Here is a 48,722-nt window from a genome sequence, read left to right as displayed (position 1 = left end):
TGATGGCGGGACCGCTGATCACGCCCATGTGCCCATGGCTGGTGGAGAAACCACCCTCCACCGCGTTGTCGGGCAGGAATTCGACCGGCTTGAAGAACTTGCCGTTGTCGATGGCAACCGAGCGTTCCAGAAACAAGTTAGCGCTGTTGCCGTAGGTGCGCTCGGCGACCAGCTCGGCGATGGCGAAGCTGACCGCGGGCACGCTCGGCACCATACGGCTGCCGAAAGGCGTCGCGGCCAGTGCGGGAGAAACGACGGCGGCGAAGTGCTTGGCGGTGCGCTCGGCCTTGATCGGATCACCCACGGCACGCCTCCGTGCCAGCAAGAGCCGTGGAAGCACAGTAGAGATTGATGCGTTTTATCCCCGCAGCCTGGGCCACGGTGGCGATGCGAATACTGCCACCCGCCTTGAGATAAGCAGCCGGGCGCTGGCCTGCCGTTGCGGCGTTCCAGTCGTGCAGGTCACTAACGAGCAGATATTTCTGCGCGGCTTCGCGCAATAGATGCTGGTCGTGGATGAAAGAAAAACACAGCGCAGCGCCACCAAATCCCATGGTGACGTTGGGTAGTCGGTTCATCAGCTCGCCTCCATGCAAGCCTTAAGCAGAACGCCGCGCTCCTGCGACAATCAGTTGGAGAATTCCACCCGAACCAACCCCCAGCAACAATTCAAGACTGTCATAAACGACGATCACGTCCCATCTTGGCACCTACTTCGGGACCTCACCCACCTCCAAACCCGATGGTCAGAAACGACAGAGGCCCGCATAAGCGGGCCTCTGTCCAGAACGCAGGTGCGCATGGCGCACCCTAGCTGGGCTCAACGACTGGCTTTCATCGCCTCACGCGGCACGTACTTGCCCACCTCGAACTTGCCGATGGCGGCACGGTGCACTTCGTCCGGACCGTCGGCCAGGCGCAGGGTGCGCTGCATCGCGTAGAAGTAGGCCAGCGGCGTGTCGTTGGAGACGCCTGCACCGCCGTGGATCTGAATGGCACGGTCGATCACATTAAGCGCGACGTTGGGCGCCACGACCTTGATCTGGGCAATCTCGCTCTGAGCCACCTTGTTGCCCACGGTATCCATCATGTAGGCGGCGTTCAGGGTCAGCAAGCGAGCCTGGTTGATCTCGATGCGCGAGTTGGCAATGTGATCGATGTTGCCGCCCAGGCGAGCCAGCGGCTTGCCAAAGGCGGTACGGCTGACAGAACGCTTGCACATCAGTTCCAGCGCACGTTCGGCCATACCGATGGAGCGCATGCAGTGGTGGATCCGGCCTGGGCCGAGGCGACCCTGGGCGATCTCGAAGCCACGGCCCTCACCGAGCAGCACGCTGTCGTAAGGTACCCGCACGTTCTCAAACAGCACTTCGGCGTGGCCGTGCGGGGCATCGTCGTAACCGAATACCGGCAGCGGGCGAAGGATGGTCACGCCGGGAGCGTCGCTCGGCACCAGGATCATCGAGTGCTGCTGGTGGCGCGGCGCATCAGGGTTGGTCAGGCCCATGAAGATCATGACCTTGCAACGCGGGTCGCAAGCGCCGGAGGTCCACCACTTGCGGCCATTGATCACCCACTCGTCGCCGTCACGCACGGCGTTGGCCTGCATGTTGGTGGCGTCCGAGGAAGCCACGCCCGGCTCGGTCATGGCGAAGGCGGAGCGGATCTCGCCGGACAGCAGCGGCTCCAGCCACTGCTTCTTCTGCGCTTCGCTGGCATAGCGCACCAGGGTTTCCATGTTGCCGGTGTCCGGCGCGGAGCAGTTGAACGGCTCGGAGCCCATCAGCGAGCGGCCCATGATCTCGGCCAGCGGCGCGTATTCCATGTTGGTCAGACCAGCGCCGTACTCGGATTCCGGCAGGAACAGGTTCCACAACCCCTCGGCTTTCGCGCGGGCCTTGAGCTCTTCCATGATCGCGGTCGGCTGCCAGCGGTCACCTTCGTTGACCTGCTGCTCGAACACCGCTTCGTTCGGGTAGACGTGAGCTTCCATGAAGGCGGTGACGCGTTCACGCAGTTCCTGGACCTTGGGGGAGTAGGCGAAATCCATGGGCATACCTTGGTGGTTGGCTTCGATGTGGAATGATGCTAGAACAGCATCCTCGATTTATCTAAGCTATTTTCCTGCCTTATCAACATTCATAAGCAATATGCGATAAGGCTTGATGCACGGAGCGGGACATGAATTTGAACAAGGTCGATCTCAACCTCTTCATCGTCTTCGACGCCATCTATACCGAGGCCAATCTGACCCGTGCCGGACAGATTGTCGGTATCACCCAGCCGGCCGTGTCCAATGCCCTGGCTCGCCTGCGCGAGACCTTCAACGACCCTCTGTTCGTGCGTACCGCCCAGGGCATGGTGCCGACACCGATGGCGCAGAACATCATCGGTCCGGTGCGCAACGCCCTGCAGCTGCTGCGCGTATCGGTGCAGGAGAGCCGCACCTTCAACGCCCTGCAGGCGAACAAGACGTACCGCATCAGCATGACAGACCTGTCCGAGCAGATTCTGCTGCCGTCGCTGTTCCAGCGTCTGCGCCGGCTGGCTCCGGCAGTACAGATCGAGAGCTTCCAGGCCAAGCGCCGCGAAACCACCAAGGAACTGGCCGCCGGCCGCCTGGACTTCGCCGTGGACGCCCCGCTGAACACCGACCCGCAGGTGCGCCATGTCAAGCTGATGGAGGACCGCTACGTCTGCGCGCTGCGCCCTGGCCATCCATTGGCCAAGGACAAGCTGACCCTCGACGAGTATCTGTCGCTGGCTCACATCCAGATTTCCAGCCGCCGCAGCGGTCTCGGCTACATCGACCTGTCACTGGGCAAGATGGGATTGCAGCGCAAGGTTTCTCTGCGTTCGCAACACTACCTGATGGCCTCCACGGTGTTGCACAACACCGATATGGCGATGACAGTGCCGGAGCGCTTCGCCCGCCGCCACAACCTTCATTTCGTGGATCTGCCGGTGAGTGATGTACCAGCCCTCGAAACCCATCTGTACTGGCACGAGAGCACCGACCAGGACCCGGCCAACCGCTGGATGCGCGAGCAACTGATCGAGCTGGCCCAGCAGATCTGCGCGCAAGAGAAGAAGGTCGCCGAGCCGGCCTGATTCGACAGCGGACACCTCTCGCCATTGGCCAGTGGATAGGCCGATCAATGCAACAACACCATTGCCTTGCTCCTGCGTGACGCCGCGAGGAACAGTCACGCATTGACAGCCAGCATCCTCAACTTTACGTTAACGTAAAGGTCGTCTGCACGTGTGCCGCCCCATCGCTCGAGCCGAGAAGGATTCGCCAGCGCCTTAGCGCTTGCCCAGCGCACCAAGGGCCAGCCGACAGCCATGACAAGAACAATCGAGGATGCGCAATGCAGCAACCACTCTGGACCCCGACAGCCGAACGCATCACCGCCACGCGCCTCGACGCCTTCCGCCTCCTTGTGAATCAGCGCCACGCTCTGCAACTGGCCGACTATCCGGCGCTGCATGCCTGGAGCGTGGATAAGCGCGAAGCCTTCTGGCAGGCCATCGTCGATTTCTTCGAGGTGCGCTTCTCCGCCCAACCCGCGGCCGTATTGCGTGAAGGCGCGGCCATGCCCAGCGCCCACTGGTTCCCCGGCGCCACCCTGAACTTCGCCGAGCACCTGCTGCGTCGTCGCGACAACCATCCGGCGCTGGTCGCCATCGGTGAGGACGGCTCGCGCGAGCAACTCAGCTACGCCGAACTGGCCGCCCATGTCGCCGGCCTGCAACGCAGCCTGGAGACCGCCGGCGTTGGAGTTGGCGATCGCGTTGCCGCTTTCATGCCCAACACCTGGCAGACCCTGGTCGGCATGCTCGCCACCGCCAGCCTCGGTGCCACCTGGTCGAGCTGCTCGCCGGACTTCGGCACCCAGGGCGTGATCGACCGCTTCGGCCAGATCGAGCCCAAGGTGCTGATCGCTGCCGCCGGCTACCGCTATGCCGGCAAGAACCTCGACCTGACCACCAAGCTCAACGAGATCCTTGATCGCCTGCCCACACTGCAGCAACTGGTGGTGGTGCCCTACTCCAACTCCGGCACCCAGCCGAGCGACTTCAAGACGGTCGCGCCTGTGGCGCTGTGGGACGGCTTCTACCAGGCCGGCGGCGAGCCGCAGTTCACCCCAGTGCCTTTCGAGCAGCCGCTTTACATCCTCTACTCCAGCGGTACCACCGGCGTGCCCAAGTGCATCGTCCACGGAGTCGGCGGCACCCTGCTGCAGCACGTCAAGGAGCTCGGCCTGCACGCCGACCTGCACGCCGACGACACGCTGTTCTACTACACCACCTGCGGCTGGATGATGTGGAACTGGCTGGTCTCCGGCCTGGCCCTGGGCGCCACCCTGGTGCTGTTCGACGGCTCGCCGTTCCACCCCGGTGCCGAACGTCTGATCGACCTGATCGATGCCGAGAACATCAGCATCTTCGGCACCAGCGCCAAGTTCATCGCCGCCCTGGAAAAAGCCGGCGCCAAGCCGCGAGAGACGCACAAGCTGAACCACCTGAAGGCCATCCTCTCGACTGGCTCGCCGCTGGCCCACGAGAGCTTCGAGTACGTCTACCGCGACATCAAGCGCGACGTCTGCCTGTCCTCCATCTCCGGCGGCACCGACATCGTCTCCTGCTTCGCCCTCGGCAACCCGGTACTGCCGGTGTGGCGCGGCGAGTTGCAGTGCAAGGGCCTGGGCATGGACGTGCAGGTATGGAACGACGCCGGCAAAGCGGTGATCGGCGAGAAAGGCGAGCTGGTCTGCGCCAAGCACTTCACCTCCATGCCGGTGGGCTTCTGGAACGATGCCGATGGCGAGAAATTCCGCAGCGCCTACTTCGACACCTTTTCCGGCGTCTGGGCCCACGGCGACTATGCCGAAGAGACCGAGCACGGCGGTCTGGTGATCCACGGCCGCTCGGATGCCGTACTCAACCCCGGTGGCGTACGCATCGGTACCGCCGAAATCTACCGCCAGGTGGAAAAGGTCGAGGAAGTGCTGGAGTCCATCGCCATCGGCCAGGATTGGAGCAGCGACGTGCGCGTGGTGCTGTTCGTGCGCCTGCGAGATGGCGTGGTGCTGAGTGACGAACTCAAGCAGCGCATCTGCCAGGTGATCCGCGCCAACACCACTCCGCGCCACGTACCGGCCAAGGTCATCGCCGTGGCCGACATCCCGCGCACCATCAGCGGCAAGATCGTCGAACTGGCGGTACGCAACGTGGTGCACGGCAAACCGGTGAAGAACACCGACGCCTTGGCCAACCCGCAGGCGCTGGAGCTATATCGCGACCTGCCTGAATTGCAAAGCTAAAAGCTGAGGAGCCGGCGGCACCAGGCTTGAGCAAAAGACCATCGCTCGGTCAGACTGCCGCCTCAAGCAACCGACCGTTCGGTGACAATATGGACATTGTCAAACCCCTCAATCTTGGCTGCCCTTGGCACCAAACACTTGGTCGAACGCTACGGCGAGCAGCTCGTAGCCGTTCGCTACTGCATCGTTCGCAAGCCCCACGCACTACACAACGGCCGAACTGGTGATCGAGCAGAGGGGTGCCTTGATCGAAAGCCTGCCCAACACTCAAAAAACCACTCCTACAACCGTTGCCCTGCGCACTCATCGTCACAAAAGATATCTGCAACGTCTGGTCAAAACGCTAGGCGGCAAGTGGAGCTGGGACAGCCTTGTCTGGCTGATCGCCTTTGGGGAAGTGGGCCAGGTAGCGGGCAAAGCCCTTGATCTGCTAGTACCGTCGGTGCGGCTGCCTGCGTAGACCCGGCCTTGTATGCATGACGTCATGACCATTCTGTAGTTTGCGGCGGTCATTGTTTTCAAAAGCACCGTTCAAGCCATAGCAAACAACGTGGCGGCATCTTGCCACTTACCCGATTCACCCACTTAACGCTTGGTATATCTATGTCCATCACCAAAAATCCAACATGGAAGCAACTCGAGAAAAATTGGGAAAACGGATTTGACTCGCTGATAAAAGAAGAGCAAGAGGCTCTCGCATTGTGGTGGCTGGAAGCAGAAACCATGAATGGAACCTTGAATCAATTCTTCTGGAATAGCTCCGGGGACCTTGCCTTGATCGCCCTGTCTGGCCTTAGGGATCTGAATGCGCCAATCACATTGAAAGCATTCCAGTCAGCGCTGGATTATTTTGGAACATCGTACCCCGTCGATCATGAGCAGCGCATGGCTTGCCTAGAGGAAATCGAATCGGCACACGGGGAAGATGTATTCACGCCTGCATCAAGAATAATTCAGGATCTGCCAGAGGATTTCGTGCAGTCAGCTGTTTCCAGACTGGAGAAGCTCTACACACGCAACTAACCGATTTATCAACTCCATACCACCTGAGATACAGCCCACCTCAAATGGCCGATATGAATACCCAGGAGAACATCACCCATGTCAGAACAAGAAGGCTACTTTTTCAAAGCCATCACCGGCAAACAGTCATTTGAAGAGACAACCATTGCGATAGCCTATGACATGGAAGCCAGCGGTCATTATTCCGACGCATTGGAAATATGGATCAAATTGGCAGAAAAAGGCAACGCGGAGGCGCAGTTCAATCTTGCACTTCTCTATATAGATGGATGCGGAACAAGCCAGAACTCTTCCCTTGCTGCTAAACATCTAGAAAAATCGGCCAAACAAGGATACTCACCAGCCCAGGTGGAGCTGGGCAATCTATACCTTGCTGGCGAAGGCGTTGAAGAAAATCATGACAAGGCAATTTCCTGGTTTAGAAAGGCCGCCGATCAAGGCGACCCCATAGGCACACATAACCTCGGCACCATGTATCGTGATGGTCTTGGTGTAGCCGAAAGTGAAGAGGAATCCATCCGATGGTTCTTGATCGCTGCCAAAGCAAATTATTCACTGGCCCAATATGAAATGGGGCTGATTTGCACTGACAGAAAAGACGAGCCACAAGCGATAAAATGGTTTCGCCTTGCAGCAGCGCAAGATCTTGATGAGGCCAAGCTGGAGCTTCAATCAAGAGGCATCGAATAAATCAGGCTTTAATTCAGCCCTCAGATCAGCTGCAAATTGCAACAATATCGCTGCCACCCATTCAATCGGGCCAACTGGAAGACCACATGAATAACTATTTAGATACTATTTTTGACGATATACGCTCCAGCGCAAAACACGCACTAGAGAGCGACGACAAATATATCGTCATAGATAAGATATATGAATACCTCGAAGATTTTTCAGCCTTCGGCTTCCAAGAGATTCTCGAGAGAATTCTGTCGACAATAGAAGACTATCCAAGTCTTGACTACGGCGGCCCAGGACCATTTGGAACATTTATCGAGGAACAACCCTTTTCATGTTACACACCTGCACTACTGGCATCCTTGCGGCGCAAGCCCAGCACTCAAGTCGTTGGCTGGCTTGATCGATCGATCATGGACGAGGATTTTCAAAATGGCTCTGGCACCAACCCAGTTTCTGCCGGGGATTTCGCTTCCTGCCTTGTAGAGATAATTAGCAACTCTTCCGCCAGCGCGGAGTGCCGGGAGTTTTCTGAAATGTGCCTCTCCGACTTAAGAAAGCGAGGTCTTGCCTAGCACGAATACCTTCCCATGCTCACCAGAACATCAGCCGGCCCATGAACTACAAAGACTTGCAGAAAGCCACAGCCAACCACCATTCCAGCCAGAGCTGAGCCCATGCGTCAGGGTCAATATCACCACTCGATGGCAGCAATGGCGTACAAAGTCAGTTTGGAGCAAACCAGCGGTACCACCGAAACCCAGTGGCCAGAGCATGAACCAGGTCCCTACTAAGCTCAGCGCGGTGCTGAAATCGGGAGCAGGTCAAAACTCCAATAGATAGATATTCTGGAGCGACAAGGACTGCGTTAGCATCTGGCGCTTCAAGGACCTTTCGGTACTCACTTCTATAGCGCCCTTGGTATTCAGCATCTAATACCCAGAGACCTCACTCACGCAGCTCAGACCTCTCGCCGAGCTGCAAGTGCAAATAATGGCAGCCACAGTGAAAACCCCGACCTCCCCCCTCGCTCTAGCAATAATCGGACTATCACTCTCTTCCGCCTCCATGGCAGCAGAGGATTTCTTTGGGAACGGTGCGGCTAAACTGGCACCCAACATATCCCATGTCGCGTCATGTTCCCTCCCCGATGCTTCGGTTCATTACCGAGCCATTGTGTTCACTCAAGGCTTCGAGCACCTGTCCTCGGTAGTCTATCTCCAATGGCTGGAGTGGAATCAGGACGGCCCAAAGCTTCTTATGTCCGAACGCATCGTGGAGCTGAGCTCAGGTTTCTGGTCGGCAGGAGCACCGTCGGTGAACACTCAGGACTGCTCCTTCCTTTTTCCCGTCCAGCACAGCTATAGCAACGAGCCTTCTCGCTTTGAGCTCCAGCCAGCCGATCTTGGGAAGTATGCAATACGACAGGATGAGCAGAAGTGATAGGTCCTCCCTCCCGGCGCTGGTCGACATGCCGCCCTTCCTGCCTACCTTGAACAAGTATCATGTACGCGCTGATTGATCTCTACGATGAAAACCAGGCCGAGTATCTGAACTCGGTATTGCGCCGACACGGTCTGGACTCCTTTGTGCTGAAGACTGGGATCAGCCCACAAGGCGCTCAGGTATTTTCAATTTCCTGTTTCAATGCCAGCGAACTTAAAACTGCCAGGCACCTGATTTATAGCTGCCAGCACTTTATCGGCGATATTCATCCAGAAGCGTTTGCGACGATAAGAGAGATACGCTATCAAAATAACAAAACTTTCCTACGTCTGATCACCTCAAAACCCATGATGGCACTTTCGTTCTTAGCGATAACCGCAGCATTAGTGGGTTACGCTCTTGGTATATGAATTCCTGGCAGCCGTGAAATGCCATGAGAACTTGCGATCCATTACAGATAGGCATTCCACAATGCTGGGATGTATCGAGAACCGCCAGTACACCAAGTTCGATTTCCGTCACCTGCAGATGGAAGCTCTTAGGCAGTTCTTCGCGGCGTGGAATTCTATACACCTATCGCTGCCTCTCCTGTTCAGACAGTGCAACACACCTATGCCCGCCCTAGTGGGCAGCCATTCTAGACCCTCAGCTCGCAGGTTATTCCATGACGATTCACCGCATGCTCTCCACCTTGGCACTGCTTCTACTTGCTTTCACGGCTCTGGCTGGAGAGTCGACTGGTGATGACCGGGTCTTTCCGAGGCAGCTTGCGGAGCTTCACACGCTGGAGATTGACTACGCCGATGGCGAAGGCATGGACTTCGAGCCGTACTCGGAGTTTCTCTCGGCAGAGGACACGACGGATTGGATTCATGCCTGGACAGGCAACCAGTCCCTCAATGGCGATGCGCTGCGCATCTTCGGGCAGGACGGCACAGGTGGTTACGCCGCGTTCTGGCTGGTACGACCCGGCGCGCCCATTCTGGAACAGCCGATCGTGTTCTTCGGCTCCGAAGGCGAACAGGGCATGGTGGCATCGAATTTCAGTGACTACTTATGGTTGCTGGCTGGGGGTATAGGTCCGTACGAAGCGATTGCCTATCCCGGCCTGGAGAGGCCGACCGATGCGCAGTTCACAACCTTTGCCGAACAACACTCCCGCACCAAAAGAAGCACTCCATGGGAAGTCGTGACCAGAGCCCAGGCAGAGTTCCCCGACTTCGCCAGCAGGATTCAGCAGACCTACCAGTGACAGCACTGCTCGTACGAGAGCGGCGGAGATGCGACATTCCGCGCCCAACCGTTGAGTAACCTCCGTGCGCACTGAAGGCATTTCGGGCTTTACAGAAACCACCTCCATTCAAGGGAACTGCAATGAAGATTCCACTCGTACTATTGCTCGCCACGCTCACCCTGGCCGGCTGCCGCGCCGAAGAAGAAGCCAAGGCATTGCAGGCCAACGTCTCCAAGGAGCAGGTCTGGACCTTCATTCACTTCAATGTGCCGGAGGAGGACGAGGGAATGGAGTCCTACTACTACTTCGGGCAGATCCCCAAGAGCATCTACCAGTTGATCAGCACCAACAGCCTGGAGAGTGGCTTCGTGCATGTGCAGAACATGCATTACTGGGGCAACGATGACCTGATCTACAGCTACCGCGACCAGCAGAACAATGGCGACATGATCTTCCGCATCGAGGACATCCAGACCATCAAACTGGTCCGCAAGGCTCCTGTCGTGGGTCGTGGCTACGAGCAGTTCGAGGAGCCGAAGAATCAGGGGATCAGGCCCGCGAGTGGTGAGGACAAGAGTTCCTGAGCGCCGCGTCCGACATCAGATACCCGGACGCCCCGGGTCCTCTGGCGAGCTCTCCTCCTCGATGTCTTCCAGCTTCAACTCCATGCCCCAGTTCGCAACATCTGCGACCGGCGCAGGTGTTGGTGCGGGCGTAGCGCTCACTACGGTGGTGGCCGGACTATCCCGGTAGAGCTTCAGCTTGAGGCGTACGTTGTTGGCGGAGTCGGCATTCTTCACCGCCTCATCCTCGTCGATGCTGCCCTCGTGTACGAGATCGATCAGAGCCTGATCGAACGTCTGCATGCCGAGGTTCTTCGACTTCTCCATGATCTCCTTGAGTTCGGAGAACTCGTTGCGCTTGATCAGATCACGCACGGTCGGGGTGCCGAGCATCACCTCGACGGCGGCACGGCGCTTGCCGTCAACCGTCTTGACCAGGCGTTGAGAAACGAACGCCCGCAGGTTGTTGCCCAGATCATTGAGCAGCTGCGGGCGCCGCTCCTCGGGGAAGAAGTTGATGATGCGATCCAGCGCCTGGTTGGCGTTGTTGGCATGCAGGGTCGATATAGCCAGATGTCCGGTATCGGCGAACGCCAGGGCGTGCTCCATGGTTTCGCGATCACGAATCTCACCGATCAGGATCACGTCCGGCGCCTGGCGCAGTGTGTTCTTCAGTGCCGCATGGAAACTGCGGGTGTCCACGCCGACTTCACGCTGGTTGATGATCGACTTCTTGTGCCGGTGTACATACTCCACCGGGTCCTCAATGGTGATGATGTGACCGCCACTGTTGCGATTGCGGTAGTCGATAAGGGCGGCCAGGGAAGTCGACTTGCCCGACCCCGTACCACCGACGAACAGCACCAGGCCACGCTTCTCCATCACCGTCTTGAGCAGTACCTCGGGTAGTTTGAGGTCTTCGAACTTGGGAATCTCCATCTTGATATTTCGCGCGACGATGGAGACTTCATTGCGCTGCTTGAAGATATTGATGCGGAACCGGCCGACATTCGGCACCGAGATGGCCAGGTTCATCTCCAGCTCCTTCTCGAAGTCGGCCCGCTGCTCGGCATCCATTACCCCTGCAGCGATGGCCGCCACGTCACCTGGCTTGAGCGGTTCCTGGCTGAGCGGCTTGAGCACGCCATTAAACTTGGCGCAGGGCGGCGCTCCGGTGGACAGGTAGAGGTCGGATCCGTCCTGGCTGGACAGGATTTTCAGCATCTGGGTGAGGTCCATCGGGCGCGCTTCCATACGGGTGGAATTAACAAGGTAGGTCAAGCTTTGCAGGCTCATCAGCCTGAAAAATGGCGTCATTCTGATGGCGCAGCGATTGCTGGCACAATAGCGCCTTCGCAAAATGAGGAACCGATCATGCCCAAGGCGATGGCCCGCCACATCCTGGTGAAGACAGAGGCCGAAGCGGCCGCCCTGAAGAAGCGCCTCGCCGCCGGAGAGGCGTTCGATATGCTGGCCAGGAAGCACTCCACCTGCCCCTCCGGAAAGAAAGGTGGCGATCTGGGCGAGGTACGTCCAGGGCAGATGGTCCGCGCGGTTGACCAGGTGATCTTCAAGAAGCCACTACGTGAGGTCCACGGCCCCGTGAAGACCCAGTTCGGCTATCACCTGATTCAGGTGTTCTATCGAGAATGACCGGCTCAGGCCCAGCCGAGGGTGATCGCCGCCAGCACCAGATAACGACCTACTTTGGCCACGCTCACCAGCAACAGGAAGCTCCACCAGGGTTCGCGCATCACTCCGGCCACCAGCGTCAGCGGATCGCCGATGACAGGGACCCAACTCAGCAGCAGCGACCAGCGACCATAGCGTCTGTAGGTAGCCCTGGCCTGTTCCAGACGCTGCGCACCGACCGGGAACCACGACCGTTCATGGAAGCGCTCGATCCCCCGCCCCAACGCCGCGTTCAGCACCGAGCCCAGAATGTTGCCGACACTGGCTACCGCCAGCAGGATGGCTGCCGGCTGATCGCCACCAAGCAGAAAGCCAACCAGTACCGCTTCAGATTGAAGGGGCAGCAGACTGGCAGCTCCGAATGCGGAGAGAAACAGCGCGATGTAGACGGATGCGTCGGACAAGGTGGCGACTGATCCTGGCTAGACGGGCAAGCGTTATAGCGTGCGGACGGCGTTACGCACAGACGTTCGTTCCTGCCCGGCGTAACGAGACGTTTCCTCTCGTAACGCAGATGCAAAATGTTCTTGATTGGGCTTTTTGGTACAAACGTCCGTTTAGAGCCTTTAGTTGAACATTGCTCATCTTTGGCATGCTTTCTGCGAACACCCGTGCGCTGAAGTACCAGCGCACGGGTGCCTGGGTAGCGATAAAGGAACCATCACTCCCATTTACCGAGAGCAATCCATGAATAACAAGAAGACCCTGCTCGCCCTCTGCATCGGCGGCTCCCTGCTAGCCAGCGGCACGGCACAAGCCGCGCTGTTTGGCTCGACCGGTTACACCAAGACCCAATACCCGATCGTGCTCGCCCACGGCATGCTGGGCTGGGACACGATGCTTGGCATCGACTACTGGTATGGAATCCCCTCGGCCCTGAGCCAGGACGGAGCCAGTGTCTACACCACCGAAGTCGTGCAGATGGGATCGTCGGAGGCTCGCGGCGAGGATCTGATCAAGGAAGTGGAAGAGATAGTCGCAATCTCCGGCAAGCCGAAGGTGAACCTGGTCGGCCACAGTCACGGCGGCCCGACCGTCCGCTATGTCGCCGCCGTGAGGCCGGACCTGGTGGCATCAGTCACCAGCGTGGGCGCGCCGCACAAAGGCTCGGCGGTAGCCGACCTGATCCGCAAGATTCCCGAAGGCTCGAACGGCGAAGCCATCCTCGCCGGCCTGGTGAACGCCATCGGCAGTGTCATCCACTTCCTCTCAGGCAGCACCAGCCAGACGCCCCAGGACTCGCTGGCAGCCCTGGTATCCCTGAACAGCGAAGGTGCCGCCGATTTCAACGCGAGGTTTCCCCAAGGCATACCCACCAGTGCTTGCGGTGAAGGCGCCTACAAGGTCAATGGCATCAGCTATTACTCCTGGAGCGGGACCTCTCCGGTCACCAACGTTCTGGACCCGATGGACCTGATCACCACCGCCGCCTCACTGGCCTTCCCCAAGGGGGTGGCCAACGATGGCTTCGTCGAGCGCTGCAGCTCGCACCTGGGCATGGTGATTCGCGATAACTACAAGATGAATCACCTTGATGAGGTCAATCAGTTCCTCGGCCTGGGCAGCCTGTTCGAGACCAGCCCGACGACCGTGTACCGCCAGCAGGCCAACCGCCTGAAGCTGGCCGGGCTGTAAACCCATCGACCGGGGCTAGCACGGCCCCGGTCGAACTCCTGAGTGATATCAGATTGATATTGACGGCTGAATTGGACTGCAACGACCATCGGCTTCCCCTGAGAAGAATGGAGTCTCCAATGAAGCGCCCGCTTACCCTAGCTCTCCTGTTTGCCGCCCTGACCAGCGCCGCGGCGATGGCCGACTCCACGATCCAGATCGTCAATCAGTCTGGATGGGAGTTGCATGAAATCTATTTCTCGCCGACCAGCCAGGAAAACTGGGGCGACGATCATCTCGGAGATCAAGTGCTCGAACAGGGTGACTCGCTGACGCTGACGGGTGTGGAATCCGGTCGCTGGGATATTCGCCTGGTGGACGAGGATGGCGATGAATGCACCCTGGAAGATGTCCACATCACCGAATCCGAACAGTGGGTCGTTACCGAGGATGACCTGCTTGGTTGCCAAGCAGCCACCGACTGATCGTCGGTAGACAAAACTCCCCCAACACCCGGAAATACCCTGAGTGGCCCCGCCGCTCAGGGTATTTTTCAACCGGCGCGCCGGAACTGACAACGAGTCTCGCTGCGACGCGCTGGGCGATCAGTCCTGGCTGTTGGCACCGATCTTGTGGATCGACAGGTCAGCGCCGTAGTACTCCTGCTCCTGGCTCAGGCGAATGCCGGTCAGGGTTTTGAGCAGACCGTAGACCATGAAACCGCCGACCAATGCCACCAGCACGCCCAGCGCGGTACCGATCAGCTGGCTGGCCAGACTGACACCCCCGAGACCACCCAGATAGCTCTGGCCGAAGATACCGCAGGCGATACCGCCCCATACACCACACAGACCGTGCAGAGGCCACACGCCTAACACATCGTCGATCCTCCACTTCACCTGGGTCGCCGTGAATGCCCAGACGAACAGCACACCGGCGATGGCACCGGTGGCTAGTGCGCCAACCGGGTGCATCAGATCGGAGCCAGCGCAGATCGCTACCAGACCGGCCAGCGGGCCGTTGTGTAGAAAGCCTGGGTCATTGCGCCCGACCAGCAGCGCGGCGACGGTGCCGCCGACCATGGCCATCAGCGAGTTGACCGCCACCAGGCCGCTGATGCTGCCGAGCGTCTGCGCACTCATCACGTTGAAGCCGAACCAGCCGATGATCAGAATCCACGAGCCCAGCGCCAGGAACGGGATATTCGATGGAGCGAAGGCCACCAGACGGCCGTCACGGTAACGCCCATCACGGCGCCCCAACAGAGTGACCGCGCCGAAGGCCAGCCAACCGCCCACCGCATGTACCACCACTGAACCGGCGAAATCGTGGAAGGCGGCGCCGAAACGCTCGGTCAACCACGCCTGCAGGCCGAAGTTGCCGTTCCAGATCAGACCTTCGAAGAACGGATAGACAAAGGCGACGATCAGCAACGTCGCACACAGCTGTGGACCGAAGCGAGCCCGCTCGGCAATGCCACCGGAGATGATCGCAGGGATGGCAGCGGCGAAGGTCAGCAGGAAGAAGAACTTCACCAGGGCATAGCCGTTGCCTTCGGTGAGCTGCGCCGCTGGCGCGAAGAAGTTCACGCCGTAAGCCACCCAGTAGCCGACAAAGAAGTATGCCAGGGCCGAAATGGCGAAGTCGGAGAGGATCTTCGACAGCGCATTGACCTGATTCTTGTGCCGTACCGTGCCTACCTCGAGAAAGGCGAAGCCCGCATGCATGGCCAGCACCATGATCGCGCCCAGCAGGATGAACAAGGTGTTGGAGCCGTGGATCAGCGTTTCCACAGCACTATTGAGATTTTCCATCGACTGATTTCCCGGCAGAAAAGCACCAAAAACGATCCCTCCCCCAGCCTAACGCACCAAACACGGGCAATTGTTCGCTACGTTGACCAATCACTGCGCCCCGATCAGGAGCAGAGGCCTAACCCCAAAATCACTCTCGTGATTTTTAACCTTTGTTTTCAGTGATATACAGGGAGACACGGTAGATCCACCGCGATTCACCCGCCCCACCTCAGGGCGCGAGAAAAACGCGACGCACCATCGCGTGGCAAAAGCTATGCCAGAGGAAGATGTGAAAAAGCCTGAACCTGACGGCCTTGCCCCCGCTCGAACCTGAAGAGTCCGCAACCATGACCCCAGGAGAGCGCCATGCCTACCACAGCAAAAACCGATCTTTCCGGCTTCGAGAGCACCGCCAGCACTACGCCGGACATCGACAAGGAAACCCATCGACGCAATCTGCGCAACGCGCAGAATGCCCTGTCTGCCGAGTTCCAGGCCCTGGTCAGCGACACCGAGAACCTGCTGAAACAGACCTCGGAAGTGGCGGGCGTCCAGGTACAGGAGCTTCGCGCCCGCATTAGCAACAACATCGACCGCGCTAAGGTCGTACTCAAGGACACCGAGCAGACTCTTGAGGTGCAAGGCCGCCTGGCAGTCGCCAAGACCGAGGAGTACGTGCAACAGCATCCGTGGCAGACTCTCGGCGTAGCAGCAGGTGTCGGCTTCCTGCTCGGCCTGCTGGCCGGCCGTCGCTGAGGCTGGGCACGCCATGGATGACATGCAGCCGCAGTCGGCCGCCGAGCCGTCCAAGCCTTCTCTGAAGAAGCTGGGCGGTGCCATGGTCGGCCTGGTGCAGGGCCATCTGGAGCTGCTCGGTATCGAGTTTCAGGAGGAGAAGTCGCGTTCGTTCCGTCTGTTCGTCTTCTCCGGCCTGAGCCTGATCTTCGGTCTGCTGGTTCTGCTCTGTGTTTCCGCCCTGGTGCTGATCCTCTGCTGGGATACATACCGAGTACCCGCCGCCATCGGCTTGTGCCTGGTATATGCAGTCGGGCTGGCAGCCTGCGTGCTCAAGGCCATGCGCCTCGCACGCGACGGCGAATCGCCCTTCCGCGCCACCCTGGCCGAACTGGCACGCAACAAGGAGCGCTTATTGCCATGAGCCAATCGCTTTCCAGCGCGGCACGCCGCGACATGCGCAAGGAACTGGTCCGCCTGCGCATGGAGATGCACCGCCAGCAATTGCATTACCATGCCCAGCCACTGACCAATCCTCTGCAGCAGCTGAGGCAGCTGCGGCGGGGGGAGCCAGCCAATGTGAAAACTCCGCTGATGGTCGCCGCCGGCGTGATGCTCACCTTGTTCGGCAGCCGGTTGGGTACATTTGGCAAACTGGCCCGCAGTGCATTGGTGCTGTACCCGGTGATACGAGGCCTGCAGCCTCAGAAGAAGACTATCGTCGAAGTGCACCGCTGAAACATTTGGCCGCATTCTTGCAAAAGCGATGGGACACGATCGGTCCAGCCGGTCAGGTTTTTTCATCTGAGCAAGGAAATGGTCCGTGATCGACGGGCAACCCGTAGCAGTCTTCCAGCCATTCATCGACACCGCCACCGGGCGCATTGCCGGCATCGAAGCCCTCGGGCGGCTGCGCCAGGAGGACGGCAGCTTGCGCTCCGTGGGGCCACTTTTCACCGACCCACGAGTTTCACCCGCTCACCTGCGCCGCCTGGACAGACAGATTCGCGACGACGCCCTCGCCCGCATGCGACTCGCGCCGGCAGACTGGTTCCTCAGCCTGAACATCTCGCCACGCTGGATCACCCAGCTACGCCCCAACCAGGCCCTGCATAGCCTCAAGCAGCTGCAGCTCCACGCCGTAGAACCGCGCCAGGTGGTCTTCGAGATCACCGAGCTGAGTGGAGACAGCCAGAAACTGGCCGATGTGGTCGCCCGCTATCGCGAGGCCGGGGCACGCATCGCCATCGATGACTTCGGCGCCGGCTACTCGCAACTGGATCGCGTGCTGGCCCTGCAGCCAGATATCCTCAAACTGGACATGCGTCTGTTCCAGGCCGCAGCGCGAGGCGGCCCCAGCGGCGAGGTGGTCAAGGCCCTCGCGCAGATGGCTGAGAAGACCGGTTGCTGGATCATCGCCGAAGGTGTGGAGACCGAGGCCGAACTGAACTTCGCGCTCGAATGTGGAGCGCGCTACGTGCAGGGCTATCTGTTCGCCAAGCCCGAAGAGGCGTTCTTCGCCGCCGATGCTTTCGTCGAGCGCTTCGCCCAGTTGCGCGAGCAGTATGTGCAACACAAGTTGGCCGAGCGAGCCCGCCTGATGAACCTGCGCCAGCAGCTGACGGAGCTGATGGGGCTTGTGCGTCGCTGGGCCGAGCGCGGCGGCAGGCTGGACTCGCTGCTGAAGCCAACCGACTACCCCTGGCTACTGCGCATCTACCAATGCGACCGCCACGGCACCCAAGTCAGTCCCAACCTGCAGTGGGACGGGCTTCGCTGGCACGAAGACGCCCGCTACGTCGGTCACAACTGGTCCTGGCGACCTTATTTCTATCAGCTGTTGGCAGAAGGCTGGGAAGAGCGCCGGCTGACCCTGTCGAACACCTACCGCGATGCCACCAGCAACCAGTACTGCCTGACGGCGGGCCAGTTCATCGACGGCGGAGGTCGCCTGCTATTGATAGATATCGACGCAAAGGGCTTCTAGCGCCACATCAGATCAGGATCGGCCGGTGGAACGGCGCCAGTTCCATGCGGTTGCGGCCGTTCTGCTTGGCCCGGTACAGCGCCTTGTCGGCACGCTCGATAAGTGCTGGCACGGTTTCCTGCAGGTAATACTGGGCCACGCCGATCGATGCGGTTACGCAGGCACCGCTCGGCAGTCCTGCGAACGTCGCCTCGGCCAGCGACTCCTGGATACGCTTGATGCAGTGCTGAGCCATCTCCAGCGAGGTCTGCGGAAGAAACAGGATGAACTCCTCGCCGCCATAACGAGCGAAGAAATCGGTGCTCCGCAGCAACGGCTGCACGGTATCGGCGAAGGTCTTTAGCACTTCGTCCCCGACCGGGTGGCCGTAGGTATCGTTGATCCGCTTGAAGTGGTCGAGATCGAGCATGCACACGCAGAATCCCGCGCCACCGCGATCGGTGCGGTTCTTCTCGTGGTGCAGCATCTCCAACAAGTAGCGCCGGTTGTACACCCCGGTCAGCTCGTCATGGGTGGCAAGCTCGGTGACCTGCTGCAGTACCTCCTGCAGCTGGGCATTGCTGGCCATGAGTTTCTTGCGTAGCTCACTGATGCTGCCGCCGAGTACCGAGATGAACGGCAGGAAGGCCGAGAAGCTGCACCACAGCACCATCTCGACCGCCAGATTGAAGTGTTCTCCGTCGATGCGTTCGATCAGCGGCAGGGTCAGGGCGTAGGCGACGATGGTCAGCAGACTCAGCACCAGCAGATCACGCGTGTGCAGTTTGAAGCAACCGAACACCATGATGATCAACAGCACCACGAGATAGGCTCCACGCGCCTCCCCGGCGTAAAGCTGGGTGAACAGCACCATCGCGATTGCCGCCAGCATCTGCGGCATGGTCATGCTTGGATCACGGAAGCGCAGGTTGATGCCGAAATGGAACAACAGGTAGAAAGCCAGATTGGTGGCGATGGCGATCACCACCCAAACCTGCATCACCCAGGCCGGGGAAATACCGTTGTAGAGGGACACACCCTGCGGCACACAGGCCAGGACGTACATCGCCACACTCATCATGAAGCGACGGATGCGCAACTGCTGCTGCGAGTCCTTGGGTAAGGCAGCTTCTGAAATCACGTGCGAATGCTCTTCTTGTTATGGCTATCAGGCGGTACGCGATGGCACGACGATATCATCGTGATCACAAAAAATCCCCGCCGCCCCCTGCCGCCCGTCGCCCGCCCAGTGGGGGAAACACGGGACTTGCGGGCTTCGTCACGAACACCGAAGCTAGGGCCTCCGGCCTGGCGGAGCGCCAGATCACCCATCGACGAGGACAACGCTTGGATTGGCAAACCCTGCTCACCCGCGAGCGTCTCGGCAAAGCGGTCTATAGCTCGGACGAGCTGGGACGCAGCCCGTTCCACAAGGATCATGACCGCATCATCTTCTCCGGCGCCTTCCGCCGCCTGGGACGCAAGACCCAGGTCCATCCGGTTTCCAGCAACGATCACATCCACACCCGCCTGACCCACTCCTTGGAAGTCGGTTGCGTCGGCCGCTCGCTAGGTATGCGCGTCGGCGAGATGCTGCGCGAGGAACTGCCGGCCTGGTGCGCACCGAGCGACCTCGGCGTGATCGTGCAGTCCGCCTGCCTGGCCCACGACATCGGCAACCCGCCCTTTGGCCACTCGGGTGAGGACGCCATACGCCACTGGTTCCAGCAGGCTGCAGGTCGGGGCTGGCTGGACGACATGAGCGACGCCGAGCGAGGCGACTTCCTCAGCTTCGAGGGCAACGCCCAGGGCTTCCGTGTACTGACACAGCTGGAATACCACCAGTTCGATGGCGGCATGCGCCTGACCTACGCAACCCTCGGTACTTACCTGAAGTACCCCTGGACCGCCCATCATGCCGAGGCGCTCGGCTACAAGAAGCACAAGTTCGGCTGCTACCAGAATGAACTGCCGCGTCTGGAGCAGATCGCCACCAAGCTCGGCCTGCCACAGCTCGACAAGCAGCGCTGGGCACGCCATCCATTGGTGTACCTGATGGAGGCCGCGGATGACATCTGCTACGCGCTGATCGACCTGGAGGACGGCGTGGAGATGGAGCTGCTCGACTACGCCGAAGTCGAGGCCCTGCTCTTCGATCTGGTCGGTGATGACCTGCCAGAAACCTATCGCCAGCTCGGGCCCGGTGACTCGCGTCGGCGCAAGCTGGCGATTCTGCGCGGCAAGGCCATCGAACACCTGACCAACGCCGCCGCCCGTGCCTTCGTCGAGCAGCAGCCAGACCTGTTGCGCGGCACCCTTGAAGGTGATCTGGTGGAGCACATGCACGGCCCTGCAAAGCGCTGCGTGTTGCGCGCCAAGGCCGTGGCCCGCGAGCGGATCTTCCAGGACAAGCGCAAGACACTGCACGAGATCGGCGCCTACACCACCCTGGAAATCCTGCTCAACGCCTTCTGCGGCGCGGCACTGGAGCAGCATGCCGGCAACGGCCTGTCGTTCAAGAACCGGCGCATCCTCGACCTGCTGGCGCATTACGCACCGGAGCCAGGCTGGCCGCTGTATCTGTCGTTCCTGCGCATGATCGACTTCATCGCCGGGATGACCGACAGCTATGCCACCGAAATGGCTCGGGAAATGACCGGCCGCTCCAGCCCGGTGTGATGCGATGAAGGCGCTGTTCAGGCAGGCGATCAGCTGGCATGCGGGGCCTCCGGCCTGGGGGCCCGCCGTGGTCGCGGGGCTGGGCTGCGCCCTCCCCCTGGTGCTCGGGCTGTTCAGCGGTCACCCGGGCTTCCTATGGGCCTCGGCAGGTGCCTTCCAGGCGGCCCAGGCCAATCCGCTGCACCGTTTCGGCATGCTGCGCCTGCTGCTGCTCACCCTGCTGGGTGCCTGCAGTGCAGGGCTCGGCTTCTGGGCGGCCAGCCACCCGGCACTCAGCCTCGGCCTGTTCGCCCTCTATGGATTCCTCCTGGCGTGGCTACAGCGCTTCGGCACCGAGGCAGGCAAACTGGGCATCGGGCTGGCCGTGTGCCTGTGCCTCGGCCAGGGACAGTTCGGGCTGGGGAGCCTGAAGAATGCCGACGCGGTCGCAGCGCTATTCGTACTCGGCGGCCTCTGGGTCGCCCTGCTCGCCTTTGCCCTGCGCGGCATGCACGGCCTGCGTATGTGGCCGTACATGCCGCGCCTCATGGCCATCCTCAAGGTGCTCAAGCGCCATGCCAAGCGCCTCCCAGAGCAGCGCTGGCGCCTGCATGCGCTGGGCTGCACCCTGGGTTGCGCGGCGGCCGGTCTGATCGTGCAGCTGGCCGGACTGCAACGCGGCTACTGGTTGACGTTGGCGCTGATCGCCACCTTGCAGCTTGAGATTCGCGGCAGCCTGGTGCGTGCCCTTCAACTGAGCATGGCCAGCCTCTGCGCCTCTGCCCTGCTCATCTACTTCGGCCACAGCTTGCAGAGTCCATCGTTGATGGTCGCGTTCATCCTGCCATTGATCATGCTCAGCCGAGCATTTCAGGCTCATCACTATGGCCTGTTCGTGCTGCAGGTGACGATCAGCTTCGTGCTGCTGGCCGAGAGCCTGTCGCACGACTGGCACCTGGCGCAGGTGCGCCTGTTCAACAGTCTGATCGGCGTGGTGCTGGCCATGCTGGTGGCGTTGCTGATGCATGGCTTGCAGCAGTGGCTGAATCGCCGCGAGGAGCCGCCGCAGCAGTAACGAAGCGGCTATGCTTCTGGCCTGACCTGGGATGTTGTCAAGGAGTAAGACAATGCAGGGCAAGACTCTCAGCAAAGAACGACGCCTCCCACTCCACGTCCATATCAGCGTGCTGTTCACCCTGCTATTGCTTGGCAGCGGCATGGCCCTCGGCCTGTTCAACTACTACCAGACTACCCAGGTCATCCTCTCCAGCAGCAAGCAGCTGTTCAGCCAGATGCGTGAAGAGGTGGAGGCCGACCTTCAGCACACCTACCAGCCGATTCGCCACCTGCTCGGTCTGCTCGCGCTCAATGAACGCAACCTGGCCCACGACAGTTACCAGCGCATGAGCCTGCTACCGATGTTCGCCCAGGCCCTGCGTGACAATCCCAAGCTGGCGTCGCTGTACATCGGCTACGAGGACGGTGATTTCTTCATGGTGCGACCACTGCGCGACGATCGCCTCAAGCAGGTCTTCGATGCACCGGCCAACGCCGCCTATCAGGTCTGGAGCATCGACCGGCATGGGGACGCACGTCCGATCTCCGAATCACAGTACTTCGATGTCGACCTGAACTGGATCGCCCGCCGCCAGAACCTCAGCGAGAAATACGATCCACGCACCCGTACCTGGTACAAGAGCGCTCGCGAGAGTGGTGCACTGATCACCACGGACCCCTATGCATTCTTCTCCACCAAAGACGTCGGCACCACCCTGGCCCAGGTCAGCAGCGGCAACACCGTGCTCGGCGCCGACCTGACCCTGGTCGATCTCTCGGCCACCCTGGCCAGGCATAAGGTCACCCCCTCCACCGAAGTGGTGCTGTATCGACCGGACGGCGGCGCCGTGGCCTATCCAGACGTGCAGAAGCTGGTGGTCAGCAATGGCACCACTCACCTGATTCAGGTCGAAGCGCTCAGCCCGGCCCTGGCAGAACTGTTCCAACGCGACCTAAACAAGGACCGTGAGGGAGCGATGAAGCTGGCCGGCAAGCAGTGGCAGGTCTCCTACAGCCAGCTAGAGGAAGGCGGCCCCAATGGCCTGCGCCTGGCATTGCTGGCACCGGAAGAGGAGCTGCTGGCCGATGCCTACCGCATCCGCTGGCAAGGCGCGGTGCTGACCCTGACCATCCTGCTGTTGTGCATTCCACTTGGCTGGCTGATGTCACGCATCCTGGTCAAGCCGCTGCGAGCACTGGTCGCCGAAGCCGAGGCTATACGCAGCTTCGACTTCTCTCACCCGGCCAGCGGACGCTCGCCGGTGCTGGAGATCGATCAACTGGCCGTGGCGATGGGGAAGATGAAGGACACCCTGTCCAGCTTCCTCGAGATCACCGCCAGCCTGTCCGCCGAAAACCGCTTCGATGCCCTGCTTCGCCGGGTGCTTCGCGAGACAGTGGGACTCAGCGAAGCCAGCGCCGGCCTGCTCTACCTGCGCGAGGCAGGTACCGGGGCGCTGGAACCGCATGGTCTGTTCGTCACTGACGAACAGCATGATCTGGACAAGCACCGAGTACCAACGTACGAAGATGGCTCAACCTTGCCGGAGTGGCTCCGCCAACCGGCAGAGGGCGGAAGTACACGAGTCATCTCCATTGGCTTCGACCAGGCGGAAGGCTTTCAGGGCCTGCTGCACGCACTGGATAGCCCGCGCGTCCATCTGGTCTGCACCGGTCTGCACAATCGCCAGGGTGAAACCCTCGGCGTACTGGTGTTGTTGCACCGCGATACCGGCGAAGAGGCGGCCATGCTAAGTCCTCAACGCATTGCCTACGTGGAGGCGGTCTCGGGCGTCGCCGCTCTGTGCATCGAGAGCCAGCGACTTCTGGACCAGCAGAAACAACTGCTCGATGCATTCATCCAGTTGATCGCGGGTGCCATCGATGCCAAGAGCCCTTATACCGGTGGTCACTGCCAGCGGGTACCCGAGCTGACCCTGATGCTCGCCCGTGCGGCCGCCGACAGCGATGTCGAGCCATTCCGTCACTACCGGCCAAGCGACGAGGAGTGGGAGGCTCTGCACATCGCCGCCTGGCTGCACGACTGCGGCAAGGTGACCACGCCGGAATACGTGGTGGACAAGGCCACCAAGCTGGAGACCATCTACGACCGAATCCACGAGGTACGCATGCGCTTCGAGGTGCTCAAGCGCGACGCCTGTATCGCCTATTGGGAAGGCCTGGCTACTGGCGGCAACGAGGCCTCACTGGCAGCCCTGCGCGACGAAACGCTGGCCGTGCTGGATGACGAATTCGCCTTCATCGCCCGTTGCAACCTGGGCGGAGAGGCCATGGCCGACGCCGATCTGGAACGCCTGCGCAGCATCGGCGCTCGAACCTGGGTGCGCACGCTGGACGATCGTCTCGGCGTGTCCTGGGAAGAAAATCAACGCCAGGCACGCACCCCCGCGCCGCCGCTACCGATTCAGGAACGCCTACTGGCCGACAAGCCCGAGCACCTCATGGAGCGTCCGGACGGAGAGCTGATCCCGGACGACAACCCCTGGGGCTTCAAGCTCGATGTACCGCACTACAAGCATAACCGCGGCGAGCTGTACAACCTTGGCATCGCCCGTGGCACCCTCACCGCCGAGGAGCGCTACATCATCAACAACCATATCGTGCAGACCATCCGCATGCTCGACCACCTGCCGTTCCCCCGGCACCTGGCAACCGTCTCGGAGATCGCCGGGGGGCACCACGAGAAGATGGATGGCACTGGCTACCCGAAGCGCCTGAAACGCGAGGAAATGAGCCTGCCGGCACGAATGATGGCCATTGCCGACATCTTCGAGGCACTGACCGCAGTAGATCGTCCCTACAAGAGAGGCAAGACGCTCACCGAGTCGCTCACCATCATGGCTGGTATGTGTCGTGGCTCCCACATCGATCCCGAGCTGTTCGGTCTGTTCATCGCCAGCGGCATTCCCCAGCAGTACGCGGCGCGCCATCTACAACCGGAACAGATTGACGCAGTGGATACGGCGACGATCCTGGCCAAGGCCGGCCTGGCCTGAAAGGCACGCACAAAAAAGCCCGGCATATGCCGGGCTTCTTCGTTGAACCGGAAGCGATCAGGCCTTAGGGGCGATCGGGTTTTCCGGGTACCACACGTCCATCAGCGGGCTGAGGGAGAATTCGCTCAGCTCCTTGCGGCCCTTCAGCCAGGATTCCAGCGCGGCGCGCTGCTCTTCGCTGACCGAGCCACGCTTGGCCAGGCAGACGAAACCGTAGTCTTCGCCGCCGACGTAGCCCAGGCCATTGGCATCGATGCCGTCACGCAGGAATTCGTCGACGAACTTGTCGGCGCCCTCTTCGCTCAGGCCCTCGTGGAAACCGAGGGTCAGCTCGCAGCCCAGTTCCTGGAATTCGTCGACGCACAGTTTCTTGCGCAGGCGGCGGGAACGGTTGGTGGCCATAAACACTCCTAGATACTCATTGATTGCAACGGGCGGCACTCTAGCAGGTTGCCGCGCCAGCTGCCCGCCCGTTCGGAAAAAAGCCCGCGCAGCCGGCATGCCCAGCCCCCTAGGAACCGATGCATGGGGCATAATGCGCGACATAATCACTCTAGCTGCACCCTCTTTTTGCCCTTTTTTCTGCCTGGGCCCGTGCCAATGATCAGAACTCTGCGCCATTTCGTCATCGCCTCACTCCTGCTTCCCACCGCCCTTCCCCTCTCCGCCGCCCAGGTCAGCAGCGCGCTGCCCGCCAAGGTGCAGCAGTCGCTCAAGGCCAACAAGCTGCAGGCCAGCAGCCTGTCACTGGTAGCCTTGCCACTCGACGGCAGCGGCGGTGGGATCATTCACAATGCCGACGTCTCGGTGAACCCGGCATCGACCATGAAGCTGGTCACCACCTACGCCGCCCTGGAACTGCTCGGTCCTACCCATCAATGGCGTACCGAGTTCTATGGTGACGGCCCGTTGAAGGACGGAGTCCTCAACGGCAACCTCTACCTCAAGGGTGGCGGTGACCCGAAGCTGAACATGGAGAAGCTCTGGCTGATGATGCGAGACCTGCGTGCCAACGGCGTGCAGCGCATCACCGGTGACCTGGTGCTGGATCGCAACCACTTTCACCACCCGACCCTGCCGAGCTTCAATGACGACGGCGGCGACCCTAACAAACCGTTTCTGGTCGGCCCGGACTCTCTGCTGGTCAACCTCAAGGCTGTGCGCATGGTCACTCGCACCAGCGGCGGCAAGGTCAGCGTGATGATGGAACCGCCACTGACCAACGTGCGCATCGACAACAAGGTCAAGGCGCTCGGCGCCACCAAGTGCCCGGCGTGGCCGGACGTGCGCTACAACCCGGTAACCCAGTTCGACGGCACTACCCTGGTAGTGACCGGCAAGCTGGCCGAAGGCTGCAGTGCCCAGTCCTACCTGGCCCTGCTCGACCACCCGGGCTACGCGGCCGGCGCCGTGCGCGCCATCTGGCAGGAGCTGGGCGGCAGTATCCTAGGCAAGGACCGCGTCGGCGATGTGCCACAGAAGGCCCAGCTGCTGGCGCGTACCTTCTCGCCGGATCTCACCGAAATCATCCGCGACATCAACAAATACAGTAATAACACCATGGCTCAGCAGCTGTTCCTGAGCCTGGGCCAGAACTTCCGTGACCGAGCCGACCCCGACGACGCCAAGGCCGCACAGCGAGTGATCCGCAACTGGCTGGCCAAGAAGGGCATCACTGCGCCTCACCTGGTCATCGAGAATGGCTCCGGCCTGTCGCGCGCCGAACGGGTCAGCGCTCGGGAGATGGCCGGTATGCTGCAAGCCGCCTGGCACAGCCCCTATGCGCCGGAATTCATCGCTTCGATGCCACTGGTAGGCATGGATGGCACCATGCGTAAACGCCTCAAGCGCACCGGCATGGAAGGCCAGGGCCACATCAAGACCGGTACCCTGAACAACGTGCGCGCCATCGCCGGCTTCACCCGCACGGCCAAGGGGCAGAACTGGGTAGTGGTGGCGATCCTCAACGACCCACGTCCGTGGGGCGCCTCGGCGATCCTCGACCAGGTGTTGCTGGATATCTATAAGCGCTAGCCGATCCACCCTACGCATCAACTCGGCGCCGACTCAGGTTCCTCGAAGACTGCACTCCACGGAGCGGCGCCATTACCTGCCAGCCTCAACCCAGCAAACATGGATTTTGGAGGCGCCAGCTCACTGAACGTCGGACAACAAGGTAGCGTGACTTCGTTTTGGGCAAGCATCCGCAGGACCTGAAATGGCGCAGGAGAGGCCCCCTTCTCTCTTTCTGCGCTTCTGCCTCTTTAATTGCTTCGGGGTTCGCTGTTGCAGTTCACGATAGGCGGCGCAGCTCGATGACCTCAGCATTGCGCGTAGCGTTGGAGCTGACACCGGCGCTGGTAGCCATACCGGCATTCTCTCCGCTCATCACATGACTCGCCCCAAATAGGCTGGCGGTCTGGCGTTTTATTCCCCTGGATGAGGCAGGGATATAGCCAAGTCTCTGGAGCTGGACAATCCCATCAGCGGTGGTGACCTGTGGCTTCTGTTGCCTGGCGAGCAGGCACTACCTCAAAAAGAAGAGTCAGGTTTGCAGAAACTCGGCCGAGAGTGCTCCGAGTAGGCCCATTGAGCGTGGCAGCAGGAAGCCAGAACCGACGCCCCTTGAAGCCAACTGCACGTCTTTGTCGACGACCCACTCGTTCCTGCGGGAGCGATCACCATCGCCTCCGGCTTCTGCTATTTCATTGTCCGGAAAAGCAGAACGCCCGGTGCAAGCACCGGGCGTTCCGTACTACCACCTTCGTGACGGTCAGTGGGCGAACAGCGAGCCGCCCTGCTTGCCAGCCAGTTTCTCCGGCTTGATCAGGAAGCGAGCCAGTGCAGGCAGCAGCCACAGAGCACCGAACATGTTCCACAGCAGCATGAAGGTCAGCATCAGGCCCATGTCTGCCTGGAACTTGATCGCCGAGAAGATCCAGGTGACCACGCCGATCGCCAGGCACAGACCGGTGAACAGTACGGCCTTACCGGTAGAGCGCAGGGTCTGATAATAGGCCTCCTGCAACGGCATGCCCGCCCGCAGGAAGCTTTCCAGACGGCTATAGATGTAGATGCCGTAGTCGACACCGATACCCACGCCAAGCGCGATCACCGGCAGCGTCGCCACCTTCACACCGATACCCAGCCAGGCCATCAGGGCGTTACCCAGGATGGAAGTCAGGATCAGCGGCAGGATGATACACAGCATGGCGCCGAAGGAGCGGAAGGTGATCAGACACATCACCGCCACGCAGATGTACACCAGTACCAGGATCTTCAGCTCGGAGGTAGCGATCACCTCGTTGGTAGCCGCCTCGATACCGGCGTTACCGGCTGCAAGGATGAACTGCAGGTCATCCTTGTTGTTCTCCTTGGCAAAGTTTTCCACCACGCCCACGGCACGCTTCAGAGTCGCAGCCTTGTGGTCATTCAGGAACACCAGCACCGGCGCCAGCGAGCAGTCGGCGTTGTACAGGCCATCCGCACGGGCGATGGAGTTGTTGAGGATGTCCGGGTTACGCGACAGGGTCTCCCACTTGAGACTGCCCTCGTTCATCCCCTTGATCACCTGCTTGGACACGCTGACCATCGAGATGGCCGACTGCACGCCTTCGGTGTTCTCCAACTGCCACATCAACTGGTCGATCGGCGCCAGGGTCTGGTGCGTGGAGCAACCTTCGTTGGGCGTCTTGACCATCACCACCAGCACGTCGGAGCTGGTCGAGTAGTTGTTGATGATGAAGTCGTTGTCCTTGTTGTAGCGCGAGTCCGGACGCAACTCCGGTGCTCCCTGGTCTAGGTCGCCGATCTGCAGGTGCTCCTTCTGGTACCAGAAGGACGCTACGCCAGCGGACAGTGCGATGACTACGGAGATCGGCGCCACCACCGGGTGGGCGAAGTTGGACAGCAGACGCCAGAACGGCTGGTCGCGATTGGCTTCGCGCTTGCTGCGCTCCACGGCCTTCGAGCTGATACCGATGTAGGAGATCGCGACGGGCAGCAGGATCAGGTTGGTGAACACGATCACGCCAACGCCGATGGAGGCACCGATGGCCAGCTCGCGGATCACGCCGATGTCGATGATCAGCAGGGTGATGAAGCCGACGGCGTCCACCAGGATCGCGATCATGCCCGGCAGGAACAACTGGCGGAAGGTACGGCGCGCCGCCGTCAGAGCGTTGTCGGCGTCGCTCGACTGCAGGGCAATACCGTTGATCTTCTGTACGCCGTGGGAGATACCGATGGCGAAGATCAGGAATGGCACCAGCATCGAGTAAGGATCGAGACCGAAGCCAGCCAGGTTCATCAGGCCCAGTTGCCAGACCACCGCGATGAGCGTGGTGGAGACCACCGAGATAGTCGAGCGGATGCACCAGCTGAACCAGTACAACAGCACCAGGGTGATCGCCAGGGCGATGCCGAAGAAGGCCACCACCATGATCAGGCCATCGATCAGGTCACCAACCTTCTTGGCGAAGCCGACGATGTGGATCTGCACATTGGGGTTCTGTGCCTGGTACTTGTCGCGAATCTTCTCCTCCAGCTCGTGGGAGAACTGGCGATAGTCCAGCTTGAGCAGCTTGCTCTGGTCATTCGGGTCCGGATACTGCTCGAGCAGCGGCACGTCGATGATGCTGGACTGGAAGTTGTTGGCCACCAGACGACCGACCTGGCCGGACTTCAGCACGTTGCCGCGCAGTTGGCTGAGACTCTGCGAGGAGCCGTCGTAGGTCTGCGGGATCACCTCGCCGCCGTCGAAGCCCTCTTCGGTCACCTCGGTCCAGCGCACGCTCGGGCTCCACAGCGACTTCAGACCGGAACGGTCGACGCCGGGGATGTAGAACACCTCGTCGTGAATCTGGCGCAGGGTCTCCATGTACTCCTTGGAGAAGATGTCACCATCCTTCGCCTCCACGGAGATGCGCACGGTGTTACCCAGGTTGGCCAGGTCGTTGCGATGCTCAAGCATCTTCTCGATGAAGGGGTGCTCCAGCGGGATCATCTTCTCGAAGCTGGTCGAGGGGCGGATGTGCGAGGCCTGCCACAGCAGCAGCACGGTAATCAGCGCGCACAGCGCGATCACCACTGGCCGGTTGTTGAAGATCAGGCGCTCGAGGAAGGTCGCCTTGTCCTGATGATGGCTGCTCATATACTCATTCGCCCCGGCTTATTGTTTTTTGTCTGGCACGCTGCCAGTCGGAGTGGCGAGCTGCACGCCGCCCTGCCCCACCAGGATCAGGTTGCCTGCCGCGTCTTCGGTGGCACCCGCCAGCGAAGCTCGGTCCGGGCGGTTGACCACGTTGAAGCTACGACCGGAGTCCTTGCTGGTCAGCACGCTGCCGCCATGGCCAACGATGACCACGGTACCGTCCTTGAGCAGGCTGGCGTTGGCCAGTCCGAACTCCAGGGGGCCACTGTCCGAGAGCAACTTGACCTGCTGCCAGGTATTGCCGAAATCGGTAGAGCGGAACAGATTGCCGCGCAGGCCGTAGGCCAGAACGGTATTGGCGCTGGCTGTGCCGGTGGCGCCAAACAGGGTGCCTTCGTACGGGCCCTGGATTCTTTCCCAGGTCAGGCCCCAGTCGGCGGAGCGGAACATGCTGCCCGCCTCGCCCACCACGAACAGGCCGGCATCCTTCACGGAGGTGATGCCGTTGAGGTGATAGCCGTCTTCGTTGTCCAGACGGTCGCTGACATCGTTCCAGGTCTTGCCACCATCACTGGTTTCCAACAACGCACCATAGGCGCCGACGGCAAAACCGGTGTTGGTGTCGCGGAACCAGACATCCAGAAGCGGCGCCTCGCGCTGCAGGTCTTCGAACTGCAACGTCCAGTTGGCACCACCATCGTCGGTGGCGAGGATCTGTGCATCGTGGCCGACGGCCCAGCCGTGCTTGTCATCGGCGAAGTACACGGCAGTCAGCAACTGACGGCTCGGCACGCGCGCCTGCACCCAGTTACGCCCGGCATCCTCGGAAAACAGGATATGACCACGATCGCCCACCGCAACCAGTCGCTTGCCGGCGTGGGTAACGTCCAGCAGCAGGCTGGTGACGGCCTGGGAGGATTCGATGGAGAGGACGGCTGCAGAGTCCGCCGCCTGCACAGGCAGAGGAACGGTCAGAGCCAGAACGGAACATACGCTGAGCAGAGACAGCGCTTTCGCCAGCGGCGATGGATGACGGGCCGGGGCCTGGACGGATGTCAGGCAACCGGAGCGGGTGCGCCGCAGGACGGGCTCACGCATGTACTTCCCCCTTTATTCTTATAGGTGGGTTCACGCCTTATTGATAGGCGGAGCTCATGCTATACGGCTTTGGAAAAAACTGACAATCGGCGTGACGTTATGTTTTGTTAAGCACCGAACAGCTCGAGAAAGTGGCGCTCGTGACCGATTCCCCGATCAGAGTCACCGCCCCTCCTCGTCAACTCCACTCGAGACGCTCGGCGACCAGGGCAAACATGCGGGGAGGCCAAGGCACCAGCGGCTCGGCCATGCGACACGAAGGCCGGAGGCATCGATCCGCAGCCACCACGGCAACTTCATTGACAGGAGAAAAAGCGCGACCCGGCAGTCGCCGGGTCGCAGAGGGCCGCCCAAATGGGCGGCGGGAGTAGCGGTTGTCAGCGGGTGCCGCGGCGGCGCAGGGCAGACGGGGTGAACTCGCTCTCGGCCGGGATCGCCTTGCTGAAGTTGGCAGTGCTCGGCTCCTCGCTATCCAGGTTCTGCACGTAGTAGCGACGGCTCTGCAGGTCGTGGAAGGCTTCCATCGCCGACCAGGTGGTAGGCAGGTCGTAATAGTTCTTCAGGTAAGCGATCGAAACGCGCCACAGCTCGCCGCGCGTGTCGTACTGATCCACCACGGCAGCCTGCCAGCTGTCCTCATCGAGGAACAGGGTGCGCTTGCCATACACGTGACGGGCGCTCGACTTGAGTGTGCCCTCCACTACCCAGACACGGTGAAGTTCGTTGCGAGTCAGCTGCGGATTGACATGGCCGACCTGCAGCAGATCCTTGTACTTCACGCCTGCTGCGGCAATGCGGTAGTTGTTGTACGGAATGTACAACTCCTTCTTGCCAAGCAGCTTCCAGTCGTAGCGATCCGGCGAACCGTTGAACATGTCGGTATCGTCGGCGGTGCGCAGGCCCTCGGAGGCCGCGATCGGAGTGTCGTAAGCCAGGTTCGGCGCACGACGAACACGACGCTGGCCAGCAGCATAGGCCCAGGCCTGACGCTGCTCCTTGACCTGGTCCAGGGTCTCGTGGACCAACGCGGCGCCGCCAGCCAGGCGCGCCGGGCTCTTGGTGAAGTTCAGGTAGTAGAACAGGATGTTGTTCAGGTCAGCGTAGCTACCCTTCGGGTTGTAGTAGCGGAACAGCGCCTCGACCTCCGATACGACAGGCGAGTATGCGCCAGTACGCTGCACCGCGGCCTCCACCGAGCGACGAGTGATGTAGGTACCGCGGTAGCGCACGATATGGTTCCACAGGGCCTCGACACCATCCTGCGGGATCGGGAACGGGATACCGCCGTAGGCATCTGCAAAACCGTTGCCTCCCTCCACCAGCTTGGCGGTGGTGGCATTCTTGATGGTGTTGTCGTAGACCCACTGTGGTGCGGAGCCCGAGCGACGGCTCTGGTACACCGGCATCTGGAAGGTTTCAGGGTAGGCATTGAACAGGGCAATCTGGCCCGCGCTCAGCTTGTCCTTGTACTGGTCCAGATTGGCCTTGGTGATGGTAAACAGCGGCTTGTCATCCGGGAATGGATCGATATGGTGCTGACCGGAGCCTTTGTAACCCGCAGGGGCCTGCGTGATCCCGCCAGTCCACTCGGGAATGCTGCCGTCGGCATTACCGGCCTTTTCGGCACCGAAGGGAGTGAGCGAGGTACCAAGCTTGGCCGCATCTTGGGCCGATACGGCAGCCAGGGCGCTACCGGCGGTGAGCGCGAGGGCAACGGCCGCGCCCATCAGCGAGTGTTTCATCAACATTGGGTGTTTCTCCGTACGGGTGAGCCGGGCGGTCTGGCCGCCCTGCCCTTATAACTGATCAGAAGGAATATTTGAGGTTGACGCCGACGTTGTCGCGATCGCGACCACTGTTGTTCTGTCCACCGCCGTAGTACTCGGTGTACTGCACCTCGGCCTCGAGGCTGTTCAGGTAGCTGGCACGCATGCCAACCGAGTAGGCCATGGCGCCCTCGACGAAGTTGCCGGTCTGATGCGAGTTACCTTGGAAGTTGTGCTTGAACACCGCGAAGGGCGACAGGTTGACCCCTGCGTAGACATCGTTCCAAGTGCCGGATAGAGCCAGGGTGTAGCCGTAGGCGTCACGATCGATCTGGTCACCATCGTCATAATCGGACACGTAGGCGCCGTTCGGCCTACCGGCGAAGCCACGCTCGCTGCCGTCGTAGGCGGTGTAACTGAGGCTGCTGGCACGGGCATGCTCGGAAGCCAACTCGGCTACGCCCATCAGTGAGTCGAAGCTGATGGCCGGGCCGAAGTTGTAGATGGTACCGATAGACAGATTGAACGCCTCGATACGTTCGTAGTTGTGGAACATCGGCCCGCGGCACAGCTGCTTGCCGGAGATGTCGGCGCAGGCCTGGTCACCGGCGATGTTACCGTCATAAATGTTGGTCTGACCGAAGAAGCCCTGACCCAGCAGGTCACCGAGCAAATCGTTGGTAGCGCTGATGCCGACCGGCAGGTTGGGCCGGTAAGCAATCTCGCCGAACACCGAGGCCTCGCCGATGGTGGTGTTGAAACTGAAGCCGTAGACGCGAATGTCTTCCACGTACTCACGGCGGGCAACGGCATTGCTGGCGGCATCCAGGGTGGCGACGGCCGGTGCGAGCAAGGAGCCCTGCAGCGCTTCCAGTGCAGCCAGATCAACACCCTCGTAGGCACTCAAGTCCACCGCGATCTGCGGCTCCTTGGCGTGGTAGTTGATGAAATAGAAGCCGAACTCGGTGAGGTTCAGTTCTTCCGCCACATACCGCACGGCGAAGCCGAACTGGCCATCGTTCTTGGCATTGATGTCGCTGCTGACATTGGCCACCTTGAACACGTTGTATTCGGAGTCCAGGTAGGCATTGGGGCCGAACGGACCATTGCCCACCAGGCCGGCGTCGAGCGCACTCTGATACCCCGACATCACGATGGGCAACAGCGGGTTGTCGTAGCGGGTGTAGGCCGTGCTGCCGCCGTCGGCGAACAGATCGGTCTCGGAGAAGAAAGTGCCGGCCGGGTCGATGGCCGACTCCTTCCAGTTCCACTGATAGAAGCCCTCGAGCGACAGATTGTCGGTCACGCCGATGTTGAAGTTGAAGGCCTCCACCGGCACCAGCACTTCCTTCAGCTCGGAGCCCGGAAGGCGGAACTTGCCGGCATCGATCGGGTTGGTGGTATTGATGCCTCCGCGGTAGAAGATGCCCTCACCCCAGTTGAACACCTGGCGCCCGACCTTGACAGTCAGGGGCATGGCGCCGACATCCCAGTTGCCGTAGACGTAAGCGTCTAGAATCTCTGCGCTGTGGCCGGCACTATCACGGGTCTCGTCAGTAAAGCGGTCGTTGTTCGGGTAGCTCTGGCTCGGCCGGAAATCATCGTTGTCGTTGCGCTTGTCCATGATCTGGGTGTCATAGAACGCAGTGCCACGCACGAACATGCCGTAGTTCTGGTAGTTGGCCTCCAGATCGGAGGTGATCTTGAATACTTCGGAAACCAGGCCGGTATCGAAATTGCGGTTGCCGTCGTTGCCGTTGGTGTCATCGTTGGTCTTGTCCTGACCCTGCACACGGTACATCTGCCCGTACGACACCGTGGTATCCAGCGACCCGGTGACTTCACCATCGACGAAACTGAACTCTACGGCGCCGGCCGGCACGGCCGCCAGCAATGGGATGAGCCCGGCCAGGGCAAAACCCGCCTTGGCGGGAGCGAGACACAGGGGCGACTTGTGCAAGGGGAAAGCCATCGGCAACTCCATGGATGGGTTGTTCTTGTTATGTCCGTCTGCCGGAAGGACCGGCCTGATCAGGACGATCCATTCAAAAACAGTACCAGAATGCGGTTTTTTTTCCTGACAGGTACGACAGTCCCGAATATGGCCGATGTCGCCTGATGATGTCCGAATTTGTCGCATGCCTGGCGCCATCCAGCATTGTGGATTTGCCCGCTCTAGAAAGGCCCATTCAGCCGGAAACGGCCTAGGTGAAGGATGCGCGAATCGATCTGGAGAAAAGGAAACGAGAGGTAACAAAGGGTGCTACCAAGCAAGCGCTCGGTAACACCCTGGCGAGCATCAGGCCAGGCTCTTGCTGACCACCTCGAACACATCGCTCGACAGCTCCCCGGAGGCGAGGATGCGCTCCAGCTCGCCGCGCATCAGCGCCTGGCGCTGCGTGTCGTACTTGCGCCACCGGGTCAACGGCCCGAGCTGACGCGAAGCGATCTGCGGGTTGGAGGCATTCAGGCTGATCACCTGGTCGGCGAGGAAGCGATAACCGCTGCCGTCGGCCGCGTGGAAGTTGATCAGGTTCTGCCCAGCGAAGGCACCGATCAGCGCGCGTACCTTGTTCGGGTTCTTCAGGGTGAAGGCCGGGTGCTGCATCAGCGCCTGCACGCGGGCCAGACCGTCCGGCAAGGTGCTGGCGGCCTGTACGCTGAACCACTGGTCCATCACCAGCGCGTTGTCCTTGAAGTGCTCGGCGAAGGCTTCCAGCGCCTTGGCCCGCTCCGCCTCGAAGGACGAATTGACCAGCACCGCCAGCGCGGTCAGGCGCTCGGTCATGTTGTCACATGCTTCGTACTGCTCCAGGGTCGCGGCCAGCACCTCCGGCTTGCCGGTGAGCGTCAGGTAGGACAGCGCGATGTTCTGCAGGCTGCGACGGGCAAAGTGACGGGATTCGGCCACGTACGGCGTGCTGCGCGACAACTCGCGGTTGGCCTGGTAGCGCTTCCACAGCGGCTCGAACAGCGCTTCGGCCAGTTGCATACGAGCAAACTCGCGGGCAGCGTGAATGGCATCGACATCGGCTACTTCGCTGATCTCGGTAAGGTAGGCCTCGCCCGGCAACGAGAGCATCTCGGCGACCATCGCCTGGTCCAGCGACTCGTTCTCCAGCACGCTGCGCAGCGCAGTGACCAGGCGCTGATCCAGCACCAATGCCTCGCCACGCTGATGCTGGGCGATCAGCTCCTGCAGCACCTGCACGGACAGCTGCTGGCCGGCTTCCCAGCGGTTGAAGCCGTCGCTATCGTGCTGCATGAGGAACATCAGCTGGTCGCGGCTGTAAGGGAAGCTCAGCTTGACCGGTGCACTGAATCCGCGCAGCAGCGACGGCAGCGGCTTGGCTTCGATATTGACGAAGGTGAATGCCTGCTCGGCCTGGGTCACCTGCAGCACCCGGGTGCGACCGACCGGCTTGTCCTCGCCGACCAATTGAAGCGGCAGCTCGCGACCCTGGGCGTCGAGCAGGGCCAGTTCCAACGGGATGACGAAGGGCAACTTCTCACTCTGTCCCGGCGTGGCCGGGCAGCTTTGGCGCAATTGCAGACGATAGGTGTTGGCGGCCGCATCGTAGCTCTCGCTGACCTCCAGGCGCGGCGTACCGGCCTGGGTGTACCAGCGTTTGAACTGGGTCAGGTCCTGGCCGCTGGCATCCTCCATGGCCTTGACGAAATCGTCGCAGGTCACCGCCTGGCCGTCATGACGCTGGAAGTACAGGTCGGAGCCCTTGCGGAACAGCTGCGGCCCGAGCAGGGTGTGGATCATGCGCAGCACTTCGGAACCCTTCTCGTAGATGGTCAGGGTATAGAAGTTGGAGATTTCCATGTACGCATCCGGGCGCACCGGATGAGCCATCGGGCCGGCATCCTCGGCGAACTGGTGAGTACGCAGGTAGGCCACGTCCTCGATGCGCTTGACCGTGCGCGAGTTCATGTCGGCGCTGAACTCGGCATCGCGGAACACGGTGAAGCCTTCCTTGAGCGACAGCTGGAACCAGTCGCGGCAGGTCACGCGGTTGCCCGACCAGTTATGGAAGTATTCGTGAGCGACCACCGCCTCGACGCGCTGGTGGGCAGCGTCGGTGGCGGTTTCAGCACGGGCCAGCACGCAGCTGGAGTTGAAGATGTTGAGGCCCTTGTTCTCCATGGCGCCCATGTTGAAGTCGTTGACCGCAACGATCATGAAGATGTCCAGGTCGTACTCGCGGCCGTACACCTCCTCGTCCCACTTCATCGACTTCTTCAGGCTGTTCATGCCGTGCTGCACCTTGTCGATGTTCTCCGGCTCGACGTAGATGCGCAGGGTCACTTCGCGTGCGCTCATGGTGGTGAAGGTGTCTTCCACGCACCAGAGGTCGCCGGCGACCAGGGCGAACAGGTAAGCCGGTTTCATGAACGGGTCTTCCCAGGTCGCCCAGTGGCGGCCATCACCTTCGCTGCCGCTGGCAATCGGGTTGCCGTTGGAGAGCAGCACCGGATAGCTGTGCTGCTCGGCGCTGAGGGTCGTGGTGAACTTGCTCATCACGTCCGGGCGGTCAAGGTAGTAGGTGATCTTGCGGAAGCCTTCGGCTTCGCACTGGGTGCAGAACATGCCGCTGGACTTGTACAGCCCTTCCAGCGCGGTGTTGCTTTCCGGGTGGATGCGCACGCTGCTGTCGATGACGAAGCTGGCCTGGGTTGGCTGCAGGGTTAGGTGGCTGTCACTGAGCTGGTAATCAGAGGCGGCAAGCTCGCGGTCGTCCAGCGCCACGCTGATCAGCTCCAGTTGCTGGCCGTCCAGCACCAGCGGTGGAAGGTCGGCGCTCAGCGCTGGGTTGCGGCGCATCACCAGTTGCGCGTGAACCAGGGTGTGGTCCTCGTACAGCTCGAAGGTCAGATGAGTCTCGTCGATCAGGTAGTCCGGCGCCTGATAGTCCTTGAGGTAGATCATTTTCGGCTGTTCGGTACGCATGGCTTGTGGCCCTTGTGTTAGGGCCGGCGGTGCGGCCCTTTGACGATGAGTTCGCTGATCAGTGATGCACGGCCAGCTGGTAGGCGGTGTACTTGCGGATGTTGATGACCCCGGTGTCGAACATCAGGTACTGACCCTTGATGCCGAGCAAGGTGCCTTCCACCAGCGGGTTCTTGTCCAGGTTGAAGCTGGTGATCTTCGCCGGATAGGCCTCGATCGGGTAGCTGATCTGCACCACCGGCTGCTCGCTGAGCGGCTGCACGGCCTGGATGCCGAAGCGCTGCTGCAAGGCGTGCATGCCGTCGGCGCAGGCGTCGAGAATCTGATCGCGGATGGCCAGCAGGTCGACCGGCGTGGCATCACTTTTCAGCAGCGCGCGCCAGTTAGTCTTGTCCGCCACCTGGCTGCGCAGCAAGTCTTCGACGAAGCCGGACTGCTGGCGCGTGGCAACACGCATGATCGGCAGCGCCTGGGTCGCGCCCTGGTCGACCCAGCGCGTAGGAATCTGCGTGGCGCGGGTAATGCCGACCTTCACCCCGGACGAGTTGGCCAGGTACACCACATGATCGGTCATGCAGAACTGCTCGCCCCAACCCGGCTCGCGGCAGGTGCCGGCGTCATAGTGGCAGCGCTCGGGGCTCATGATGCAGATGTCGCACTGCGCCAGTTTCTGCATGCACGGGTAGCAATAGCCCTGGCTGAAGCTGGTTTTGGTCTTGCGACCGCAATGGCTGCAATGGATCGCACCGAGGTACTCCAGGCGCAGGGTCTTGCCGATCAGTGGGTTGACCGGTACTTCCTCATCACCCAGGCGAAAGGCGTACTGCACGGGCGCACCGAGCTGCGCCTTCATCTTGCTCAGGGAGCCACGGGCCAGCTCAATCATCAGTGCAGGGAATCCTTGCTGCCTACCGAGGTGTACAGCAGGTTGGGAATCGGCTCGGACTTGGAACCGCACTCCGAGGTGCCCATGTAGCCAGTGCGCTCTTCCTCTGGCAGGTTCTGGATCTCCCAGGCGATCATCGCCTGCAGCGACAGTTCCTTCTGCTCCTGAGAGAGCTTGCGGCCATCGGGCCACTTGCCGATCTCCACGGCCAACTTGAGGCTCTGGTAGATATCGGGGGTGATGTTCTCGATCATTTCGGCAAAGGACGACATTGCAGACTCCAACAGCGGGCAGCTAAACAGGTGGGCAGTTTACCGGCGCACACGCGCCAGCGCACCGCCGATCAGGCCGAAGGCGCAACCGGCGGTGAGGCCACCGACATGAGCGGCATTGGCGATGGAGCCGATGCCCAGGGTATCGATGATTCCGCTCAGGCAGACCAGCAGCCACACCAGCATCATGCCCAGCACACCTTTCGGTAGCTGGTAAGCCGGTGTCGGCGCCAGCAGCTGGAAGATCCAGCAGTAGCCGAGCAGACCATAGAGCACGCCGGAGAGGCCGCCGAACAGCGACGGCCCGCCAAACCAGAACTGGGCGAAGTTGGACAACAGGCCGAATATCAGCGTCAACGCCAATAGGGCAAGACGCCCCTGGCGGTGTTCGATGCGCCTTCCCAGCTCCCAGTACCAGAGACTGTTCATCGCCAGGTGCAGAACGCCGAAGTGAATCAGCATGGGCGTTACCAGGCGCCACCACTGCCCTGCCTCCAGGCTGGCCAGCCAAGGCTGGAAGTAGAGGTACTCGCCGCGAACCTGGAAATCCTGGAAGGTCAGCCAGCGTAAGCCCTCAAAGCTATCGCCCAGTTGCGTGACCAAGGCGATCGCCAACGTCATCAGCAATACCAGCGAGGTCATCCAACTGGCACGCATCTGTTCGGCAAAGCCCGGTCTAGCCGGCCGAGCGGGCGTCGGCACCTCCGCTTCACCGGCCCCCTGCGGGTAACGCAGGTACAGCGCCTGCACCTGCTCCGCCAGCGGCCCAGCTGGCACCCAGAGCACCTGGGCGTCGCGCTCCTCGCTGACCCGATGCGGTACCTGCAGGCGGCGCAACAGGGACACGAAGCCGCCGAGATCCTCCTGCAGCGGGCGCCGCAGCGCCTCTACCCGGCTCATTGCGGTGCCTCCGGACGTTCCACTTCGATCCATACGAACTTATGGGGATCGATCTGCATCTCGTCGTCCAACCGATAGGCCACCAGCTTGCCGTACATCACCGCGCTGTAGTCGAGGCAGGCCAGGTTGGGCCGGATCGGCGCCGGGCGACCGCGCCGCCAGTAGTGACCGACGAACAGCATGGGCTCGTCCAGGCCGTACTGCAGCAGGCGGCCCTTGTCGGTGGGCGTCAGCGGCAGGCTGGCCACGCTCTCCGGCAGCGCATCGGGCTGGAACACCACATCGCCGTAGGTCTGCGGGTCGTCTTCCCAGAACTTGGTACGGAAGTAGGCACGGGTGAAGCCCTCTTCGCTGGTCTGGGTCAGGCCATGCGGCAGGCGCAGATCGGTACCGCGCAGCAGGCGTTCGAACACCCGGTTGGCAAAACTCCCCGGCACTGCCGAGGCCACCACGAAGTCACGGTCGACACGGCCATCCGGAAAATCACGCCGGAGTATGTCGATCAGGCTGTCGTCCCAGCACGCATGGACCAAGCGGAAGCGCCCGGCATCGATGAACAGTGGCATCTGCTGGAACCAGTCGAGGAAATCGTGCCAGTCGCTCGGATGGTTCTCGAGCTGGCGGAACGTCTGCTGCAGCAGTCGCTCGTGGCGTGGCGTGTGCTCGCGTACATGGCGCCGTTCGCTGTTCGGCGGTGCCTCGGTGTACCAGCCCAATGCGTTGTATTCGTGATTGCCCATGATGCACAGGGCCTGGCCAGCCTCGACCATGTCGTGCACCAGGTGCAGGGCCTCGCGGATACGCGGGCCACGATCGATGATGTCGCCCAGAAACAGCGCCATGCGCCGCGGATGGCGCCAGACGCCCCCCTCGCGGCGGTAGCCCATCTGCTCGAGCAGGCGTGCCAGGCTGCTCGAGCAGCCGTGCACGTCGCCGATCAGATCATAGCCGCGCGCCGGATCGAGGAGCATCTCAGTCGTGGCTCCACTGCCGACCGCCCCAGCCAAGCTTGGTACGGCAGGCCTCGTAGTAGTTGTGATCGAGCGGATGGATCAGACGCAGCTTATGCGGCTTCTTGGCCACCGTGATGGTGTCGCCGGGGGCGCAGGTGAAATGGTTCTGGCCGTCGCAGGAGACCAACGGATAAATCGGCAGATCATCGGCCACCACGATCTTCAGCTCGCTATTGCCGTCGACCACGATGGGCCGGCTGGACAGGGTGTGCGGGTACATCGGCACGATGACGATGGCATCCAGCTTGGGATGCATGATCGGCCCGCCGGCGGACAGCGAGTAGGCGGTGGAGCCGGTCGGCGTGGCGATGATCAGGCCGTCGGCCTTCTGGCTGCAGACGAAATGGCCATCAACGAACAGCTCGAACTCGATCATCTTGGTCGACTTGCCGGGGTGCAGCACCACATCATTGAGCGCATCGCCCTGGCCGATGGCCTCGCCATGACGGCGGACCTCGGCCTCGAGCAGGAAGCGGCCCTCCTCCAGGAAACGCCCTTCCAGCACTTCGGCGACCTTCACTTCCAGCTCGTCGGGCTTGATGTCGGTGAGAAAGCCCAGGCTGCCGCGGTTGATGCCGAGCACCGGAATCTTGTGTCGGGCCAGCGCGCGCGCGGCACCGAGCATGCTGCCGTCGCCACCGACCACCACGACCAGATCGCAGATTTCGCCGAGGTTCTTCCGCGAGCAGGTCTGCAGGCCGTGGCCGGGCAGCACCTCGGCAATGGTGTCTTCGAGGATCACATGCAGGTGACGCTCGAGCAGGAATTTCTTCAGGCGTCGAACAGTGTCGAGCACTTGGGCGCTACCCAGGCGACCGATGATGCCGATATTGCGGAATTGCTCCATGGGGCGCTCTGCAACGGGGATGATTGCCCGGATTATGGGCGAAAGGCGCTAACTGCAGCAAACCGCCTCGGCTATGCTCGGCCAATGAATCTGCCACTGGATGACCTGCTGGGGCATCTGCGCCAGCCTCAGGTACGCGACCTGGCCTGGGCACTGCTCTCCCCTCCGCTGCTCGCGGCCGGCAACCTGCCGCTGCGCCATCCCCTGGCGGCCAGTATCTGGCTAAGCGAGCCGCAGCGCCTGGCGAGCTGGCTCCTTCAGCAGGAAGCCAGTAGCAGCACGCTACAGCGGCACCTGGCCAACGGCTCCAGCCGCCTCGGCCACTATTACGAGCGGCTCTGGCAGTTCGCCCTGCAGGCGGCCCCCGATGTGCAGCTGCTGGCGGCCAACCTGCCGGTACGTCGCAACGGCCAGACACTGGGCGAGCTGGATCTGTTGGTGCGCGACGACGACGGCCTGCACCACCTGGAGCAGGCATTCAAACTCTACCTGGGGCCGGAGCATGGACCGGGTGAACTGACCACCCATTGGCTGGGGCCCGCCAGCGAGGACCGCCTGGGACTCAAGCTGGATCATCTCGAGCAGCATCAGCTGCCGCTGTCGTCCACCCAGGAGGCCCGGATGGCAATGGCCGAACTGGCCACGGAGAAACCCCGCGCCTCGGCCTGGCTGGGTGGTTACTTGTTCTATCCCTGGCCGGACAGTTGCTCCGCCCCGGATGGGAATCACCCGCAGCACCTGCGAGGCCACTGGTTACGCCTGCGTGACTGGCAGCGCCGAATGGTGCCTGACCAGCACTGGCAACCCCTACCCCGCCCTGCCTGGCTCCCGCCCGCGCTGCTGCCGACCGAGCACCTCTGGACAGGCGAGCAGTTTCGAAACTGGATGGCTCAACTGGACGCAGCAGCACCGGCGCAATTGCTGGTACGCCTGGAACAGGATGCGCAAGGAGACTGGCTGGAGCGCGAGCGGCTGTTTCTGGTCAATGACCACTGGCCGCGCCGCCCTCCGGAACAGCCCTAGCTGCTGCGCTCGGTGCGACCGCCGGAGCGGGCCAGATAGCCCGAACCACTCTCGCACAGCAGGCCGGCTCGCTGCACCGCCGGCAGGGAATCCAGTCCATCACGCAACGCATAGGCCTTGAAGCCCAGCTGAGACAGGAGGAACACGGCACTGGCGCTACGCTTGCCGCTGTCGCAGTAACACAGGTAGGTGCGCTCCTTGTCCAGCAGGCGCAGCTTCAAACGCAGCAGATGCAAGGGCATGTTCAATGCCTGCTGGGCATGAGCCCGTTCGTATTCTTCCTGGAGCCGCACATCCAGCCACTGGGCACCGGAAGACAGCAGGCGAGCCGCCTCGCCGAAAGACACCTCGTCGACCACGGGCGCCTTGAGCAGCGCGAAGAAGTCCTGGCGATCCAGACGCATGACCACGCCCGGCTCAATCAGCGTCACCGTGGCGTTGCGCGGCTGGTCGGAGAGCAAGGCCTCCTCGCCGAAGCAGGCGCCGACGTCCAGCTCCGCTAATACCTGGCGACTGCCTTCGCCTTCGCGAAACACCTCAGCACGTCCACTCTTGAGGAAATAGCAGCAGTCGCCACCCTCTCCTTCCACCAGAACTCGGCTACCGGCAGGCAGGTCGATGGGGCGCAGCCGATCGAGCATGGCGCGCACGTTCGCGGGTGGCACCTTGGTGAACAGGGGGTTTTCCAGCAGGCGCTCCAGCCATTCGACATCATCCCCGTTGCTGCCCAGGTCGAGCAACAGGTCCTGATACGCCAGACGCCAGGTCAACAGACGACTGAGATTGGCGCTGTCCAGCGCCAGCACGCTGACGTCAGTCAGTGCTCGCGCCTCATGCTGGCGCGGCAGGGTCGGTGACAGCGGGTGGCAGCTGGCCTCGCTACCGACCTGCAGGCGCTCTTCATGGCCCTCCGCGTCACGCAGCAGGATCTCTCCGGACAGCAGGTAATATGTAGTGCGGGCCTGATCGCCATGGCGGAACAACAACTGGCCAGCCAGCAGCGGCTGAGGCACCAGCTGGTGGCGCAGTTCGCGCCATTGTTGCTCGGAAAGCACATTGAGCGGAGTGAAGCTGCGCAGCTGTTCGGGGTTCAGCGGCTCGATCATCGACACCTGTCCTTCGTTATTCTTGGCGCACTGCTGCCATTTCTTCCAGGCGTTGGGCCATGGCCCGGCGCCCCTGCAGCCCTCCGGTATGGAGCAACAGCAGACGCGTACCCGGAGCAAAGTAACCGGCCTCCACCTCCCCGCGCAATGCCAGCATTGCCTTGCCGGTATACAACGGCTCCAGAGGCAGGCCACACGTGGCCTCGCAATCACGGATGCAGCGTGCCAACGCCGCATCTACCCGACCGAAACCACCACCACTGGCATCCACCAGACGATAGCCGGAATCCGCATGCCTCGCCTCGCTGAGCACCGACGCAAGGTTCTTTTCCAGCCCATGTCCGAAGGGCACCGCGGTGGCCACATGAATCTGGTGCCCGCCCTGTTCGGCCATCACCAGTCCAGCTGCAGTGGTTCCCGTGCCGGCAGCCAGCCACCAACCCTGATAGTCCTCCCAACCCAGCTCGGCGAGTTGACCCCTGGCCATCTCGACGATGGCACCACAGGAACGTGCCGCGAGCAGCCCTCCGCCACCTTCGTTCACCGGCACAAGGCGCGGATAACGCGCCTGCCAGCTCATCCAGAAACCCGGCTGATTACGCTCGCGATATCCGGCGTAGCCGAGCCAGTGCAGGCGCATGCCGAAGTCCAACAGGTCGCGAACCGTAGTCGTCTCCTGTGGCTCGCCGCGCAGCAGGCCAACCGTCTGGAAACCGAAGCGCCGGCCGGCGGCCGCCAGAGCATGCAGGTGGTTGGAGTGAGCCCCGCCAAGACTCATCAGACCTTCGGCACCTACTGCAGCCGCAGCCTCGATATGCGGCTTGAGCTTGAACCACTTGTTGCCTGAGATCAGCGGATCGAGCAGGTCGAGGCGCAACACCGCCACCTCGACGCCAGCGCGTGCTAGCCAGTCGAGGTGCAGAAGCTGCAAGGGGGCCGAGGGCTGCCAATGTGGAACGATGATGGGCATGGAGAAACAACCGGTTGGGCGCCAGTGATCAGGCGCCGACCGTCATGGTAACCGCTCAGCTCACAGTGCGCAGGCGCGCGCCGGCCTTGTGGCGAGCGCAGCAGTTGGATTCGCCGACCACGAAGCGGCTCGGGGTCTCCACCCTATCGATAGGCATGGCGCAACGTTCGCCGGACGGCAGGCTGGCCTCGCAGGTTGGCTGCTGATAATGCGCCAGCCACTGCCGGTACTGCTCCTCGGAGACGAAGCACTTGGCCGCTGCATAACCCATGGGGTTGTTCTGATAGCGGGCCATATCCTGTAACGGAATGGTCAGATGACCGGCCCCCGGGTGATAGACCACGAATACGACCCCGAGCTTGGCCAATCGCTCGAGAATCTGCTCTCCGCCCTGTCCAGCCAACTCGTCTCGCTCACGCCGAGCACGATCCAGTTCCTGCTGCAGCTGGGTATCCTGCTCAGCACGGTAGGCCAGCTCAACATCGCGAATCGCCACCTGCTCCCTGAATTCGGCTACCGCAGCGGCGACCCGCGCCTGCAGCTCCGAGTCGAATTGAGCACGTAGGATGTCCGCTTCAGTGCGGCCATGGCGCTCCAGCTCACGCAATTGACGAGACATGTCCTCGCGAGCCTGTTGCATGCTATCGGCCTGAGCACCGAGCTGGACCTTCAGGCTGTTGTTCAGCTCTTCCTGCTGGCGCAGGGACTGACGCAGGGCGGTGGACTCAGACTGCCACGCGCGTTGCTGCTCATCGGCCGCCAACTTGATCCGGGCCAGTTCTTCTTCGTGCTGCTTGCCCAGCGTACTGATGCGCAGTCGCTGCTGTTTGATCAGCTGAGCGGTCTTCAGGCGGTGCTCATGTTCTTTCTGCTCCGCCTGCTTCTCGGCCTCGGCTCTGGCAGGATCCGGTGCCTGCCACTTGTCCTCGGCCGCGACCTGCAAACGTTCGGGCAGCACCACCGGTGCATCTTCCTCCACCAGCAAACCCAAGGCATTACGCTTGACCGCGTCACGCAGCAGAACGAGATCGTTCTTACCCGGGGCCAGGCTTGGGTCCCACAGGTGCATCTGGTGCCAGGAAACCGGGCACTGGCTACGGCAGGCGAGACGGATCGGACCGGCCCCAAGATCCGGACCACGACCGGCGTTGTCGGCCAGATGGCGCAACGGCAGGTTCCAGCCCCTGTCAGCGGAGCCGTGTTCGTCGAAGTCGAGGTAGAAGAAGACAACGGAGCGCACCATCAGGCGCGGATTGATCAACACATAGGCCAGGCGCATCTGCTGGTCGGCGAACTCGGCCATGCTCACCACGTTGTCGAGCAGTGCCTCGAACTCGGGGAAGAGCATTTCCTTGCAGATTCCGCGCTCGTTGAAGAACAAGACGGCCTCAACCATCTGCGCTTTGTTCTGCATGCTCATGGATTTTCCTCAAGGCCACCGGGATCATGATCAGCGCGCGACAGGCAGGCCCTGGGCGCGTGCATTGCCTGCTGGCAGGCTCAATCCCTTGTTTTGGGCAAGTCTAGGGGAAAACGGAACGCGGGCAATGTGACTGGGTTGGCAGCCGCCCGGCCGCCGCCCGGTATAAGCAGCGACGACAGGACGAAAGTGTGACGGGCTGGGCGTTAGAAACCGCTTACGATCTCGCTAGCTAGCGATAAACGTTGGCAAAAACGGCCGAGGAAGTAAATGAACAGTCCGAGCCGACGTGTTCCGGGCTGTTTTCAAAGCCGTCTAACTGACGCGTAGCGGATCGTAAACAGGTTCTCAGGCCTTGGCGGCAGCCAGGTAGGGAGCCAGGCGACGGCCCATCTCCTCGCCGAGGGCAGCCAGACCGCTCATCGGACGGACCATCACCTCGAACTCGACGATCTTGCCGTTCTCGTCGAAGCGGATCATGTCGATGCCCTTGAGCTCGCGCTCACCCACCTTGGCGCTGAACTCCAGCACCACGTTGAGGCCATCGGCAGTCGCCAGCTCGCGGTGATAGGCGAAGTCCTGGAACACCTGCAGCACGGTATTGAGAATCAGGTTGACCGCCTGCGCGCCCGGATAGGCATTGTGCGCCATGGGCGAGCGGAACACCGCCTGCGGGTGCAGCAGCTCCGGCAGCTGGCTCAGGTCCTGGGCGGCGATGAACTGGTGCCAGCGCTGCAGGCTGGCTGCCGCGGCCGGTTGCAATTGAAGATCGGTAGACATGAGCTTCTCCTTATTGTTGTGAGCCTTAAAGCAGACGCCCCGCACTAGGCGGGGCGTCTGTCGATCAGAGTTCGGCGGCGAGGCGCGAGCCCTGGTTGATCGCACGCTTGGCGTCCAGCTCAGCCGCCACGTCGGCGCCACCGATCAGGTGCACGTTCTGGCCGGCGGCGACCAGGCCGTCCTGCAGCTCGCGCAGCGGGTCTTGCCCTGCGCAGACGATCACGGTGTCGACCGGCAGCACCTGCGGCTCGCCTTCGCCAATGCGGATGTGCAGGCCGGCGTCGTCGACCTTGAGGTACTCGACCGAGTTGAGCATCTGCACGTTCTTGTTCTTCAGGCCGGTACGGTGGATCCAGCCGGTGGTCTTGCCCAGGCCGTCGCCGACCTTGGTCTTCTTGCGCTGCAGCAGGAACACTTCGCGCGCCGCCGGATGCACCTCGGCCTTGATCCCGGCGATGCCGCCACGGGCGTCCAGCGCGGTGTCGATGCCCCACTCCTTCCAGAACGCGTCGCGGTTCAGGCTGGTGGTCTCGCCGGCGTGGGTGATGAACTCGGAGACGTCGAAGCCGATGCCGCCGGCGCCGATCACCGCGACCTTCTGGCCGACCGGCTTACGCTGCAGGATGGCGTCCAGGTAGCTGATCACCTTGGCGTTGTCGATGCCTTCGATGGCTGGGGTGCGCGGAGCGATGCCGGTGGCCAGGATGATCTCGTCAAAGCCGCCCTTGGCCAGGTCGTCGACGTTGACGCGGGTGTTCAGACGCAGGTCGACACCCGTGGTTTCCAACTTCTTCTTGAAGTAGCGCAGGGTCTCGTAGAACTCTTCCTTGCCCGGCACGCGCTTGGCCACGTTGAACTGGCCGCCAATCTCGCCGGCCGCGTCGAACAGGGTCACGCTGTGGCCACGCTCGGCGGCTACGGTAGCAGCGGACAGACCGGCCGGGCCAGCGCCGACCACGGCGATCTTCTTCACAGTGGTGGTCGGGATGTAGTTCAGCTCGGTCTCGTGACAGGCACGCGGGTTGACCAGGCAGCTGGTCAGCTTGCCACCAAAGGTGTGGTCCAGGCAGGCCTGGTTGCAGCCGATGCAGGTGTTGATCTCGTCGGCACGGCCTTCGGCAGCCTTGTTGACGAAATCCGGGTCGGCGAGGAACGGACGGGCCATGGAGACCATGTCGGCATCGCCCTCGGCCAGCACCTGGTCGGCCACTTCCGGGGTGTTGATGCGGTTGGTGGTGCACAGCGGGATGCTGACTTCGCCCTTGAGCTTGGCGGTGACCTTGGTGAAGGCCGCGCGCGGCACCTTGGTGGCGATGGTCGGAATACGCGCTTCGTGCCAGCCGATACCGGTGTTGATGATGGTGGCGCCGGCCTTCTCGATGGCCTTGGCCAGCAGGACGATCTCGTCCCAGGTGCTGCCGCCCTCGACCAGGTCGAGCATCGACAGGCGATAGATGATGATGAAGTTCGGGCCTACGGCCTCACGCACGCGGCGAACGATCTCCACCGGCAGGCGCATGCGGTTCTCGTAGCTGCCGCCCCAGCGGTCGGTACGGTGGTTGGTGTGGGCAGCGAGGAACTGGTTGATGAAGTAACCCTCGGAACCCATGATCTCGACGCCGTCGTACTCGGCCTGCTGGGCCAGCACGGAGCAGGTGACGAAGTCCTGGATCTGCTTCTCGATGCCTTCCTCGTCCAGCTCGCGCGGCTTGAACGGGTTGATCGGC

General features: G+C 61.6%; 44 protein-coding genes (1 of these 44 cut by a window edge). 21 read left to right on the top strand and 23 right to left on the bottom strand.

Translation table 11 applies throughout. The features are described from left to right. The 3 genes from IB234_RS23235 to IB234_RS23225 all read right to left on the bottom strand — a co-directional run. Positions 1 to 304, bottom strand: a 304-nt coding sequence (locus IB234_RS23235) for a hypothetical protein (protein ID WP_192322222.1), incomplete at its 3' end; no start/stop codon positions are given. After that, positions 297 to 578, bottom strand: coding sequence for a hypothetical protein (locus tag IB234_RS23230; RefSeq protein WP_192322221.1), 282 nt, complete (start codon positions 576 to 578; stop codon positions 297 to 299). The genes IB234_RS23230 and IB234_RS23235, both read right to left, overlap by 8 nt. Before the next feature lie 242 nt (positions 579 to 820). Then, the gene (locus tag IB234_RS23225; protein WP_192322220.1) at positions 821 to 2,050 is read right to left on the bottom strand and encodes an acyl-CoA dehydrogenase; all 1,230 of its coding nucleotides are present in this window, start codon (positions 2,048 to 2,050) and stop codon (positions 821 to 823) included. A 131-nt stretch (positions 2,051 to 2,181) separates the two neighbouring features. Here IB234_RS23225 and IB234_RS23220 point away from each other — a divergent pair, with 131 nt between their 5' ends. The 9 genes from IB234_RS23220 to IB234_RS23180 all read left to right on the top strand — a co-directional run bounded on the left by IB234_RS23220 (position 2,182) and on the right by IB234_RS23180 (position 10,292). Next, on the top strand, positions 2,182 to 3,111 hold the full coding sequence (locus tag IB234_RS23220; RefSeq protein ID WP_192322219.1) for a LysR family transcriptional regulator: 930 nt from the start codon (positions 2,182 to 2,184) through the stop codon (positions 3,109 to 3,111). Positions 3,112 to 3,371: 260 nt separating this feature from the next. Further along, positions 3,372 to 5,327, top strand: a complete 1,956-nt coding sequence (locus IB234_RS23215; RefSeq protein ID WP_192322218.1) for an acetoacetate--CoA ligase — start codon at positions 3,372 to 3,374, stop codon at positions 5,325 to 5,327. A gap of 244 nt (positions 5,328 to 5,571) precedes the next feature. Beyond that, entirely contained in the window at positions 5,572 to 5,787 is a 216-nt protein-coding gene (locus IB234_RS23210) for a hypothetical protein (protein ID WP_192322217.1), read from the top strand. A gap of 143 nt (positions 5,788 to 5,930) precedes the next feature. After that, positions 5,931 to 6,350 (top strand): DUF4375 domain-containing protein, encoded by a 420-nt coding sequence (locus IB234_RS23205; protein ID WP_192322216.1) that lies wholly within the window; start codon positions 5,931 to 5,933, stop codon positions 6,348 to 6,350. Positions 6,351 to 6,428: 78 nt separating this feature from the next. Next, positions 6,429 to 7,040, top strand: a complete 612-nt coding sequence (locus IB234_RS23200) for a tetratricopeptide repeat protein (RefSeq protein ID WP_192322215.1) — start codon at positions 6,429 to 6,431, stop codon at positions 7,038 to 7,040. An 86-nt stretch (positions 7,041 to 7,126) separates the two neighbouring features. Next, positions 7,127 to 7,603, top strand: a complete 477-nt coding sequence (locus IB234_RS23195; RefSeq protein ID WP_192322214.1) for a hypothetical protein — start codon at positions 7,127 to 7,129, stop codon at positions 7,601 to 7,603. 930 nt (positions 7,604 to 8,533) lie between these two features. Next, entirely contained in the window at positions 8,534 to 8,884 is a 351-nt protein-coding gene (locus IB234_RS23190) for a hypothetical protein (RefSeq protein ID WP_192322213.1), read from the top strand. 254 nt (positions 8,885 to 9,138) lie between these two features. After that, positions 9,139 to 9,726: an SMI1/KNR4 family protein gene (locus IB234_RS23185; protein WP_225580772.1), complete on the top strand. Its 588-nt coding sequence runs from the start codon at positions 9,139 to 9,141 to the stop codon at positions 9,724 to 9,726. Between the two features lie 122 nt (positions 9,727 to 9,848). Then, on the top strand, positions 9,849 to 10,292 hold the full coding sequence (locus IB234_RS23180; RefSeq protein ID WP_192322212.1) for a hypothetical protein: 444 nt from the start codon (positions 9,849 to 9,851) through the stop codon (positions 10,290 to 10,292). A gap of 15 nt (positions 10,293 to 10,307) precedes the next feature. On the opposite strand, the gene IB234_RS23175 is transcribed toward IB234_RS23180, so the two are convergent. After that, on the bottom strand, positions 10,308 to 11,510 hold the full coding sequence (locus IB234_RS23175) for a PilT/PilU family type 4a pilus ATPase (RefSeq protein WP_192322211.1): 1,203 nt from the start codon (positions 11,508 to 11,510) through the stop codon (positions 10,308 to 10,310). 135 nt (positions 11,511 to 11,645) lie between these two features. Between IB234_RS23175 and IB234_RS23170 the strand changes: the two genes are divergently transcribed. Continuing rightward, the gene (locus IB234_RS23170; RefSeq protein WP_192322210.1) at positions 11,646 to 11,924 is read left to right on the top strand and encodes a peptidylprolyl isomerase; all 279 of its coding nucleotides are present in this window, start codon (positions 11,646 to 11,648) and stop codon (positions 11,922 to 11,924) included. 5 nt (positions 11,925 to 11,929) lie between these two features. On the opposite strand, the gene IB234_RS23165 is transcribed toward IB234_RS23170, so the two are convergent. After that, complete coding sequence (locus IB234_RS23165; RefSeq protein WP_192322209.1) at positions 11,930 to 12,367, bottom strand: YqaA family protein; 438 nt, start codon at positions 12,365 to 12,367, stop codon at positions 11,930 to 11,932. A gap of 283 nt (positions 12,368 to 12,650) precedes the next feature. Here IB234_RS23165 and IB234_RS23160 point away from each other — a divergent pair, with 283 nt between their 5' ends. Together IB234_RS23160 and IB234_RS23155 are read left to right on the top strand one after the other, a co-directional pair. Then, on the top strand, positions 12,651 to 13,598 hold the full coding sequence (locus IB234_RS23160; RefSeq protein WP_192322208.1) for a triacylglycerol lipase: 948 nt from the start codon (positions 12,651 to 12,653) through the stop codon (positions 13,596 to 13,598). A gap of 119 nt (positions 13,599 to 13,717) precedes the next feature. Continuing rightward, positions 13,718 to 14,062, top strand: a complete 345-nt coding sequence (locus IB234_RS23155; protein ID WP_192322207.1) for a hypothetical protein — start codon at positions 13,718 to 13,720, stop codon at positions 14,060 to 14,062. Between the two features lie 120 nt (positions 14,063 to 14,182). Here IB234_RS23155 and IB234_RS23150 read toward each other — a convergent pair whose 3' ends face one another. Further along, positions 14,183 to 15,391, bottom strand: coding sequence for an ammonium transporter (locus tag IB234_RS23150; protein ID WP_192322206.1), 1,209 nt, complete (start codon positions 15,389 to 15,391; stop codon positions 14,183 to 14,185). A gap of 348 nt (positions 15,392 to 15,739) precedes the next feature. Here IB234_RS23150 and IB234_RS23145 point away from each other — a divergent pair, with 348 nt between their 5' ends. The 4 genes from IB234_RS23145 to IB234_RS23130 all read left to right on the top strand — a co-directional run bounded on the left by IB234_RS23145 (position 15,740) and on the right by IB234_RS23130 (position 18,095). After that, positions 15,740 to 16,129 carry a DUF883 family protein gene (locus tag IB234_RS23145; protein WP_192322205.1) on the top strand — a complete coding sequence of 130 codons (390 nt, stop codon included), beginning with the start codon at positions 15,740 to 15,742 and terminating at the stop codon, positions 16,127 to 16,129. Positions 16,130 to 16,151: 22 nt separating this feature from the next. Continuing rightward, positions 16,152 to 16,532: a phage holin family protein gene (locus IB234_RS23140; protein WP_192322226.1), complete on the top strand. Its 381-nt coding sequence runs from the start codon at positions 16,152 to 16,154 to the stop codon at positions 16,530 to 16,532. Next, the gene (locus IB234_RS23135; RefSeq protein WP_192322204.1) at positions 16,529 to 16,846 is read left to right on the top strand and encodes a hypothetical protein; all 318 of its coding nucleotides are present in this window, start codon (positions 16,529 to 16,531) and stop codon (positions 16,844 to 16,846) included. Before IB234_RS23140 ends, IB234_RS23135 begins: the two co-directional genes overlap by 4 nt. A gap of 85 nt (positions 16,847 to 16,931) precedes the next feature. Beyond that, positions 16,932 to 18,095, top strand: a complete 1,164-nt coding sequence (locus tag IB234_RS23130; protein WP_192322203.1) for an EAL domain-containing protein — start codon at positions 16,932 to 16,934, stop codon at positions 18,093 to 18,095. 7 nt (positions 18,096 to 18,102) lie between these two features. On the opposite strand, the gene IB234_RS24260 is transcribed toward IB234_RS23130, so the two are convergent. Beyond that, complete coding sequence (locus tag IB234_RS24260; protein ID WP_192322202.1) at positions 18,103 to 19,215, bottom strand: GGDEF domain-containing protein; 1,113 nt, start codon at positions 19,213 to 19,215, stop codon at positions 18,103 to 18,105. Positions 19,216 to 19,421: 206 nt separating this feature from the next. Here IB234_RS24260 and IB234_RS23120 point away from each other — a divergent pair, with 206 nt between their 5' ends. Genes IB234_RS23120 through IB234_RS23110 form a run of 3 tightly spaced genes read left to right on the top strand, consistent with a single transcriptional unit; the run spans position 19,422 to position 24,805 of the window. Next, positions 19,422 to 20,753: a deoxyguanosinetriphosphate triphosphohydrolase gene (locus IB234_RS23120; RefSeq protein ID WP_192322201.1), complete on the top strand. Its 1,332-nt coding sequence runs from the start codon at positions 19,422 to 19,424 to the stop codon at positions 20,751 to 20,753. Between the two features lie 4 nt (positions 20,754 to 20,757). After that, complete coding sequence (locus IB234_RS23115) at positions 20,758 to 21,807, top strand: FUSC family protein (protein WP_192322200.1); 1,050 nt, start codon at positions 20,758 to 20,760, stop codon at positions 21,805 to 21,807. 52 nt (positions 21,808 to 21,859) lie between these two features. Continuing rightward, on the top strand, positions 21,860 to 24,805 hold the full coding sequence (locus IB234_RS23110; protein WP_192322199.1) for an HD domain-containing phosphohydrolase: 2,946 nt from the start codon (positions 21,860 to 21,862) through the stop codon (positions 24,803 to 24,805). Positions 24,806 to 24,862: 57 nt separating this feature from the next. Here the strand turns inward: IB234_RS23110 and IB234_RS23105 are convergent, their stop codons facing one another. Beyond that, entirely contained in the window at positions 24,863 to 25,207 is a 345-nt protein-coding gene (locus tag IB234_RS23105; RefSeq protein ID WP_192322198.1) for a YggL family protein, read from the bottom strand. Positions 25,208 to 25,405: 198 nt separating this feature from the next. Here IB234_RS23105 and dacB point away from each other — a divergent pair, with 198 nt between their 5' ends. Further along, a complete protein-coding gene (dacB, locus tag IB234_RS23100; RefSeq protein ID WP_192322197.1) occupies positions 25,406 to 26,839 on the top strand; it encodes a D-alanyl-D-alanine carboxypeptidase/D-alanyl-D-alanine-endopeptidase in 1,434 nt (477 codons plus the stop codon). Positions 26,840 to 27,578: 739 nt separating this feature from the next. Here the strand turns inward: dacB and IB234_RS23095 are convergent. From IB234_RS23095 to IB234_RS23050, 10 genes are all read right to left on the bottom strand, one after another. Then, positions 27,579 to 29,957 (bottom strand): efflux RND transporter permease subunit, encoded by a 2,379-nt coding sequence (locus tag IB234_RS23095; RefSeq protein WP_192322196.1) that lies wholly within the window; start codon positions 29,955 to 29,957, stop codon positions 27,579 to 27,581. A gap of 18 nt (positions 29,958 to 29,975) precedes the next feature. Further along, a complete protein-coding gene (locus tag IB234_RS23090) occupies positions 29,976 to 31,055 on the bottom strand; it encodes a WD40/YVTN/BNR-like repeat-containing protein (protein ID WP_192322195.1) in 1,080 nt (359 codons plus the stop codon). Between the two features lie 377 nt (positions 31,056 to 31,432). Continuing rightward, positions 31,433 to 32,803 carry a DUF1329 domain-containing protein gene (locus IB234_RS23085; protein WP_192322194.1) on the bottom strand — a complete coding sequence of 457 codons (1,371 nt, stop codon included), beginning with the start codon at positions 32,801 to 32,803 and terminating at the stop codon, positions 31,433 to 31,435. Between the two features lie 58 nt (positions 32,804 to 32,861). Then, positions 32,862 to 34,793, bottom strand: a complete 1,932-nt coding sequence (locus IB234_RS23080) for a DUF1302 domain-containing protein (RefSeq protein ID WP_192322193.1) — start codon at positions 34,791 to 34,793, stop codon at positions 32,862 to 32,864. Between the two features lie 327 nt (positions 34,794 to 35,120). After that, positions 35,121 to 37,778, bottom strand: a complete 2,658-nt coding sequence (gene pepN / locus IB234_RS23075) for an aminopeptidase N (protein WP_192322192.1) — start codon at positions 37,776 to 37,778, stop codon at positions 35,121 to 35,123. 58 nt (positions 37,779 to 37,836) lie between these two features. Continuing rightward, positions 37,837 to 38,664, bottom strand: coding sequence for a DUF2797 domain-containing protein (locus tag IB234_RS23070; RefSeq protein WP_192322191.1), 828 nt, complete (start codon positions 38,662 to 38,664; stop codon positions 37,837 to 37,839). Then, positions 38,664 to 38,936 (bottom strand): YeaC family protein, encoded by a 273-nt coding sequence (locus tag IB234_RS23065; protein ID WP_192322190.1) that lies wholly within the window; start codon positions 38,934 to 38,936, stop codon positions 38,664 to 38,666. The genes IB234_RS23070 and IB234_RS23065 overlap by 1 nt, the downstream gene beginning before the upstream one ends. 39 nt (positions 38,937 to 38,975) lie before the next feature. Next, on the bottom strand, positions 38,976 to 39,836 hold the full coding sequence (locus IB234_RS23060) for a rhomboid family intramembrane serine protease (protein WP_192322189.1): 861 nt from the start codon (positions 39,834 to 39,836) through the stop codon (positions 38,976 to 38,978). Then, positions 39,833 to 40,807 (bottom strand): metallophosphoesterase, encoded by a 975-nt coding sequence (locus tag IB234_RS23055; protein ID WP_192322188.1) that lies wholly within the window; start codon positions 40,805 to 40,807, stop codon positions 39,833 to 39,835. Before IB234_RS23055 ends, IB234_RS23060 begins: the two co-directional genes overlap by 4 nt. A 1-nt stretch (position 40,808) precedes the next feature. Then, complete coding sequence (locus tag IB234_RS23050) at positions 40,809 to 41,696, bottom strand: NAD(+) kinase (protein ID WP_192322187.1); 888 nt, start codon at positions 41,694 to 41,696, stop codon at positions 40,809 to 40,811. Between the two features lie 84 nt (positions 41,697 to 41,780). Between IB234_RS23050 and IB234_RS23045 the strand changes: the two genes are divergently transcribed. After that, the gene (locus tag IB234_RS23045; RefSeq protein ID WP_192322186.1) at positions 41,781 to 42,719 is read left to right on the top strand and encodes a DUF1853 family protein; all 939 of its coding nucleotides are present in this window, start codon (positions 41,781 to 41,783) and stop codon (positions 42,717 to 42,719) included. Here the strand turns inward: IB234_RS23045 and IB234_RS23040 are convergent. The 5 genes from IB234_RS23040 to IB234_RS23020 all read right to left on the bottom strand — a co-directional run. Further along, a complete protein-coding gene (locus tag IB234_RS23040) occupies positions 42,716 to 43,825 on the bottom strand; it encodes a cyclic nucleotide-binding domain-containing protein (RefSeq protein WP_192322185.1) in 1,110 nt (369 codons plus the stop codon). The two genes, IB234_RS23045 and IB234_RS23040, sit on opposite strands and share 4 nt — an antisense overlap. Positions 43,826 to 43,841: 16 nt before the next feature. Beyond that, a complete protein-coding gene (locus IB234_RS23035; protein WP_192322184.1) occupies positions 43,842 to 44,795 on the bottom strand; it encodes a 1-aminocyclopropane-1-carboxylate deaminase/D-cysteine desulfhydrase in 954 nt (317 codons plus the stop codon). 55 nt (positions 44,796 to 44,850) lie between these two features. Continuing rightward, complete coding sequence (locus tag IB234_RS23030; protein WP_192322183.1) at positions 44,851 to 46,215, bottom strand: chromosome partitioning protein ParA; 1,365 nt, start codon at positions 46,213 to 46,215, stop codon at positions 44,851 to 44,853. Positions 46,216 to 46,563: 348 nt separating this feature from the next. Further along, complete coding sequence (locus IB234_RS23025; RefSeq protein WP_192322182.1) at positions 46,564 to 46,995, bottom strand: nuclear transport factor 2 family protein; 432 nt, start codon at positions 46,993 to 46,995, stop codon at positions 46,564 to 46,566. A gap of 64 nt (positions 46,996 to 47,059) precedes the next feature. Next, on the bottom strand, positions 47,060 to 48,722 hold the 3' portion of the coding sequence (locus IB234_RS23020) for an FAD-dependent oxidoreductase (protein WP_412547948.1). Its footprint extends 371 nt past the window's final position; only the last 1,663 of its 2,034 coding nucleotides appear in the window; its start codon lies beyond the right edge, outside the window; it ends in the stop codon at positions 47,060 to 47,062.

It is taken from the genome of Pseudomonas sp. PDM16, from assembly GCF_014851865.1.
GTDB lineage: Bacteria > Pseudomonadota > Gammaproteobacteria > Pseudomonadales > Pseudomonadaceae > Aquipseudomonas.
Note: the sequence above shows the minus strand (reverse complement) of the source record. Positions and strands in the feature narration are given on the sequence as shown.

Excerpts from the sequence above, each read along its gene's own strand:
- IB234_RS23155 (WP_192322207.1), top strand. The coding sequence starts at position 13,718 with ATGAAGCGCCCGCTTACCCTAGCTCTCCTGTTTGCCGCCCTGACCAGC.
- IB234_RS23085 (WP_192322194.1), bottom strand. The coding sequence starts at position 32,803 with ATGTTGATGAAACACTCGCTGATGGGCGCGGCCGTTGCCCTCGCGCTC.
- IB234_RS23190 (WP_192322213.1), top strand. The coding sequence starts at position 8,534 with ATGTACGCGCTGATTGATCTCTACGATGAAAACCAGGCCGAGTATCTG.
- IB234_RS23090 (WP_192322195.1), bottom strand. The coding sequence starts at position 31,055 with ATGCGTGAGCCCGTCCTGCGGCGCACCCGCTCCGGTTGCCTGACATCC.
- IB234_RS23060 (WP_192322189.1), bottom strand. The coding sequence starts at position 39,836 with ATGAGCCGGGTAGAGGCGCTGCGGCGCCCGCTGCAGGAGGATCTCGGC.
- IB234_RS23025 (WP_192322182.1), bottom strand. The coding sequence starts at position 46,995 with ATGTCTACCGATCTTCAATTGCAACCGGCCGCGGCAGCCAGCCTGCAG.
- IB234_RS23080 (WP_192322193.1), bottom strand. The coding sequence starts at position 34,793 with ATGGCTTTCCCCTTGCACAAGTCGCCCCTGTGTCTCGCTCCCGCCAAG.
- IB234_RS23150 (WP_192322206.1), bottom strand. The coding sequence starts at position 15,391 with ATGGAAAATCTCAATAGTGCTGTGGAAACGCTGATCCACGGCTCCAAC.
- pepN (WP_192322192.1), bottom strand. The coding sequence starts at position 37,778 with ATGCGTACCGAACAGCCGAAAATGATCTACCTCAAGGACTATCAGGCG.
- IB234_RS23170 (WP_192322210.1), top strand. The coding sequence starts at position 11,646 with ATGCCCAAGGCGATGGCCCGCCACATCCTGGTGAAGACAGAGGCCGAA.
- IB234_RS23110 (WP_192322199.1), top strand. The coding sequence starts at position 21,860 with ATGCAGGGCAAGACTCTCAGCAAAGAACGACGCCTCCCACTCCACGTC.
- IB234_RS23200 (WP_192322215.1), top strand. The coding sequence starts at position 6,429 with ATGTCAGAACAAGAAGGCTACTTTTTCAAAGCCATCACCGGCAAACAG.
- IB234_RS23215 (WP_192322218.1), top strand. The coding sequence starts at position 3,372 with ATGCAGCAACCACTCTGGACCCCGACAGCCGAACGCATCACCGCCACG.
- IB234_RS23065 (WP_192322190.1), bottom strand. The coding sequence starts at position 38,936 with ATGTCGTCCTTTGCCGAAATGATCGAGAACATCACCCCCGATATCTAC.
- IB234_RS23205 (WP_192322216.1), top strand. The coding sequence starts at position 5,931 with ATGTCCATCACCAAAAATCCAACATGGAAGCAACTCGAGAAAAATTGG.
- IB234_RS23095 (WP_192322196.1), bottom strand. The coding sequence starts at position 29,957 with ATGAGCAGCCATCATCAGGACAAGGCGACCTTCCTCGAGCGCCTGATC.
- IB234_RS23160 (WP_192322208.1), top strand. The coding sequence starts at position 12,651 with ATGAATAACAAGAAGACCCTGCTCGCCCTCTGCATCGGCGGCTCCCTG.
- IB234_RS23180 (WP_192322212.1), top strand. The coding sequence starts at position 9,849 with ATGAAGATTCCACTCGTACTATTGCTCGCCACGCTCACCCTGGCCGGC.
- IB234_RS23115 (WP_192322200.1), top strand. The coding sequence starts at position 20,758 with ATGAAGGCGCTGTTCAGGCAGGCGATCAGCTGGCATGCGGGGCCTCCG.
- IB234_RS23195 (WP_192322214.1), top strand. The coding sequence starts at position 7,127 with ATGAATAACTATTTAGATACTATTTTTGACGATATACGCTCCAGCGCA.
- IB234_RS23030 (WP_192322183.1), bottom strand. The coding sequence starts at position 46,215 with ATGAGCATGCAGAACAAAGCGCAGATGGTTGAGGCCGTCTTGTTCTTC.
- IB234_RS23135 (WP_192322204.1), top strand. The coding sequence starts at position 16,529 with ATGAGCCAATCGCTTTCCAGCGCGGCACGCCGCGACATGCGCAAGGAA.
- IB234_RS23185 (WP_225580772.1), top strand. The coding sequence starts at position 9,139 with ATGACGATTCACCGCATGCTCTCCACCTTGGCACTGCTTCTACTTGCT.
- IB234_RS23225 (WP_192322220.1), bottom strand. The coding sequence starts at position 2,050 with ATGGATTTCGCCTACTCCCCCAAGGTCCAGGAACTGCGTGAACGCGTC.
- IB234_RS23140 (WP_192322226.1), top strand. The coding sequence starts at position 16,152 with ATGCAGCCGCAGTCGGCCGCCGAGCCGTCCAAGCCTTCTCTGAAGAAG.
- IB234_RS23105 (WP_192322198.1), bottom strand. The coding sequence starts at position 25,207 with ATGGCCACCAACCGTTCCCGCCGCCTGCGCAAGAAACTGTGCGTCGAC.
- IB234_RS23035 (WP_192322184.1), bottom strand. The coding sequence starts at position 44,795 with ATGCCCATCATCGTTCCACATTGGCAGCCCTCGGCCCCCTTGCAGCTT.
- IB234_RS23220 (WP_192322219.1), top strand. The coding sequence starts at position 2,182 with ATGAATTTGAACAAGGTCGATCTCAACCTCTTCATCGTCTTCGACGCC.
- IB234_RS23230 (WP_192322221.1), bottom strand. The coding sequence starts at position 578 with ATGAACCGACTACCCAACGTCACCATGGGATTTGGTGGCGCTGCGCTG.
- dacB (WP_192322197.1), top strand. The coding sequence starts at position 25,406 with ATGATCAGAACTCTGCGCCATTTCGTCATCGCCTCACTCCTGCTTCCC.
- IB234_RS23040 (WP_192322185.1), bottom strand. The coding sequence starts at position 43,825 with ATGATCGAGCCGCTGAACCCCGAACAGCTGCGCAGCTTCACTCCGCTC.
- IB234_RS23175 (WP_192322211.1), bottom strand. The coding sequence starts at position 11,510 with ATGGACCTCACCCAGATGCTGAAAATCCTGTCCAGCCAGGACGGATCC.
- IB234_RS23050 (WP_192322187.1), bottom strand. The coding sequence starts at position 41,696 with ATGGAGCAATTCCGCAATATCGGCATCATCGGTCGCCTGGGTAGCGCC.
- IB234_RS23145 (WP_192322205.1), top strand. The coding sequence starts at position 15,740 with ATGCCTACCACAGCAAAAACCGATCTTTCCGGCTTCGAGAGCACCGCC.
- IB234_RS23070 (WP_192322191.1), bottom strand. The coding sequence starts at position 38,664 with ATGATTGAGCTGGCCCGTGGCTCCCTGAGCAAGATGAAGGCGCAGCTC.
- IB234_RS23055 (WP_192322188.1), bottom strand. The coding sequence starts at position 40,807 with ATGCTCCTCGATCCGGCGCGCGGCTATGATCTGATCGGCGACGTGCAC.
- IB234_RS23045 (WP_192322186.1), top strand. The coding sequence starts at position 41,781 with ATGAATCTGCCACTGGATGACCTGCTGGGGCATCTGCGCCAGCCTCAG.